A 56,399-nucleotide genomic window follows, 5' to 3' on the forward strand; every position below is an offset into this window, starting at 1 on the left:
GACGCAGCATATCGTGACGATCGCGCTCAACGACCGGAACCAGTTCGTAACGACAGTTGAGCCCGAGCCCAACCCGGCGCTGCTGACGGCGTTCGACGATACGCCGCCGGTCGCGGTCCGGGGCAATCTGCCGACCGTCTATGATGGCATATACCGCGCGGCTTACGCCTACGGCATGTCCAGCGACATGACGAAGAAGCTGATCAAGCTCCTCGCCTCCGATGTCGACTTCCAGTCGCGGCTCAATCCCGCCGACCGCATCGAGGTCTTCTTCTCCCAGCCCGACGGCGACGATCTGATGTCGGAGGATTCCGAGCTGCTCTACGTGTCGGCCACGTTAGGCGGCAATACGCGCAACTTCTACCGCTTCAAGACCTCAGACGGCAGCATCGACTATTTCGACCAGGACGGCCGCAGCGCCAAGCAATTCCTGCTGCGCAATCCGGTGCCCAATGGCCGCTTCACTTCCGGTTTCGGCGGCCGCCGCCATCCCGTTCTGGGCTATTCGAAAATGCACACCGGCGTGGACTGGGCGGCGCCGCGCGGCACTCCGATCATTGCCTCGGGCAACGGCGTCGTCGAAAAAGCCGGATGGGCCGGCGGCTATGGCCGCCAGACCATCATCCGCCACGCCAACGGCTACGAGACCTCCTACAACCACCAGAGCGCGGTGGCCAAGGACATCAAGCCTGGCGCCAAAGTCCGCCAGGGCCAGGTCATCGGTTATGTCGGGTCGACCGGCCTGGTGACGGGCAACCATCTGCACTACGAACTGATGGTCAACGGCCGCAAGGTCGATCCCATGCGGGTCAGGCTGCCGGTCGGCCGCATTCTGAAGGGCAAGGACCTCGAGACGTTCGAGAAGGAACGCAAGCGCATCGACGATCTGCTCAAGGAAGAGCGCGATCCGCTCAAGGTGGCGAGCGCCAAGGCCGAGGGCTGATCTTGCCGGCTGCCGCGGTTGCGACGATCACTCCGACGAAGCTGGACTGGCCGCATCCTCGGCGCTTTCGGTACGACCGCTTCCGGGCACCGTCATCCAGGCGGTCAAGGCCGAGAGAACGCAGAGCACGGCGGTGACCCAGGCAACAGCCGCGAAGGCGGCATCGCTTGCGGCGAGCCGGACACTCTCAACCTCTGCCGGAAGCGCGCTCGCCGGTTCCTCGCCAAAGCTCGAAACAGCGCCGGCGCCCTCGCCTGCCAGGGATGCATAGCGAAGCGCGGCGACGACGCCCATCGCCGCGACAGCAAACAGCCCGGCCATGCGGGCCACCGCATTGTTGATGCCCGAAGCCGCCCCGGTTTCGCTGTCCTCGACGGCGGTCATGATTGCTGTCGACAGCGGCGAGACGACAAGTGCCATGCCAAGACCCATCAGCGCCATCAGCGGGAAAATGCCGAACCAGAAGCTGTGGACCCCTCCACCAGTGAGAAGCGCAAGGCCTGCAAAGGCGGCCGCCACCACCAGGCTGCCGGCAGCTATGGGCAGACGCGGCCCGATGCTGTCCGACGCCTTTCCGACCGGTCCTGAAAGAAGCGCGATGGCCAGCGAGAGCGGCAGGAAAATAAAACCGGTCGCCGCCTCGCTCAAACCCCATCCCGCGATCAGCAGCATCGGCAGATAGAACAGGACTGCCGAAAGCGCGAAGTAGAGGAAGAATGTCGCGATATTTGCTCCCGAAAACGATCGGCTGGCGAACAATCCGAGATCGACCATCGGCTCCTTCTGCCGCCGTTCCCAGACGAGGAACGCCGCCATGGCCAGGAAGCCGGCCGCGACCCCGGCTGTGGAATGCAGCAGGCTCGCCGTGCCGAAAACGGTGAAGCCGTAGGCAAGCGCGCCGAGCGAGGCAGTGGCGAGCGCCGCGCCGCCGAGATCCAGGGTGCGCGTTTCGCCGGGCGCATCCGCCGGCACCTTTGCCGCGAGGAAATAGATCGCCAACCCGCCGAGCGGCAGGTTCACCGCGAATATCCAGCGCCAGACCCCGTCGTCGAAAGACGAAAGCAGCACGCCGCCGATCACCGGCCCGAGCGCCGTAGTGAGCGCCGAAGCCGCCGCCCATATGCCGATTGCGCGGCCGCGCTCCTTCTTCGGATAGGATTTCGCGATGATCGCAAGGCTGCCGGGCACCATGATTGCCGCGCCAACCCCTTGTACGGCGCGCGCGACGATCAGGAACAATGCGTCCGGAGCGATCGCGCAGACCATCGAAGCGCCGATGAACAGCGCGATCCCGACGATCAGCGTGTGACGCAGGCCGAACTTGTCGCCCGCGGCCCCGCCGGCGAGGATCAGCGCCGACAGCGTCAGCGCATAAGCGTTGGAAATCCACTGCGCCTCGATGAGCGTGGCGCCGAGATTGCTGCGCATCGCCGGAATGGCGATGGCCACCACCGACCCGTCGATGAAGCCGAGGGAGGAAGCGAGAATCGCTGCGACCAGCACGTAGCGGCGGCGCTCCCGCGGGCAGAATGTACCGTCGTCGGGCGGAGCTGCCGTCTGCGGGACAGCGCCCTCATGTGCTTCGCAAGGCGATCGCATGCGCCTGAAATAGCACAAAGGGCGACCGCAGCAATGCCGCCAGGTTGAAAGTGTCGCTACGTCCGCAACCGAGCGGCGTTATTCGACGAACTCGACCGTGACGCCGACGCTGACCAGCTTGGCCAGTTCCTGCGCGTCCCAATTGGTCAGGCGCACGCAGCCGTGGCTCTCGGTCTTGCCGATCTTGGATGGATCGGGTGTGCCGTGGATGCCGTAGGTCGGCTTGTCCAGCGCGATCCAGATCGAGCCGACCGGTCCATTGGGGCCAGGCGGAATGGTCAGTATCCTGTTGTTGTTGCCCTGCTTGAAATTCACCTTCGGATTATAGGTGTAGTTGGGGTTGAAGGCGACCCGCGACACCTTGTGCGTGCCGGTCGGCGAAGGCGTTTCCGCCGAGCCGATCGTCGCCGGATAGGCGACGACGAGCTTGCCGGCCTCGTCATAGGCGCGCACCTGCTTGCGGCCCTTGTCGGCAACGATGCGCTGGACCTTCCTGGTGACTGGAGCGCCGACATTTGCGACGCGGATGATGGTGCCCGGCCGCGAGAAATTGGCCTCTGGGTTGAGCGCCTTCAGGTAGCCCTCGTCCATATGGAATTTTTCCGCCAGCATTTCCGAAACGGAGGTGTAGCTCAGATTGTCGAGTTGCGCCTTCGCGCTGTAATCTTCCGGGACCGAGGCGACGAACGGCCCCGCGGCGTCGGCGGCGGTGATCGTGTAGGTGGTGAACGGATCGCCGCCGGTCGCGGCCAGCGCCGCCTTGATGCCCGCCGAATCGGTCGACCGCAGATTGGTTCCGGTAATCTCGCGGTAGGCGTCGAAGGCCTTGTCGACATTGGAGCCGAACTTGCCGTCTATGACGCCCGGCGACGCGCCGGTCCGGTCCATCAATACCTGGATACCGGCGACATCTTCGCGCGCCGTGAAGTTCATCGGCGGCGGCGCGGCCGGATCGACGACGATGGTCTCACCGGATGCCGAAGGATCGGCAGGTTCGTTGAGCGGCGCGCGTTCGACCGGTTTGCGCTCGACCACCCGCGGCGGCTGCTCCCTGAGTTCCGGCAATGTGCGTCGCCGCGGCGGCGGCGGGAATTCGTCGACGAACGGTTCGCGGGCGTCGGGATAATCGTATTCGTCGACGGGGGGCGGCAGGATACGATAATCGCCGAGCTTGCGCCGGCGCAGGCGCTCCATGTCCTCGGGATCGTCGAGATAGTAGCGTTCTTCCCGGTCCAGCTCCCGCAGGCGCAGCGCACGGCGCTGCGCCTGCCGGTTCATCGGGCGGACGCGCCGCGGCGGCTGCACGGCGATGATCTCGCCGGTATAGGCGTCGATGATGACGCGATTGCCATTGCCGTCGTAAAAGACTTCCACGTCGCCGGCCTGGGCCAGCAGAATGTCTTCAGACTGGCTGGCGACGGCCTGGCCAGCCCCGTGCGCCGCGCCGGCCGTTTGCGACGCCAGCGCCCCCGACGCGGAAAGGCCAGCCACCAGCGCCGAAAGCATGAAAACCTTGCCGAGCATCTATCCCCAAATCTCCGTTTCAGCGCCGGACGCCCACGCAGGCATCCAGTCCGGCAAATTCCGTTTCAGCATAGAAGTTCCAATATGAACCGGGCATGAAAATGGCCGCGCGGTGGCGGCCTTGAGCCTGCATTTCAGCAACTATGCATATAATCGTCACGCCACAGCGCCAAGCTGGCTTCGCACGCGCTTCGGCAGCGCGCGGAAGATCAGGCCGTGGCTTTCACGGACATAGTCTTTCAACGCTTCGTCATCCATGCTTTCGCCTGTCCGGCGCTGGATCCATTTCATGCCACGCGAGGCAAGGTAGGGCGCCGGACGGCAGCCCGGCTGCTCCCTCAGTATCTCGTAGGCGAACTCGGAGCATTTGAAGGTGACGGCCGGTTCCTCTCCGTCGCCCGAGCCGGCGATGGCGAAGACCTTGCCGCCGACCTTCCAGACATGCGCGCCGCCCCACTGGACGACATGGGTCGCGAAGGGAAGCGAGCCGCAGAAGGCGTTGTAGTCGTCGAGAGTCATGGTCCCTGTCTTTCGCACACATGAAGGATTCTTGCCACGCTCCGGAGTTTCACCGGCCTGGCTATTGATTAATACCCGGTAAGCGCAGGGACGCGCGCCGTGTCATGATGTGTCGGGGTGCTCCAGCGCCCAGAAGGCCAATCCATGAGCGGCAGTCAGAACCTCGTGGACCTCATGGGAAGGTCGCCGACGAGAGCCGGGCGGGCGTCCCATCCGCAGCGGCCAGAGGCGGCGAATCCGGCCGGCGTCGTGGGGTTCTTTGTCTCGCGCGGCGGCGTCGCGGCGAATCCGCCAGCGGGCGAAGCGCAAGGCATGGCGCGGCAAATCGTCAAGCGCTGAGGCCAGCGCCTCGAGCCTGCGGCCAAGACGGCCCGAATCGACCGCATCGTCGGGCGCGGGCGGACGGCGGCTTGCTATGGGAAACGGCTGGGTGAAGCCGGGAAGTGAGATGCGCGGCACGCCGTTCTGCTTGCGTCCGCGCGGGCGGAACGGATGCTGCAGCGGATCGAAAAGCGGCAGGCTCAACGCGCGGGGAACGCAGGCAGATGAGGAGCCGCCCGGGATGGCGGAAGGCATTGCAATGCCGGTTCCGACACCGTTGCTCAGGATCGTCGGAACGATCTTTGTCTTGCCTGTCTGCGGGGCCTTGCGCGGCGGCGGCAGTGTCACGACAAGCCCGCGCGCTAGCGCGATGATGAGCCGCCGCGTGGCGGACTCCGCCGGGCGCAGGAGCCGCAGCACAGCGAGGCGGAGATGGCGCGGCAGGGCCGGGGACAGTCTGCTTTTTTCCGCCTGCGCCGAGCCTCGAGGCGACGCGCCTTCCTGCGGAAAGAAAGTAAACTGTCCCCCGAGGCCGGCCATGGCGACGAGCGCCGCCAGGATGTGCTTCAGCGCCTCGCGGTGCTTCTCGATCGCTGCACTCCAGTCCATCGCCATCTCCCGCCGCCCCTGATCCCCGGTCCGGACCAGGGTTCCCGCGAGGGCGGTGAGGGGATTATGCGCGCGGCGCGGATGGGTGTGGATAAATTCGTGAGAAAGACTGCTGACAGATGGTGACAAGGGGGTTGGGCATAGGCCGCTTCGCGCCCCATCTCGGCCGTAAGTTCAGCGCTGCCGCTTCCCAAAGCCGACATCCCAAGCGACCACGCTGAAGGTCGTGGTTGCGGCAAAACCGAAAGATGGAACTGCTCCGCAACAAGGTCCGATTTATTTGGTGAGCAGACCTCTGGTCGGCTAGAGTCTCAAGTCTCCGCCGGGCTGCAGACCGAAAACCACGGAAAACGCTTATCTCGTAGTAAGCTGATGCATCTGGAGCGCCTATGATGAAGCCGACCGGATCCACCGGGGCAGTGAGGATCGAAGATCTTGACGACGCGGGGCTGGTTGAACACGCGCGACAGCGCGATCCCGCCGCGTTCTGGTTAATCATCAAGCGTCACAATCAGCGGCTTCACCGGGTCGCCCGCGCCGTCCTGAATGACGACACTGAGGCGGAGGACGTACTTCAGGAGACCTATATACACGCCTTCACCCATCTGGCCGAATTCCGCGCGGAGGCGCGGCTGTCGACCTGGCTCACCCGGATCGCGCTGAACGAGGCGCTGGGACGCCGCCGGAAAAGGCGGCCCACCGTCGACATGAAAGCCATCGAAGGCATGGTCGCTCCGTTCAGCGCCCACAAGCCTGATCCCGAAGAGGCGGCCGCTCTCACCGAAATCCGCAGCCTCCTGGAGCGGGCCGTCGGTAGCTTGCCAGAGCCATTTCGCATCGTCTTTGTCATGCGGGACGTCGAGGAAATGAGCATTGAGGAAACGGCATTTCTTTTGGCATTGCGACCTCAGACAGTGAGCACCCGTCTTTATCGCGCACGCCGGCTGCTCCGCGAGGCGCTGCGGGACAAGCTCGCCACCGTGTTTACGGATACATTTCTCTTCGCTGGCGCCCGTTGTGACCGCCTCGCGCAATCAGTTCTCGATCGGCTCGCAATCCGCCTGATACTCATCAATTGAACGCGGCGACTGAGCGCACGTAGACCGTCCACGCCGAGATTGCGCCGGCTCCTTTCGGCGGGGCTCTTGTAGCGGGACGCGGGAATATTTTGGCGGCCCGGACCATCTAATCGTCAGGCAAATGCATTCGGCGCCGCGGTGCTGACAGCGGTGTTGAAGCAACAAACAGGAGACCGCCATGCAGCGCCTAATTCCCCTATCCCGGCGTCAGTCGCTTCAGGGACTTGTCGTACTCGGTGCCGGAGCGGCACTCGGCGGAATCGCGCGGCCTTCTCCGGTATTGGCACAGGACATATCGGACGAGGACATTTTCCGCTTTGCGCTCAACCTCGAATAAATGGAGGCTGAATACTACCTCCGCGGCACCACCGGAATGGGCATCGACGCAGCCGATGCCGGGTCAAAACCCGGCGACGTCGTTGGTGGAAAGCAAGTCTCGTTCGAGACGCCGGCCATCGGCGAATTCATGCAGGAAGTCGCGGACAACGAACTCGCGCACGTCCGCTTCTACCGCAAGACGCTTGGAACGGACGCCGTTGACCGGCCAGCCATTGATTTCGATGCGGGCTTCAAAGCCGTCGCGGAAGCAGCGGGCCTCGGGCCGGATTTCGACCCCTTCGGCAACGAAACGAACTTTGTTCTCGGCGGGATGCTATTCGAGGACGTCGGCGTCACTGCCTATGCCGGTGCTGCGACAGTTCTGAAAAACAAAGACTTTCTCGCAGCCGCCGCAGGCATCCTGGCGGTCGAGGCCTACCACATGGGAATGGCGCGATCGACGCTTTACCGGAAGGGAGAGGAAGCCTGGAAGGCGGCCAACGCCGTCTCCGATGCCCGAGACAAAATCGACGGATCGGATGATAAGGACCAGGGGATCCAGGTGGACGGAAAAGCCAACATCGTTCCTTCAACGCCGGACGCAATCGCCTTCACCAGAACACCGCAGGAGGTGCTCCGGATCGTCTATCTCACCGACAAGGACGGAGTGAGCAAGGGCGGCTTCTATCCGGAAGGGATGAACGGCACGCTCAAAAGCACCTGAGCCAGTTGCGACGAGTGACGATTTGGCCGCCGGAACCGAGCAGCCTCATATCGGCTGCTCTCGGAGAAGGACCATGAACAAAGATGCTGATGTGAACCACGGATCGGCAGCCCCATCCCGAGTGCTGTCTCGCCGCAATTTCCTAAAAGTCTCCGTGACCGGTGCGGCGATTGCCAGCGCCGGCGGCCTTGCAGCCTGTATGTCTCGACCGATGGCAGCCGGAAAGACAACCAAGGCGCTGGCGCTTTACCAGGGCACCCCAAATCGCGGCGAACGCTGCGCCGGATGTACTCACTTCGAAAAGCCGAACGGGTGCGAGGTTGTTGCCGGTGCAATCAGCCCAAATGGCTGGTGCCGTTTCCACGAGTCGCTGCCGGCTCGATGCAATAAGTTGCGGTCTCCCGCCTCATGTCTCAGGGGCGCATGGCGACGTCAGCCTCCACGTCCAGAGCGGACGTTGGCCGGCCGGCGGCAAGGCGTCTGCCTAGGGTCAGGTCACGACGATGCCCACGCCGACCTAAATGTCCGCAATTAAGGATCTGCGGCCCGGAGCTGCCAGTCCGCTGGCGGCCCAAAGCGGCCATCCGCCGGGTCAAAGACAAAGATCGCCTCCCGCTAAAAGTCGCCAACGAAGGTGCCCCGCCTTGCGACGGGACATTCGTTTCCTTGCATGAGGCACTTACCCCTCACCCGGATTGCCAACGGCGTCGCTGCGCGACCGCCGGGCACCCCACCCGGCCGGCTCAGGCCGGCCGACCTCCCCACAAGGGGGAGGTGGAGGACGGCAGCGCTTACGCCGCTTTCTCCGTCTCCGCCGGTTCCCCGGCCTTGGCCCGGAAGTTCAGCCGGTCGGAGCCGGCGGTCACCTTCACGGTCGAGCCGTCGAGGATCTCGCCCAGCAGAATGCGCTCGGCGAGCGGATCCTGCAGTTCCTTCTGCATGACGCGCTTCAGGGGCCGCGCGCCATAGGCGGGGTCGTAGCCCTTGGCGGCCAGCCAGTCGATCGCGTCCTGGTCCAGCGCGATGCTGATCTTGCGGTCGGAAAGAAGCCTTTCGAGCCGCTTCAGCTGGATCTGCACGATCTTGCCCATGTCCTCGCGGCGCAGGCGATGGAACAGGATGACCTCGTCGACGCGGTTCAAAAACTCCGGACGGAAGGAAGCCCGCACAACCCCCATGACCTCGTCTCGGACCTTGTCGACATCCTCGCCCTCGCCCAGCGCGACCAGATATTCGGCGCCGAGATTGGAGGTCATGATGATCAGCGTGTTGCGGAAATCGACCGTGCGACCCTGCCCGTCGGTCAGCCGGCCATCGTCGAGCACCTGCAGCAGCACGTTGAACACGTCCGGATGCGCCTTCTCGATCTCGTCGAAAAGCACGACCTGATAGGGCCGGCGCCGCACCGCCTCGGTCAGCGTGCCGCCTTCCTCATAGCCAACATAGCCGGGAGGCGCACCGACTAGGCGGGCGACCGAATGCTTCTCCATGAACTCCGACATGTCGATGCGCACCATGGCGTTCTCGTCGTCGAACAGGAAGGCGGCCAGCGCCTTGGTCAGTTCGGTCTTGCCTACGCCTGTGGGCCCAAGGAACATGAACGAGCCGATCGGCCGGTTGGGGTCCTGCAGACCGGCGCGGGAGCGTCGCACGGCCTTCGACACGGCCTGCACCGCCTCGCCCTGCCCGATCACGCGGGTCGCGATCTCGTCCTCCATGCGCAGGAGCTTGTCGCGCTCGCCCTGCAGCATCTTGTCGACCGGAATGCCGGTCCAGCGCGAGACGATGTGCGCGACGTGGTCGGGCGTGACGGTCTCCTCGACCATCGAGCCCACGCCGTCATGCGCTTCGGCTTCCTTGAGCTTGCGCTCCAGCTCGGGAATGCGGCCATAGGCGAGTTCGCCCGCGGTCTGGAACTCGCCATTGCGCTGGGCGATGGCGAGATTGTTCCGGGCCTCGTCGAGCTGGCGCTTGAGATCGGCGGCGAGCCCGAGCTTGGCCTTTTCCGACGCCCAGGCCGCCGTGATCGAGCTCGATTCCTCTTCCAGCCCGGCCAGTTCCTTCTCCAGCCGCGCGAGCCGATCCTTCGACGCCTCGTCCTTCTCGGCCTTCAGCGCCTCGCGCTCGATCTTGAGCTGCATGATGCGGCGGTCGATCTCGTCGAGCGCTTCGGGCTTCGAATCGACCTGCATCCTCAGCCGCGACGCCGCCTCGTCCACGAGGTCGATGGCCTTGTCGGGCAGGAAGCGGTCGGCGATGTAGCGGTTGGAGAGCGTTGCGGCGCTCACCAACGCCGAATCGGAAATCCGCACCTTGTGATGCTGCTCGTACTTCTCCTTGAGGCCGCGCAGGATGGAGACCGTGTCCTCGACCGTCGGTTCGTCGATGAACACCGGCTGGAAGCGGCGGGCGAGCGCCGCGTCCTTTTCGACATGCTTGCGGTATTCGTCGAGCGTGGTCGCGCCGACGCAATGGAGTTCGCCGCGCGCCAGCGCCGGCTTGAGCAGGTTCGAGGCGTCCATCGCGCCTTCCGCCTTGCCGGCGCCGACCAGAGTGTGCATCTCGTCGATGAACAGGATGATCTCGCCGCTGGCGCTGGTGACCTCCGACAGGACCGCCTTCAGCCGCTCCTCGAACTCGCCGCGGTACTTCGCGCCAGCAATCAGCGCCCCCATGTCGAGCGCCATCAGCTTCTTGTCCTTGAGCGATTCGGGCACATCGCCATTGACGATGCGCAGCGCCAAGCCCTCGGCGATCGCCGTCTTGCCGACGCCGGGCTCGCCGATCAGCACCGGATTGTTCTTGGTGCGGCGCGAGAGAACCTGGATCGTGCGGCGGATCTCGTCGTCGCGGCCGATGACCGGGTCGAGCCGGCCGCTCCTGGCATCCGCGGTCAAATCGCGCGCGTATTTCTTCAGCGCGTCATAGCTCTGCTCGGCGCTCGCCGAATCGGCCGTGCGGCCCTTGCGTATGTCGTTGATGACCTGGTTGAGCGCCTGCGCGGTGACGCCGGCCTTGGAAAGGATCTCGGAGGACTTCGCGGATTTTTCGACAGCGAGCGCGGTCAGCAGGCGCTCGACCGTGACAAAGCTGTCGCCGGCCTTCTTCGCCAGCTCTTCGGCGGTGGAAAACACCTTGGCCAGCGGCTGCGCCAGGTAAAGCTGGCCATTCGTGCCCTCGACGCGCGGCATGGCTTCCAGCGCGGCCTCGACGCCGAGCTTGACGTCGCGCACGCTGCCGCCGGCGCGCTCGATCAGCGATGCGGCGAGCCCCTCGTCGTCGTCGACGAGAACTTTCAGGATGTGTTCGGGCGTGAATTGCTGGTGGCTGCGGGAAAGCGCCATGGTCTGGGCGGACTGGATGAAGCCCCGGACCCGTTCGGAATATTTCTCTATGTCCATTTACGTCTCCTTCCTAACCGGCCCGCTTTGCGGCGCCGGATCGGCTTTGGGTGACGGACCCGCTTCAAAGCCGGATCCATTATTGCCGTGATATGGGGCGCTGATCGATTTCCCTCAAGATCGCCCGAAGGCAATAAAAAGCGGCGGAGACTTTCGTCACCGCCGCAAAATCTACCTGAATTTTACCTGCCGCGAAAATCAGCTCTCGACAGGGGCCAGAGCGGCATCGCCGCCGGAAGCTTCCGGCGCGGGAGCAGCCTGGTCGGCATCGCCTGCGGGTTCATTGCCGCCCGAGCCCGCTTCCGCGGCCTGATCGGGACGGCGCTCGCCGCGGCGCGGCCGGCGACCACGGCGCGGAGCCGCCGCATTCTGCTCGCCTTCGTCGCTATTCGCCTGGGGAGCCTCGGGAGAAGCAGCTTCCGCAGCGGGGCTTGCCTCCTGGCGAGGCGGGCGCGGCGTATGCGGGCGGCGCTCGCGGCGTCCGCCGCCATTCGGCGCGCCGGCGGCTTCCGAGTTCAGGGCGACTTCGGCCGGAGTGCCGTCGATAACCGGCTGCGGGCCCGAACCATTGCTTATCGGCGCGACAGGCGACGGAGCGGGCTGGGACTGCGCCTCGCTGGCGGCATTGGCCTGCGCTGTGTTGCCGACGTTGGCGACATTCTCGAACTCTTCGCGATCCTCGTCCTGGTCGTCGCTGAAGTCGTCGCGGCTGTGCTGCACCTGCTGGATCGGCATCTGCGCCTGGGCGGCTGCGATGATGCGGTTGTAATGCTCGGCGTGCTGGAGATAGTTCTCCGCCATCACGCGGTCGCCGGAACTCTGGGCATCGCGGGCCAGCGTGGTGTATTTTTCGGCGATCTGCTGAGCCGAACCGCGGATTTTCACGTCCGGTCCGTTGCTCTCGTAATTGCGCGTCAGGGGGTTGGGTCCCTTGCGGTTGGGATTGTTGTTGTTGCCGCCGCCATTATTGCCGCGACCGCGCATGCGCCTGTTCTGCTGTTGTGGCCTCATCCGACTCTCTTCAATTTGAAATACATTTCACGAACGGGGGCGCCTCGGCAGCCAGCCGTTTCGTACGTTTCCGACGGTGTTCGCCCGCATCGATTGCGTTGGCGTCACGTGCCATCCCATTCCGGTCTCTGTCACTTGCCGGGCGATCCCCGTACGAAGCTAAAGCGTCGTTCACGCAAGAAGGCAGTTTGTTGAAAAAGGGAACCGAATTGGTAACAGCACTGCCTGCTTCGTATCATCCGGTAGTTCGACCCTAGCTGCATTCGCCATCATTGCCAAGGCTTTTTTAAGCGTCTTGCTGCCTGCTTTCCTGGAACATAAGGACGCGGTCATTTCCTGCGAGATCCCGCACGGCGTCTATCAACCGATATCCTGCCAGGTGAAAAATGCGCGTTACGGCGTCCTTCTGGTCATAACCGATTTCGACGCCGATGGTTCCGCCTGCTGCAAGGCACCGGGCCGCGCCGTCCGATATCAGACGATAGGCATCGAGCCCGTCTTCGCCGCCATCCAACGCTCTGTGCGGATCGAAATCACGCACGTCAGCCTGCAAACTGTCAATATGCTTGGTCGGTATATAGGGAGGGTTCGAGACTATTGCATCGTACTGTTCGAAAATATTTGCGAACCAGTCGGAGCGAAGCGGCGTGAAGCGTTCTGCGAGCCCGAGGCGCCGGGCATTCAGCGTCGCCGTTTCAAGCGCATCTTCGGAAATGTCGACGCCGGTCCCGACCGCGCGTTCGACTTTGCTCAGCAGGGCGAGCGCGATGGCGCCGGTGCCCGTGCCGAGGTCGAGAAAGCGGCATTCGCCCTTGCGCGCAGCCGTCGTCGAGATGATGGGCAGCATGGCTTCGACCAGCGTCTCGGTATCCGGCCGCGGCTCCAGCGTTTCGGGCGAAAGCAGAAGGTCGAGGCCGTAGAATTCGCGGTGACCGAGAATTCTGTGCGCAGGCTCGCCGGCAGTGCGGCGCGCCACCGCCGCCAATACCGCCTCCGCCATTGCGCGGTCCACCGGCCGCTCAGGCGCCGTCATCGCCTCAGTCCGGGTCGTGCCGGTGAAGTGTTCCACGAGCAGCCGAGCCTCGAGCCCCGCATCGTCCACGCCGGCTTGTATAAGGCGCAAACGCGCATCGCGCAGCAGCCCGCCGAGCGTGGTCTGCGGCGGCTCAGCCATCCAGCCCGATGTCGGCGAGCAGCTTCGACTGGTGGTCGGAGATCAGCGCCGAAATGAGTTCGTCGAGTTCGCCCATCATCACCCGGTCGAGCTTATAGAGCGTGAGGTTGATGCGGTGGTCGGTGACCCGCCCTTGCGGGAAATTGTAGGTCCGGATGCGCTCGGAGCGGTCGCCGGAGCCGACCTGCAGGCGGCGGCTCTCGGACCGCTCGCTGTCGGCTCGCGAACGCTCCAGGTCGAACAGCCGCGCCCGCAGGATCTGCATGGCGCGCGCGCGGTTCTGGTGCTGCGACTTCTCGGCCTGGACCACCATGATGCCGGTCGGCAGATGCGTGATGCGCACCGCCGAATCGGTGGTGTTGACATGCTGGCCGCCCGAGCCCGACGCACGCATCGTGTCGATACGAATGTCCTCGGTGCGGATCTCGATGTCGACTTCCTCTGCCTCGGGCAGTACCGCGACCGTCGCGGCCGACGTGTGGATGCGCCCGCCGCCTTCGGTCTCCGGCACGCGCTGGACCCGATGCACGCCCGATTCGAACTTCAGATGCGCGAACACGCCCCTTCCCGACACGGTGGCGATGATTTCCTTGTAGCCGCCGACCTCGCCTTCGCTGGCCGACGCGACTTCCATCTTCCAGCCGCGCGCGGCGGCATAGCGCTCATACATGCGGAACAGGTCGCCGGCGAAAAGCGCCGCTTCGTCGCCGCCGGTTCCGGCGCGGATTTCGAGGATGGCGTTCTTTTCGTCGGCTGCATCCCTGGGCAGGAGCAGTATCTGGATGTCCTTCTGCAGCGCCTCGATGCGCTCCTCGACCGCCGGCAGTTCGGTCTCGGCGAGTTCCCGCATCTCGGCATCCGTACCCCTGTCGGCCAGCATTGCCTGGAGGTCGGCCTCCTCCTGCTCTGAGGCGCGCAGCTCGCGGATCTTCGCCACCATATCCTGCATGTCGGAATATTCCGAAGCCATCTTCACATAGGCGTCGGCATCCGGCCCAGCCGACATCTGCGCTTCGAGCATTTCGAAACGCTTGACGACTTGATCCATGCGGTCGCGGGGCAGGGAAATCATTTGGATGCCTTGTTACCTTCTGGCCGGCATGTAGGAGGCCGGCAGGAGGGCTGCCAATATCGGAGATCGCAAAAAAGCTCAATCGCGTCGGAAGATACCGCTGGGCCGCTCATATCTCCTCGATGGCGTCGGCAATGTAGCCGCCGGTTTGCCGCTTCCATAGCCGCGCATAAAGCCCGTCGCGTTCGAGCAAGGCCGATGGCGTTCCCTCCTCGACGATGCGGCCTTCGTCGAGCACGACGATCCGGTCCATGCTGGCAATCGTCGACAGGCGATGGGCGATGGCAATCACAGTCTTGCCCTCCATCAGGAGCGCGAGTTTGTCCTGGACCGCCGCCTCGGCTTCGCTGTCCAGTGCGGAGGTGGCCTCATCAAGAACGAGGATCGGCGCATCCTTGAGCAACACCCTGGCGATCGCAACGCGCTGGCGCTGACCGCCGGAAAGCTTCACCCCGCGGTCCCCGACGAAGGCGTCGTAGCCGGTGCGGCCTTCGCTATCCCTGAGATCGGCGATGAAGCCGTCAGCCTCGGCCAGCATTGCGGCATGCTCAATCTCGTCCCGCGAGGCGGCGGGTCGGCCGTAGCGGATGTTGTCGCCGACGGAGCGATGCAGCAGCGAGACATCCTGGGTAACGACGCCGATACTCTCCCGCAGACTTGCCTGGGTCACGCCGCGGATGTCCTGGCCGTCGATGCGGATCGCGCCGCCTTTCAGGTCGAAAAACCGGAGCAGCAGGCTGACCAGGGTCGACTTGCCGGTGCCGGACAGGCCGACGAGCCCGACCTTCTCGCCGGCGTTCACTCTGAGCGACAGACCGTCGATCACCTCTTGCCCCTGCCGGTATTCGAACCGAACATTCTTGAACTCGACTTCGCCGCCAGTGACGGCAAGCGGCCGGGCATCCGGCGCATCTTTTATGGTCGGCGGCGTGGTCACGACCGGCATCGCGTCGCGGATCGTGCCCACCGCCTGGAATATCTGCTGGCCCATCTGCAGAAAAGTTCGGGAGTTGGCATTGAGCCGCTGGACGATCGCGATCGAGGCGACGAACTGGCCGATGGTTACGAAGCCGGCGACAAGCCCCCAGAACCCTATGGCGAAGTTGCTTAGCGAAAGGACAACGTTTAGCAGGACTACACCGCTGTCGGCCGTCAGGTGGATGCGCCTTTCACGCTGCTGGGTCTCGATGGCGTTTTCCATGACGGTGCGCATCGCGCCCGCCTCGCTGTCTTCCGCCGCAAACAGCTTGACCATCTGGATATTGCTGTAGAGGTCGGTCATGGCGCCGACGATGAGGCTCCGTGATCGTGCGGTGCGGCGCGAACGCTCGGAAAACTGCGGCACCGCCACCACCGCGATGGCGATGTTGGCTGCGATCCAGACGAAGACGGGAAGCGCCAGCGGCCAAGACAACGCGGCAAGCAGAACGAGCGAGCCGACGAACTGAACGAGAAAAAGCGGTATCCTGTAGAAGGATACGACGATCTGTTGCTGCACGGCGGACGCCACTTGCGAAATGCGCGATGCAACCTGTCCGGCGAAGAGATCGTGGAAGAAGGCAAGATCCTGGCGCTCCACCGCCTTGTGGCCCTGCCACTGCATCGCCGCCGGCATGCACACGGCTACCGCCTGCGTGTTCAACGTGTTGCCGAGGAAGATGAGCAGCGGCAATACGGGGAATACCAGCACGCCGAGGACGGCCAATGTCGGCCAGTCCTGCTGAAGGAAAACCGCCGCACCCTTCGCGCTCACCCCATCCACGATGAAAGAAATGCCCCAGATCGTCGCGAGGTTGATCCCCTCGATCGCCACCATGAGAAGGGTAACGGCCACGAGGACGCCGCGGAACATGCGGGCAAAGTGCAGGAGCAGCGCAAACGGCCCGCTCGTCGGCAGCGGCGTGGGAGGAATGTCCAGCGGACGGATGAGCGTCTCGAAGGGACGATAGATGATATCCGAAATCGACATGGCGGCTCCAACCGGCCAACCGGAAAAAAGGGTTCGGCTCTAAGGGAATCGCCGATATTTAAACACGGATCGGGTCAGCCGGGAAAACTTGAAGCGTGTTAACAATAACAGCCCTGGAAACTTCCGGTCCCGTCAGGCTTCGGCCACGGACCGTGTCGGCTTTACCATCTCGCCGAGGTCCGGCTCACCACAGCGGGCCAAGATCGCCTGGCGTGCTGCGTCTCGAAGACGCAATATCGATTCAAAATCGGTTCCAGAAGGCGCAATGGGGGCGCTGATCTCGATTGTGACCGGCGTCCGCCGTGGAAACCATTGGTCGCCGCGCAGCATGGATCGCGTTCCACGGATGATGCCAGGCAGTACCGGCAGGTTGGCATCCACCGCGATCTTAAAAGCCCCGAGATAAAAGGCAGAGAGTGCTGGTCTGCGCGTGAACGTGCCTTCGGGGAAGAAGACGAGGATGCGTTCTTGCCGGGCGGCCCTGGTCAGGGACTCGGCGTCGGAAAGGCTGCCGGTGACATCATAGCGCTCGACAAACAATGTACCCAGCCGGCGCAGGAAGGGCCCGGCAAAGACCTGTCCCGCCAGCTCCTTCTTGGCCACGAAAGCCGGTTCTCCTGGCAGAACCGCAGCCAGGACCAGGGCGTCCATGTAGCTCGAATGGTTGAACACGAGCATCGCGTTGCGGCCGGGAATGTGCTCGACACCGCTCGCCGTGATGGTCACGCCGGCGAGGGCGAGCGCAGCACGGGCGATCATCCTCGCCGCGGCCCAGCGCCAGTCGAGTCGCGGAAGAAGCATCACCGCCAGCCATGCCAACAGGAAGCTGCAGGCCACGACGATCCACCACCATCCGGCGTAGAGCACGTCGGCGAGAAGCCGGCGCAGCCGCTTCAGTTGCGGGCCTGCTCCCGCAAGCGACAGCCGCACGACTTGCCACCAGAGCGAACGCTGCGGCGCTCCGATTGTCCCGCTCTCGTAAAGCTCCTTGGCCGCGCTACGGCGAATTTTCCCGCTGGATGTCTTCGGCACGGCTCGCGGCGGCGCGAGGACCAAGTCGTCGGGAGGTGTCCCGGCGATATCCGTTGCGACCTCATGAGCGCGCTTTTGCAACTCCGCGCGGGCGGATTGGTCGGTTTCGCGCGTTTCCGCCACGACGACCACGCGCTCCGTTCCCGTGGATTGATCGGTGGCGCCGAACACGACGACGCCTCCCTTGCGCACGCCGGGGATGCCCGCGACAGCCTCTTCGATTTCCTGCGGGTAAATGTGACGCCCGGCGCGGATGATGATGTCCTTTACCCGGCCGGTGATGTAGATATCGCCGCTCGCCACGTATGCCCTGTCTCCGCTGTCGAGCCAGCCATCGTGGAACAGTTCGCGTGTCTTGGTGTCGTTCTCGAAATAGCCGGCGGTCGCCGACGGGCCGCGGAATTCGAGCCGGCCTTCCTGACGTTCACCAAGCTCATAGCGGGCGCCATCGACGATGCGGACTTCGTGGTCTGGCAGAGGATGTCCGCAAGCGACGATTTCAAGCGGCTTCGGATCGTCGGGGCTGGCCGGCACGGCCGCGCCACGGCCGGTCAGCGCGGCACGATCCACGCGATCGATGATCGGCGGGCGGCCCGGCGGAGGAAAGGCCAGCCCCACCGTGTTCTCAGCCAGACCGTAGACCGGCGCCATGGCTCCCGGCTTGAAGCCATAAGGATCAAATCTTTCAATGAACCGACGCAGCGTCTGAACGCTGACCGGCTCCGCCCCGTTTGCGACCATGCGCAGCGAGCTTAGATCAAGCCCTTCGAGATCGGCGTCGTCTATCTTGTTTAGAGAGAACTCAAATCCGAAGTTCGGGGAAGCGGACAAGGTGGCGCGAAAACGGTGCATGGCCCAGAGCCAGCTCTCCGGGCGCACGAGAAAGCTCAATGGCGACATCGCATAGAGCGGAGCGCCAAAATGAAGGCATCCCAACCACGCGCCAATCAGCCCCATGTCGTGATAGAGCGGCAGCCAGCTGACGAAGATGTCAGCCGAACTCGCCTCCATCACCGCGCCCATGGCTCGAACATTGGCAAGCAGATTGGCGTGGCTCAGCACGACGCCTTTCGGATCGCCAGTGCTGCCTGACGTGTATTGTATCAGCGCGGTAGAGCGGTCGTCCGTGACCGGCGGAAGCCGTATCGTTGGAGGCTCGGTGCTGAGATTTGCGACGCTTTCGACGCTGTCCAGGATTTCGACCTGTCCGCGCAGCAGCGCTGCAGGGCCCATTCCTTCCTGCATGGTGATGAGTATGCGGGCGCCGGCATTACTCAAGATGCCGGCCTGGCGACGCAGATGGTCCTCGATCTGCGACAGCCGCATCGGCGGATAGATCGGCACCGGCACGGCTCCGGCGTAGAGAATGCCGAAGAATGCGGAGAAGAAATCGAGACTCGTGGGCAGCATCAAAGCGATACGATCTCCCGGCTCGACATTGCGGCGGATCAACCCGGCCGCGACGGTGCGAGCTGATTCCGCCAGTTCCGCGTAAGTCATTGCCCCCATTGCCGTAGTGTCGTCCTGCAGGACCGTCAGGTGCAGGCGATCAGGATGTTCCGCTACGTGCCAGTCGAGAACCTCAACGAGCGTCCGGGCCTTGGTGGCAGCCTGAACGGGAGGAAGGCCGGAAGGTACCTGTACGGTGACGGCCGGGCCTGGTCGGGCGCCGGCCTCTTCGAGGGCATTGATAAGATCGCCGACCGTGTCCGCCTCGCCGACTATTTGAGTGGGCAGCCGCACCCGGAACGCGCGCTCGATCCGTAGAATCAGCTCCGTCCGACCAAGGCTGTCGATGCCGAGATCCCTTTCGATCCGGCTTGACGGCGAGATGTCGATCGCATTTGCACGTTTTGGCTGAAGCTCGTGCACGAACTCGCGCACAATTGCGATCAGGTCGCCTTCGCGTGATCTCCTATCATCGGTCGTCGTGGGAACCATTTTTTGTGCCCGTTTCCAAGCCACAATGCTGACGGCTTCAGGCAATTGGACGTTGACGCGATCAGGCGTACCGTCGGAGCAATCGAGTCGTCCCTTTCGGTTGGTGTTGACGCCGATCGAAGCCGTGGCGGGCGGCAAGCCATTGTGTTTAACTATAGCGTTCCAGCGGCTTAGCAACGGCGCAGGATTCGGCGCCCAAAGCGGCCCTGCCAAATTCAATGTCAGCTTTGCTCAGCAATTTTGCTCAGCAATAAGAATTTCGGGTGTCTCATCGCCTGGTCGCATTCGGCTCGCCGGCGGTCACCCTGGACCTTCCGCCCGTCGCCTAAAGCGGAATGCCGCGGTCGTCGGCGAAAGTGTGAAGCAGCGCGCGCATCGGCAAATTGGCCGCCGGACCGGCCAGATTGTCGGCCATGAACGCCTTGAGTTCGCCGAGCGGCAGTTCGGCCAGCATGGCCTTGACCGGGCCGATCGAGGCCGGCGACATCGAGATCGAGCGGTAGCCCAGCCCGACCAGCGCCATGGCCGAGATCGGGCGTCCGGCGAGTTCGCCGCACAGCGTCACCGGCGTGTGCGTGCGGTGCCCGGCGTCGGCGACGTGCTTGAGCACGCGCAGGAACGGCACCGACAGAGGATCGAAACGATCGGAGAGCTGTGTATTGCCGCGGTCCGTCGCCATGACGAACTGGAACAGATCGTTCGATCCGACCGAGACGAAGTCCACCGCCTGCATCAGTTCGTCGAGCTGCCACAGCAGCGACGGCACTTCCAGCATCGCGCCGAGCTTCAGGCTGGTCGGCAGATGATGGGCGAAACGCGACAGATGCCGCACTTCGCGGTCGATAATCTCACGCGCCTGGGCAATCTCGCCGAGCTCGGTCACCATGGGCAGCATGACCCTGAGCTCGCGGCCGCCCGCGGCTTTCAGCAGCGCGCGTATCTGCGAACGCAGCAGCCCCGGCCGGTCGAGCGTCAGGCGGATCGCGCGCCAGCCGAGCGCCGGGTTCTCCTCGACCACCGAGGCCTTGAAGTAAGGCAGCACCTTGTCGCCGCCTATATCGATGGTGCGGAAGGTCACCGGCTTGCCCTGCGCCGCATCAAGCACGTCGCGGTAGAGCCGTTCCTGCGCCTCGGCGCGCGGGAAGGTAGAGGCCACCATGAACTGCAGTTCGGTGCGGAACAGCCCGATGCCGGCGGCGCCCGCCTCGGCAAGCTGCGGCAGATCAACGGCCAGGCCCGCATTCATCATCAGGTCGATGGCGACGCCGTCCTTGGTCAGCGACGGCTTGTTGCGGAGTTCGCGGTAGAGTTCCTGCCTGCGCGCGCGGAAACGCGCCTTCTCGGCATACGCGGCTTCGAGGTCGGATTGCGGCCTGAGATGGATCGAGCCCTCGTCGCCGTCGACGATGATGGCGTCGCCATTTTCCGCCATGGAGACGGCGCCCTTGACCTGGCCCGACACCGGTATGCCCATGGCGCGCGCCACGATGACGACATGGCTGGTGACCGCGCCGTCCTCGAGCACAAGCCCGCGCAGCTTCTCGCGCGGGTAGTCGAGCAGCTCGGCCGCTCCCATCGAACGCGCCACGATGATCGCGTCCTTGGGCAGCGACGATGCGATGTCGTCCGGCGAGCGGCCCATGAGCTGACGCAGCAGGCGGTTGGCGAGATCGTCGAAATCGCTCATCCGCTCGCGCAGATAGGGATCGGTCATGTGCAGCATGCGCGCGCGCATGTCGCTCTGCACCTTCTCAACCGCGGCCTCCGCCGTCAGGCCGTTGCGAACCGCCTCTTCGAGGCGGCGCACCCAGCCGCGATCGTTGGCGAACATGCGGTAGGCTTCCAGCACTTCGCGGTGCTCGCCCTCGAAAGCCACTTCGCGGCGCGACAGCATGTCGTCGATTGAGAGCCTGAGCGAAGACAGAGCTTTCTCGAGCCGGCCGATCTCCTCGTCGCTGTCCTCGTTGAACAGGTTGGTGACGACGATGCGCGGCTCGTGCAGCACGACATGGCCGAGACCGACGCCTTCGTTGAAGGACAGGCCCTTGAAGCTGACCGGGCGGCGAAGGTCGAGTTCCAGTCCCGGCCGCGTCAGCCGCGCGAGATCGCCGGTGGCGATCATCTCGGCGATGACCATCGCCGTGGTCTCCAGCGCCTCGACCTCGTCCTCGCGGTAGTGGCGCTTGGTGCGGTTCTGCACCACCAGCACGCCGAGCGTGCGCCCTGCCCTCAAGACCGGCACGCCGAGGAACGAATTGTAGATTTCCTCGCCGGTCTCAGGGAGGTAGGCGAAGGCCGGATGCTCCTGCGCGTCCGACAGGTTCAGCGCCCGGGCGCTCGCCGCAATGGTGCCGACGAGACCTTGGCCGAGCCGCAATTGCGCAAGGTGCACCGAACCCGGATTGAGGCCTTCGGTGGCGTAGAGTTCGAGCACCGAATCCGCGCGCAGGATGTAAAGCGAGCAGACCTCGGCGACCATGTTCTGGGCGATGTCGTGGACGATCCTGTCGAGCCGCTCCTGCGGCTCCAGCGGCTCCGCCATGAGCTCGCGGAGCCGTTTCAACAGAACGCGCGGGCCGCCGGCCAGGTCACGCATCAAGGCATCGTCTCCAAAATTCTCAGCTCCGGCGCAGCCTCCACGACGCGCCGGCGAATCCGAGACCGCAAAAACTCGTCTGACTATTGCTTATCCAGACCGTAGACGGAATGCAAAGTACGAACTGCAAGTTCCGTATAAGGGCCGTCGATCAGGATCGAGATCTTGATTTCCGACGTGGTGATGGCGCGGATGTTGATCGACTTGTCTGCCAGCGCCTTGAAGGCGGTGGCCGCCACGCCGGCATGGCTCCGCATGCCGATGCCGATCACCGACACTTTCGACATGCCCTCGTCGTGCTGGACCACGTCGAAACCGACGGATTCCTTTATGCGGTCGAGCACGGCCAGCGCCTTGCCGACGTCGCCCGACGGCACGGTGAAGGTCATGTCGGTGCGCGAACCATCCTCGGAAATGTTCTGGACGATCATGTCGACATTGATGTTGGCCTCGGCCAGCGGACCGAATATGCCGGCGGCGACGCCGGGGCGGTCGGCGACCCGGCGCAACGATATCTGGGCCTCGTCCTTGGCGTAGGCGATTCCGGTGACGACCTGCTGTTCCACGATTTCATCCTCGTCGCAAATTAGCGTTCCGGGCGGATTGTCCAGATCCCCCATGCCGGGCGCGTCGGGATCGTCGAAGGACGATCGCACGAATGTGCGCACCCTGTGCACCATTGCAAGCTCGACCGAGCGCACCTGCAGCACCTTGGCGCCGAGCGACGCCATTTCGAGCATTTCCTCAAAGGAGATCTTCGCCAGCCGCCGCGCCTTCGGCTCTATGCGCGGGTCGGTGGTGTAGACCCCGTCGACATCGGTGTAGATGTCGCAGCGGTCGGCCTTCACCGCAGCCGCAATCGCCACGGCGCTGGTATCGGAACCGCCGCGGCCCAGGGTGGCGATGCGGTTGTCGGGTCCGATGCCCTGGAAGCCGGCGACCACGGCGACCTGACCCTCGCCGAAGCGCGTGATCAGGAACGAGCCGTCAATTTCGAGGATGCGCGCGGCGCCATGGGCATTGTCGGTCTTGATCGGGATCTGCCAGCCCTGCCAGGAGCGCGCGTGAACGCCCATATTCTGCAGCGCGATGGCCAGAAGCCCCGCCGTGACCTGCTCGCCCGAGGCGACAACGGCGTCATATTCGCGGGCGTCGTGCATGGGCGAGGCCTCGCGCGTCCAGGCGACAAGCTCGTTGGTCTTGCCGGCCATTGCCGAAACCACCACCGCGACCTCATGGCCTGCGTCGACCTCGCGTTTGACATGGCGCGCGACGTTGCGGATGCGGCTGATGTCGGCGACGGAGGTTCCGCCGAATTTCATCACGATGCGCGCCATGAAGACTTGATGCCTTTTCGCGGGTGCCCGGGCCAGGAAGCCCAAGGGATTGAATGGAAGAAACCGCACTGATGCCCGGCGCGGAAGTCGCGGACCTCCTTATCCAAATACCCATGCTTCCGCAAGGAGTGGGCGTACGCCCCGCATTGACCATCGTCGCTTCACGCACAACAATGCGCGCACGGAGGAACCGATGGACGCGACGGATAAATGGCGGCACATGTCGACCGCGCCGAAGGACGGCAGCCGGTTCCTGGCGACGATCAGGCCTGTCGAACAGGGCCCGGCCGATGTCGACGTGGTCTACTGGGCGCGTTCCGACCAGTTCGGCATGGAGGGTTGGCGCGCCGCCGACTCCACGCCCGGAGCGATCATCGGCTACGCCGAACCGGAACTGATCTGCTGGATGCCGCTGCCGATGCCCAGTCCCGACCGGGAGCCGCTTTCCAGACCGGCTCCCTACGAGGGCGAGGAAATCCAGATCGACGGCTCCGGCATCTGAAACGCGCTGCGCGCCAGCATCAAGCGAATGCGCCGTGGCTGGTTTTCGGCGAGAGAACCATGGCCAAATATCGCAGCTACAGCATCAGAGAGGACGGCGGCCATCGGTCACCGCCTCTTTTTGCGATCTGACGTCAGGCCGCCCGCGCGGCTCCGGGCTCTCGGCGAGGCGGAAAAATGCGCCCGCCAATGCCTCGCGCGGCGTTCAGCAATTCACTGGTGTCGGATGTCTCCGGCGTGAGCAGAAGTTCGGACGCCACGACCTTCGCGCCGCAATAATCGAAGATGCCGTGGTCGATCTGTGTTCGCATGGCGCCGAAATAGCCGTGCCGCGCATAGGTCCGCATGTTGGCGCCGCCAATGGCGACGAGATGCACCTTGAGATGGTGCAGCTTTTTCGTGAGCTTGATGTCGGTCGCTTCTTCATAAGCCCAGCCATTGGCGAAGACGCGATCGATCCAGCCCTTGAGCAGGCCGGGCATCGACCACCAGTAGACGGGATAGACCAGCACCAGCGCATCGGCCCGGTCGATCCTGGCCTGCTCGGCGGCGACGTCCGCAGGAGCAGCGGCCTCCCTGCGATAGAGGGCGATGTCGGCTGCGTTGAACCTCGGATCGAACGCTTCCGCGGCTAAGTCCGCGACCTCAATGGAATTGCCGGGACTGGACTGGATCACGCCCTGCGCGACTTGCGCGGCCACGCCGTGGCTCAGCGACGTGGGAACGGGATGCGCGACGACGATAAGCGCGTGCATGGTGGAACTCCTGTTGAGTGATTGCGGATCGAAGGGAGCGTCTATATACTTTTAGTAATATACTTTTGGTATATAAGCATGTCAACCGTGAAAATGGATGATGGCGCCATTGCGCATCGACGCCGCCTGACGCGGCAGGAGCGGCTGCAGCAGCTTCTGGACGTGGCTTGGCGGCTGACGCGCGCGGAGGGCACCGACGCACTGACGCTGCCGCGCCTCGCCGAACAGGCGAACATCACGAAACCCGTGGTCTACGATCACTTCGGGACACGCGCCGGCCTGTTGCTGGCCCTCTATCGGGATTTCGATGCGCGCCAGACGGCGATCATCGACAGTGCGATCGAGGCCACCGAGCCGACGCTCGTGGACCGCGCGTCGGTGATCGCGTCGTCTTATGTCGACTGCGTGCTGGCGCAGGGGCGGGAGATACCGGGAGTGATCTCGGCCCTGACCAGTTCGCCGGAACTCGAGCAGGTGAAACGTGAATACGAAGCGGTCTTTCTGGAGAAATGCCGAGCCGCCCTCGAACCTTTCGCCGAAGGCTCGATAACGCCCGGGGCCTTGCGAGCGATGCTGGGGGCCGCCACGGCCCTTTCCAACGCAGCCGTGGCGGAAGAGATCACGATCGAAGAGGCGAAGGCCGAACTTTATGAAATCATCGTCGCCATGGTTGGCAGGAGCGGGCAGAACGACTCTCGGGCCAGTGCTTAGACGCAGTCTTGTCTTGCGGTCGGGGCGGATTCCATCTGGATAGCAAAGGGCGGCGAAACCTGATTTCGCCGCCCTTTTGTAACGCCTGTCGCCTAGAGCCTGATCCATTCCGATTGAATCGGAATGGGGGCTCTAACCTCTTGTTTGCCGCATGATCTTGTCCGAAAAGTCTGCAACTTTTCGGGACCATGCTCTAGGCGAAGGCGCCGTGGCAGTGCTTGTATTTCTTGCCGGAGCCGCAGGGGCAGGCCTCGTTGCGGCCGACCTTGCCCCAGGTGTCGGGCCGCTTGGGATCGCGGTCCTCTGGCGCGACGACGCGCGAATCCGGCATCACGGCGACAGCAACATCGCCGAAATCGTCCTCGCCGGTGGTGGCGTCGAGGTGATGGCCGAAGGTTGAGGGCGCTTCCGGCGGCGGCGCCTCGGCGGCCTCGCGCACCAGTTCCACCCGCATCAACTGCGCGGTGACGGCCTGGCGCAGATTGCCGAGCATGGCCTGGAACAGCTCGAAGCCTTCGCCCTTGTATTCCTGCAGCGGGTCACGCTGGGCATAGCCGCGGAAGCCGACCACCGAACGCAGATGGTCGAGGTTGACCAGGTGCTCGCGCCAGAGATGATCGAGCGTCTGCAGCACGACCGAGCGTTCGACATAGGCCATCACCTCGGGGCCGAAGCGCTCGGCGCGTTCGGCCGCGGCGGCGTTGGCACGCTCGGTGATGCGGTCGCGAATGTCCTCTTCGGCGATGCCCTCTTCCTTGACCCAGTCCTCGATCGGCAGATCGAGATTCAGGAACTGCCGTACGCCTTCCTTGAGGCCGACAGCATCCCACTGTTCGGAATAGGCATTTTCGGGAATGTGCTTGGTGACCAGTTCCTCGATCACGCCCTCGCGCATCTCGGCGATGGTTTCGGAAAGGTTCTCGCCGTCCATCAGTTCGAGGCGCTGCTCGAACACCACCTTGCGCTGGTCGTTCTGCACGTCGTCGAATTTCAGGAGGTTCTTGCGGATGTCGAAGTTGCGCGCCTCGACCTTCTTCTGCGCCTTTTCCAGCGCCTTGTTGATCCAGGGGTGGATGATCGCCTCGTCTTCCTTGAGGCCGAGCTTCTGCAGCATGCCGTCCATGCGCTCGGAGCCGAAAATGCGCATCAGGTCGTCCTGCAGCGACAGGAAGAATTTCGAACGTCCGGGGTCGCCCTGGCGGCCGGAACGGCCGCGGAGCTGGTTGTCGATGCGGCGCGATTCATGGCGCTCGGTGGCGAGCACGTAGAGCCCGCCGGCTGCCAGCGCCTTTTCCTTCAGCCGCTGCACGTCCTCGCGGATGGCATTTTCCTTGGCCTCGCGCTCGGGGCCGGCCGGCATGTCGCCAAGTTCCTCGGCAATGCGCATGTCGGCATTGCCGCCGAGCTGGATGTCGGTGCCGCGGCCGGCCATATTGGTGGCGATGGTGATGGCGCCGGGCTTGCCGGCCTGTGCAACGATGGCCGCCTCGCGCTCGTGATGACGGGCGTTCAGCACCTCGAAATTGTGGAAACCGTCCTTGCGCAGACGCTCGGCCAATTGCTCGGACTTTTCGATCGAGGTGGTGCCGACCAGCGTCGGCTGGCCCTTTTGATTGGCCTCGCGGATCTCGCGGACGATGGCCTTGTATTTCTCCTCGACCGTCCGGTAGACCTCGTCGTCCTCGTCCATACGTATGACCGGCAGGTTGGTGGGCACTTCGGTCACTTCGAGGCCGTAGATATTGCCGAATTCCTCGGCTTCGGTTGCCGCCGTGCCGGTCATGCCGGCCAGCTTCTTGTACATGCGGAAATAGTTTTGGAACGTCACCGAGGCCAGCGTCTGGTTTTCCGGCTGGATCTGGACATGTTCCTTGGCTTCGAGCGCCTGGTGCAGGCCCTCGGAATAGCGCCGGCCCGGCATCATGCGGCCGGTGAACTCGTCGATGATGACGATCTCGCCGTTGCGGACGATGTAGTCCTTGTCGCGCTGGAACAGGCGGTGCGCCTTCAGCGCATTGTTGACGTGGTGGACGATGGCGACGTTCTCGACATCGTAGAGCGATTCACCCTTCAGGTGGCCCGCCTCGCGCAGCATGTTTTCGAGCTTCTCGGTGCCTTCCTCGGTGAAGATGGCGGTGCGCTGCTTCTCGTCGATCTCGTAGTCGGCCGGCTCGAGCTTGAGGATGAAGGCGTCGACCGTATTGTACATTTCCGAGCGGTCCTCGAGCGGACCGGAAATGATCAGCGGCGTGCGCGCCTCGTCGACCAGGATGGAATCGACCTCGTCGACGATCGCGTAATTGTGACCGCGCTGCACCATCTGCGCGCGCTCATACTTCATATTGTCGCGCAGATAGTCGAAGCCGAGCTCGTTGTTGGTGGCGTAGGTGACGTCCGCGGCGTAGGCGGCGCGGCGCTGGTCGTCGGTCATGCCGTGAACGATGACGCCGGTGGTCAGGCCGAGGAAGTTGTAGATGCGGCCCATCCACTCGGAGTCGCGCTTTGCCAGGTAGTCGTTGACCGTGACGACATGGACGCCCTTGCCTTCGAGCGCATTGAGATAGACCGGCAGCGTCGCCACCAGCGTCTTGCCTTCGCCGGTGCGCATCTCGGCGATGTTGCCGCCGTGGAGCACCATGCCGCCGATGAGCTGCACGTCGAAGGGGCGCAGGCCGAGCACGCGCTTGGCCGCCTCACGCACCGTGGCGAAGGCGGGGACGAGAAGATCGTCGACGCTGGCGCCGTCGGCAAGCTGCTGGCGGAACTGGTCGGTGCGGGCCCTGAGCGCCTCGTCCGACAGCGCCTGTATTTCGCCTTCCAGCGCGTTGATCGCCTCCACTCTTGGACGCGTCGCCTTGACGCGGCGATCGTTGGAGGAGCCGAAAATTTTACGGGCGATGCCGCCGAAACTGACCATCAAGTGCTCTTTCAATCCGTATGTGCCGGCCGGGCGCCGGCCGAACCCGCCAGAATGTGCCGAGGCAGATTCGAACGTGAAAAAGCGCCCGGAAAACGGTTCTGGACGCAAAGACGAAGGACAGATAAGAGGGGGCAGAAGCGATGTCAACGTTGCAGCGATGCTGCCCGGCGCGCCGAATTCCGCCACATTCAGGCTGATTGAAGCGCGTTCAGTTACCGGATTGGAGTATAGTATGAGCATCAAGCACCCACGCGCCGCGCTCGCCGGCATCGGCATGGCCGTCGGCATCAGCGTTCTTGCTGCGATCAGCGCAGGCGCACAGGAAACCGCGCCGGCTCCCGCCGCGCCGGCTGCCCCGGCACAGGCGGCTCCCGACCCGGCGAAGGTCGTCGCCACCGTCAACGGCCAGTCGATCACCGAGGCCGACCTGACGCTGGCCGAGGCCGACCTCGACCAGCAGTTCTCCCGCCTTCCGCCCGAGCAGCGCCGCGCCGCGGCTCTGTCGGCGCTGATCGAAATCCGGCTGCTTGCCTCGGAAGCCGCGGCCAAGGGGCTGGACAAGGATCCCGAATTCGAGCGCCGCATGGCCTTCCTCCAGCAGCGCGCGCTGCACAGCGCCGTGGTCGACGCGGAAGTATCGGCCAAGATCACCGACGAGGAGATCCGCAAGCGCTACGACACCGAAGTGTCGAACGCGCCGCCGGTCAACGAGGTCAAGGCGCGTCACATACTGGTCAAGACCAAGGAAGAGGCCGACGCGATCATCAAGCAGCTCGACGCCGGCGGCGATTTCGAAAAGCTCGCCAACGAAAACACCACCGATCCGAGCGGCAAGGAAACGGGCGGCGAGCTGGGCTATTTCGGTCCTGGCCAGATGGTGCCGGAATTCGAGAAGGCGGCCTTCGCGCTCGATGTCGGCGCCTATTCGAAGGAGCCGGTGCAGAGCCAGTTCGGCTTCCACATCATCAAAATCGAGGACAAGCGCACCCAGCAGCCGCCCGCCTTCGACCAGGTGAAGGACCAGATCCGCTCGATCCTGCTGCGCGAGAACTATTTCGCGCTGGTCAAGTCGCTGCGCGGCGCGGCCAAGGTCGACATCGCCGACGCCGAGTTGAAGAAGGCGGTCGAGCAGGTCGACGGCGGGCAGTAGGCATCATCGCGGCCGCTGCCGCCCGGCAAGGATCGGCGTCCGCCCATGCTGTATGATCCGGCGCACCGTCTGGTCTTCGCCGCATGATCCGTGGGATCATGCGGTTAGCGGCAGCGCGTCAGCATCATCATCCCGAACATGAAATTTAAGGGCGCAATCCAGGGGCGCCTGGTTAGGGCAGGGTGCCTTGATTGCCGGCGTCAGCGCCGACAGCCTCGCTGGCATAGGTCATCGTCATTGGGGCGAGCCGCAACCAGCTTTGTACCGGTAACAACACCCGCGGAATTCGTTTCCGCTCTGAAACAAACTGCTGGAAGCGCGGCATTTGCCTGAAACATCGCGACCATAGTTCTCCGCACCACTGAAAAAGGGGCCGGGCACCGGCCTGAAACAGGAGCGGAACATGACATTCAAGAATATTGCTGTTGCAGCTTTGGCGCTTCTTACACTCGGCAGCGTTGCCGCGGCCGACGACCTGAAGCCGATGCATTCGCGCAGCATCGACCTCGGCACCATGACCGGCATCGCCTACTATACCGTCGAACCGGATGGCTACCATGTGGTCGCCACGCTCGCCCAGAACGACGCCGGCGAGGCCGTTCGCTTCGAGACGGTCCTGGTATCCGGTCAGACCATGACGTTGTCGACGCCGCGCGGGGCGGGAATGCCGCCGGTCAAAGTCGAGATCAGCAGGACCGCCGATCAGATCCGCGTCCTGGAGGCGGTCGCCACCAATTAGCCGCCTCGCCGTGCGTGGCGGGGAGTATTTCAAGCTTAGGCGAGCAGGCTTTTGGCTATGATCCGAACCGCTTTGCGGATCGTCTCGTCGTCTTCGTCGAGGCGGTTCGTCAAAAGATGAATCCACGCATAGCCGGACAGCATGTCGGCGACGAGAGTGGGATCGGCGTCGGCGGCGACCTCGCCCCTGGCCTTGGCGCGCTCGACGATCTGGCCGGTATGGGCGCGCCGTTCCCTGGCGTAATCGGCAAGCGCGGCTGATGCGGTCGCGTCTGATTGCGCCTCGGCCACGAAGGAGCGGAAGATGCTGCCGGCCGGCGTTTCCCGCCATTGCCTGAACAGGCTTTTCAGGAAGCGGAACATATCCTCCTCGACCGAACCCGTATCGGCATAGTCGATATCGCGCTTCTGGCGCTGATAGACGTCGAGGAGAAGAGCGGCCTTGCTGGGCCACCAGCGATAGATGGTCGGCTTGCCGGCGCGGGCGCGGCGGGCGACCGCCTCGATGGAAAAACCGGCATAGCCTGCCTCGAGCAGGACCGCCTCCGCAGCATCACGAATAGCGTCGGCGCTGTCCGGATTGCGTTTGGCGCCGATCGAGCGGCGCGCTTTTTCGGGTGGCTTTTCCATTAGTCTCCCTGAAACCTTTCAACGCATCATAGCATGAAGGCTTGACGAAACGAAACGGTTCGTTCTATTTAACGGAACGTACCGTTTCGTTGGAGATTCGTTATGAGCACTTCCCCCGCACCCACCCGCTTCTCGCGTCCGCGCTTCGCCTTGCTGGTGATGCTCGGCGTCTATCCGCTCATCACAGGGCTGCTCTATATCGTCATTCCGCTGACTGACGGCTGGACCACATGGCAGCGCACGCTGGTCATCGTTCCGCTGATGGTCGTCACCATCATCTGGGGCCTCATTCCGGGCGTGCAGAAGCTCTTCCGCGGCTTCATCAATCCGGCCAGCCGCTGATCACCGAGCCTACGAGGCAGTAGATGGCAGGAGCGATGCAACCCTGGCTGGCCGAAGCCGTTCACCCGGCATGAATGAAAGGACCATCCTGGAAGCCCCGTCGAGGCTTGGCCTGTCGTCGGGCGGTGTGGAAACGCTGCCAAAGGCGCTGCTCGCCGCTGGGTTTGCCGAAAGGATCGGCGCGCGGCGCGGCGGCGAAATTCCCTCGCCGCCGCATGAGGCGAAAGTCGATGCCGCGACGGGCGTTCTGAACCTCGCCGGGATCGCCGCCTATACCGTCACGCTGGCGGATGCGATCGAGCCGCTGCTGGCGAGGGGCGAAATGCCGGTCGTGCTGGGCGGCGACTGCTCGATCCTGCTCGGATGCCTGCTGGCCACGCGGCGGCGCGGGCGTTCCGGCCTGCTCTTCCTCGACGGGCATGCGGATTTCTTCCAACCCTCGGCGGAGCCGAAGGGAGAGGTCGCCTCCATGGAACTGGCAATCGCCGTCGGCCGCCACGACACGGTTCTCGCCAGGCCGGATGGCAACTCGCCGCTGGTCGAAGAGGAGGATGTCGTCGCTTTCGGCCGCCGCGACGAACAGGATTCCGATGAGTACGGCAGCCAGCGGATCGAGGACAGCGGCGTCGAACTGATCAATCTCGCGCGCATTCGCGACGCCGGCATTGCAGCAGTGACTAGCCAGGCGCTCGCTCGTCTCGCCGGGCTCGACGGGTTCTGGCTGCACCTGGATGCGGACGTGCTCAACGCCGAGATCATGCCTGCCGTGGATCACATCGTCGAAGGCGGGCTCGCCTGGGATGAACTCGTCCATGTCCTGCGGCAAACCTTTTCGACTGGACGGGTTATCGGCATGGACATCACCATCCTCAATCCAAGGCTCGACAAGGACGGATCGATCGTCGCCCGTTTTGTGGACGCCGTGGCGTCCGGCATAAAGGCGGATTGATTTTTTCAGGCGCGGGGCGTGCGCGCCAAGCCGACCTCGCCGGTTGGCGGTCGGGTTGTTTGGGGCCTATCGCTGGATGACAGCGCCGAAACGCGCAACTCTCGGGGAGACTTGCGCGGCGGACTGCACTAGGGCAAACGAACGTCTTCCTGTCGGCGATCGTTCGAGGATCCATGTCCGCCACCGTCTCACCGCTTGCGCCCAAGAAATATCCGAAAATGCCGGCGATCGAGGGCGTACGCATCGCCACTGCCGAAGCCGGCATCAAATACAAGAACCGCACCGACCTGCTCGCCATGGTGTTCGACGAGGGTACCACGGCGGCGGGCGTATTCACCCGTTCGAAATGCCCATCCGCGCCGGTCGATTTCTGCCGCGAGAACCTCGCCGGAGGCAAGGCGCGCGTGCTGGTGGTGAATTCCGGCAATGCCAACGCGTTTACCGGAAAGAAAGGCCGCGAGACGACCACGATGACCGGCAAGGCGGCGGCCGACGCGGCCGGCTGCGAAACCGGCGAAGTGTTTCTGGCCTCGACGGGCGTCATCGGCGAGCCGCTCGATGCCGGCCGTTTCAGCCACCTTCTAGCCGGCATGGTGAGAGAAGCGAAGCCCGATTTGTGGACTGAGGCCGCCAAGGCGATCATGACCACCGACACCTATCCGAAGGTCGCGACCGCAACCGTAAAGCTCGGCGATGCCGAGGTGACGATCAACGGTATCTCCAAGGGCGCGGGCATGATCGCGCCCGATATGGCGACGATGCTGTCCTTCGTGGCGACCGACGCGCCGCTCTCGGCCACGGTGCTGCAGAGCCTTCTGTCGAAGGGCGTCGGCGCCACCTTCAACGCGGTCACCGTCGACAGCGACACCTCGACCAGCGACACGCTGATGCTTTTCGCCACCGGCGCCGCGGCAAAGCGTGGCGCACCGCGGATCGCCGATCCGGCGGATGCGCGCCTCGCCCAGTTCCGGCGGGCGCTGAACCGGCTGCTCAAGAATCTCGCTTTGCAGGTGGTGCGCGATGGCGAAGGCGCGCGCAAGCAGGTCGAGGTGACAGTCACCGGCGCGAAATCCTCGCGCTCGGCAAAGAAGATCGCGCTTTCCATCGCCAATTCGCCGCTGGTCAAGACGGCCGTGGCCGGCGAGGACGCCAATTGGGGCCGAGTCGTCATGGCAGTGGGCAAGGCCGGCGAGCCGGCCGACCGCGACCGTCTGTCGATCTGGTTCGGCGACAACCGCCTGGCAGTCGAGGGCGAGCGCGACCCGCACTATTCGGAGGCAGCGACCTCTGCCTATATGAAGCGCGACGAGATCGCGATCCGCGCCGATCTCGGCATCGGGCGTGGCAAGGCGACGGTGTGGACCTGCGACCTCACCAAGGAATACGTCGCCATCAACGGCGACTACCGGAGCTGAGAGACTGCATGCAAATTCCACTCTGCCGGACGCCTGACGCGGCCTTCCTCACATAGATTTGCCTATGTCCAACACCTCTCCCCTCCCCGAACTCGCCAAGGTGCGCCGCTACGAGGCGGCGGGCTTTCGCGCCTGGCCGGCGGCGGCTGTCCACTATGACGGCACATGGCTGGTGCGGCTGACGGCCGGCCATCCGGCGAAGCGGCTGAACTCGGTCAATCCGCTCGATCCGGGCGACGTCGTCAACATAGAGGAGCGCATCGCCCGCGCTGCGCGCCGCTTCGACGCCTATGGCAGACCGCTGACCTTTCGCATGTCGCCTCTCTCGGGCGTCGCGCTGTCGCGCCATCTCGACGCCGAGGGCTGGTCGGTGTTCTCGGAATCGCTGGTCATGCGCATGCCGCTCGACGATGCGGCGATCGCCGAGGCGATGGACCAGATCCCGCTCAAGGATATGGGGCGCTTCATCGGCGCGGCGCTGAAGGTCCACGGGTCCGACGCAGCGCTGCGGCCCGGCCTTTCCGAAATCCTCGACTCGATCCAGCCCGAGGCCGGGCTGTTTGTGGTCGAGCATGACGAGGAGCCGCTGGCCACTGCGATCTGCGTGCATGACGGCGACCTCGCCGGCCTGTTCGAGATCGCGACGGACGCCGCGCATCGTGGCCAGGGCCACGGCCGGCGCATCGTGCTTTCGTCGCTGAAATGGGCGCGCCTGCGCGGCGCCCGCGAAGCCTGGCTGCAGGTCGAGGCCGACAATGAGGCGGCGCTCGGCCTCTACCGCTCGATCGGATTCTCCGAGATCTACCGCTATCACTATCGCCGGCCGCCGGAGGCATGATGACGGACGGGGTCAAGCCCGTGGTGCTGGTTGCGGCCTGCGCACTGATCGACGCCGACGGGCGCGTGCTCATTGCGCAGCGCCCGGAGGGCAAGCCGCTGGCCGGGCTGTGGGAATTTCCCGGCGGCAAGGTCGAGCCCGGCGAAACGCCGGAGGAGACGGTCATTCGCGAATTGCGTGAAGAACTGGGCATCGAGACCAAGACCGCCTGCCTCGCGCCGCTGACCTTCGCCAGCCATTCCTACGAGAATTTCCACCTGCTGATGCCGCTCTTCGTCTGCCGGCGCTTCTGGGGCACGCCTCACCCGCATGAGGGCCAGGCGCTGAAATGGGTGCGCCCGCGCCAGATGCGCGACTATCCGATGCCGCCGGCCGACGTCCCGCTGATCCCGTTCCTGATCGACCTGCTGTAGATCGCGACTGCGGCTTTTATCTTGCTGCCGACGTAGGGGTGTCTAGTCTTGCTCTCGGCGGTTCCGGTCTTCTTTGTCCGCAACAAGGGCAAAGACGGTTAAGTACACAAGGAACCCGCCGCAAAAAACGAATAGCCCTATGATTGTGCCGATCCGATCAAAAAGCATGTGCAGTATCACAAATGCCGTGAATAGCGCGAAGATCGGCAGTCTCGGGAATAGGAGCAGCGGATGCATTAGCGATTCCTATCACCGCTACCTGCCTCCCGCGAACGATTTGTGAAAGACGTAATCGGCCTTCCGCTGAGTGACGCTAGAGCCCATTCCCCGATCTAGTCGGAATAGCCAATCGCGGAACTAAATGCCCCGCCGGCAACGTTATTCTGACGTGAAGCCGCCGGGAACCGATCGCATGCCAGCCGACGCCTATGTGAACCGCATCGCGACGGCCGTGCCGGACCATGAGGTGCACCGCTTTTTCCTCGATTTTGCGGCTTCGCTGCTGGCCGCCGATCCGCGCAGCCAGCAAATATTCAGCCGCATGGCCGACAGGGCCGGCATCGAGCAGCGCTATTCCTGCTTCGCGCCGACCGACGACCCGTCGAGCGGGGCTCTCGACCGCGGCGGGATTTTTCGGCGCGACGCGTTTCCGGGCACCGGGCAACGCATGGAGATGTTCGACCGGGCCGCGCCCGAACTCGCGGCAAAGGCCGTCCAACGGCTGCTGCGCGAGGCCGAGCACTCCGGCATCACCCATTTGATCGTCGCCACCTGCACAGGCTTTTCCGCACCCGGCATAGACCTCGAACTGATGGCCCGGTGCGGCCTGCCGCCCTCGGTCGAACGCACCATGATCGGCTTCATGGGCTGCTACGCCGCGATCAACGGGCTGAAACTGGCGCGGCACATCGTTCGCTCCGAGCCGGAGGCGCGGGTCCTGGTCGTCAATGTCGAGATCTGCACGCTGCACCTCAAGGAAACGCACGATCTCGAAAAACTCCTGTCTTTTTGCCTGTGGGGCGACGGCTGCACAGCGGCGCTCGTCACCGCCGAGCCGCATGGCTTGCGGCTCGACGGCTTTCATGCCGCGATCGCGCCCGAGCGGCGCGACCTGATGAGCTGGCATATTCGTGACGACGGCTTCGACATGTATCTTTCCGGCCAGGTTCCGGCCGCGCTCCAGGAAATCCTCGGCGGGGGCATAGGCGCGATACTGCACGGTCGGCCGGCCGACGAAATCGACCTCTGGGCAATCCATCCGGGCGGACGGTCAGTGCTGGACGCCGCCGGACGGGCGCTCGATCTCGGCCCGCAAGCGCTGGAGGATTCGCGCGAAGTGCTGCGGGCGAACGGCAACATGTCCTCGGCGACCATCATGTTCGTGCTGGAGCGGATGCTGAAGGCGGCCGCGCCCGGCCAACTCGGCTGCGCCATGGCGTTCGGCCCCGGGCTGACGGCCGAGACCATGATATTCGGGATAGCGTAAAATGCCGGGCCTTGCCGACCGCCTCGTGGAACCCGAAATTCTCGACGGGCTTGCCGAGAAGGACCCGCGTGCGATCGCCGCCCGGCGCGACCTCGTCCGCGTCAACGGGCTGATGTTCCAGCAGGCGATCATGACGCGGTTGCTCGGTCGCCATGTTGCTTCGCCGCCGCGCCGCATCCTGGAGATCGGGGCAGGCGACGGGGCCTTCATGCTCGGGGTCGCGCGCCGACTCGCGAAACGCTGGCCGGCTGTGGAGCTGACGCTTCTCGACCGGGCCGACCTGGTGACGCCGGAGCGGCGCGTTGCGTTCGCCGAACTCGGCTGGCAGGCCACGGCAATCACCGCCGATGTCTTCGACTGGCTTCATTCCGCCGGCGACGTCCGTTTCGATGTCGTCGCCGCCAATCTTTTCCTGCACCATTTCGCCGACGCCGATCTCGCCCGGTTGTTCTCGGCGTTGCGGCTTCTGGCGCCAGTCTTCGTGGCGGCCGAGCCGCGCCGGACCGGCCTCGCGCATGCTGCCTCGCGCCTGCTCTGGGCGGTCGGCGCCGGCGACGTCACCCGCCACGATGCGCCGACGAGCGTGCGCGCCGGGTTTCGCCATTCGGAACTCTCCACACTCTGGCCGGCTGAAAGCGACCATCTCGAGGAGCGCGGCGCGGGCCTGTTCACCCATGTCTTCGCAGCGAACCGCGCGGAGCGAAGCATCGATGATCTATGACGCGGTCATAATCGGGGCGGGTCCGGCGGGTTCTTGCGCCGCATTGGCGCTTGCCCGGCAGGGCCGCGCCGTCGCTATCGTCGAAAAAGCGGAATTTCCGCGCCGCAAGGTTTGCGGCGAGTTCATCTCGGCGACCAACATCGCCCTTCTCGACAGTTTGGGCGTCGCCGACGCATGGCGGGCCGAGGCCGGACCCGAGATCCGGCGCGTCGGACTTTTCGCCGGCGAACGGTGCGTGACCGCTGCGATGCCGCGCGCTTCCGGCGGCGGCTACGGACGCGCGCTAGGCCGCGACATACTGGATGAGCTTCTGCTTGAGGCGGCCGGTGACGCCGGGGCGGAGGTTTTTCAGCCGTTCCGCGCGACAGACATCGTCGCGGACGAAAACGTCAGCGTCGTGCGGATGGCGTCACGCGACCGCGAATTGGAGCTCCGCGCGCCGGTGGTGATCGCGGCGCATGGCTCCTGGGAGCCGGGCAGCCTGCCCAGCCATCTGCCGAAGCGCAACCATCGCTCGGATCTTTTCGGCTTCAAGGCGCATTTCCGGCACTCCGCCCTACCCGCCGACCTGATGCCGCTACTGGTGTTTCCGGGCGGCTATGGCGGCATGGTCACGGCCGACCACGGCAGGCTTTCGCTGTCCTGTTGCATACGGCGCGACCGGCTGGCCGAGATACGCCGGACATACGGCGGCGGGGCGGCGGATGCCGTGCACCGGCATATAGTTGCGTCATGCTGCGGCGCTCGGGAAGCCATCGGCGAAGCCTCGCTCGACGGGCAGTGGCTTGCCGCCGGGCCTATCCGGCCGGGCATCCGCACGCGCTTTGCCGCAGGCGTGTTCCGCGCCGGCAACTGCGCCGGCGAGTCCCATCCGATCATCGCCGAGGGCATCTCCATGGCGCTGCAATCCGGCTGGTTGCTTGCCGCCGCGTTGGACGGCGTCGATGTCTGGGACCGTTCGGCGCGCGAAGCAGCCGCAAAGTGCTATTCGGCGGCCTGGCTCAGGCAGTTTTCGACACGCATCCACGCCGCCGACGCTTTCGCATCGATCGCGCTCAATCCGGCGGGCGCGCAGGCGATGGGCTCTGTGGTGGGCCTGCTACCGGGAATCCTGCCGCTTGGCGCTACACTCAGCGGCAAAACCAGGGCCCTGCCCGAACTAGCGCTGCAGCAGCGTTAATGGAACGTTTATCCAACCGTGAAAAATTGAAGAAACGGCTTGAGGGAGAACCCGCATGGATTCCTATAGCGAATGGGGCGCGCTGCGCATCACGCTGCTGTTCGGCGCCGCGGCGGTTGCTTTGGCGCTGATCGCCGCACCATTGCTCGAAGGCCGGAGCGGATTCTTCGCCCGAAACGCCAGCGTCGACCTGATGAGCACCGGCAGCATTGGCGGCACGACCAGTTACACCATCCGCAGGAGCGTGCTGCAGTCGTCGCCGGACGCCGTCTGCATCATCCGCAGCGACGGCGTACGTAGCGGCGATTGCTGAACCCACCTTTCACCGGCTGTTAAGCCTGCGGCGTTAACCTTTCTTAACAGGTTTTCCCTAGGGTAAACGCAAAGGGGTTACGACCTATGCGACCATTGATCGGGCGATTTCTCCAAGACGAAACAGGGGCGACGGCCATCGAATATGGCCTGATCGCCGGACTGATTGCGCTAGCCATCATCGGCGGTGTCGGCAGTGCCGGCAATTCAATAGCCGCCCTTTGGGACAGCAACAACAGCCGTATTCAGGAAGTGCTAAAACGTTGATAGCCGGCGCGGACGGTCAGGCGCCGTCCGAAGGGCCGAGAATCTTGGCCAGCGACACCTGCGCCGAGCCTGGCTTAAGCGGCTTCTGCTGCGAAGGATCTGGCGCCCAGCCCGACATCCACACCAGGGAAAACGTCGCCCTGATCCGCCCGTCCGCATCGGAATGGCGTTCGGCGTAGATTTGCGCCGCTTTGGCAAACAGCGTCCGCGTCGCCGGCCTCCGCGAGCGCGCCTCCAGCGCGTTGGCGGCGCCCATGGCGCGCAGATCCGCCATCAGGCCGAACAGATTGTCGTATCGCACCGTCACCGTCTCGACATCGGCGACCGGCAGCGCGAAACCGGCCCGCTGCAGCAGAGCGCCTGCATCGCGCACATCAGTGAACGGGATGACACGCGGGCTGGCGCCGCCGTAAAGCTCGATCTCGGCCGCCAGAAGCGAATCTCGCAGCTCCGTAAGGGTGGCCGCGCCGGCCATGCAGCCCAGGAACAGCCCGTCCGGCTTCAGCGCGCGGCGGATCTGCACCAGCATGCCCGGGATGTCGTTGGCCTCCTGCAGCGCCAGAAGCGAAACGGCGAGGTCGATGCTGCCGGCTTCCAGCGGCAAGTGCTCGGGCGCGGCCACCATGCCCGGTTCTCCGGCAAGGAAAGCCGCATCCGCCTCGATCCGGATCACTTCATCGGCCTTGCCGCTGGCCAGCACCGCGTCGCGCGCCGCAGGCGTCACGCAGTAGAGCGCAGCTGCCTTCGTGAAGCGCCGCTCGACAGCGGAAAGGCGCTCTATGAGGTCTTCTGCCGCGCGCGCCATCAGGAACTCCGCGCCGGGAACGGCCTGCGCAAGCGCCCGGCGCTTGCGGGCGATCGAGAGTTCCGTGTCGAACAGCTTTTGCAACGCCACAAATTCCTTTCCCGACCTGGCCGAGGCGGCTGCGCTTCCCCGCGCTTCTGCTATGTTCGGTCAACGCAGCAACCTCGTGGCCGATCCGATGGCTGAGATCAAGTCGCTTACCCTCGCCGCCATGAGATGGCCGGCGCAAATATTGTTTCCGCCGGTCTGCGCCGGCTGCCGCCGCCATGTCTCGCAGCCGGGCGCGCTCTGCGCAGCCTGCTGGCCGAGTCTCAAATTCCTTGAAAAGCCGTGGTGCGCGGTGATGGGTACACCGTTTTCGCAGGATATGGGCGAAGGCTTCCTGTCGGCCGAGGCCATCGCCAACCCGCCCCCTTTCGAGCGGGCGCGGGCAGCGGTCGCCTATTCCGGCGTGGCGCGGCAGATGGTGCAGGGACTGAAATACCATGACCGAACCGATCTCGCGCCGTGGATGGCGCGATGGATGCTGAGGGCCGGCGCCGAACTCCTCGCCGAGGCCGATGTTGTCGTGCCCGTGCCGCTGCACTGGCGGCGTTTTTTGCAACGACGCTTCAACCAGTCGGCCGAGCTTGCCCGCACGGTCGCTGCCATGTCCGGCCTGCCCTTTGCGCCGGACGCCGTCAGGCGCGTCAAGCGCACGCGCCAGCAGGTCGGGCTGCCGCTCAGGGAGCGCGAGGACAATGTCCGCGCCGCCTTCGGCGTGCCGCCCGAAGCCGACATCGAAGTGCGAGGCCGGCGCGTGCTGGTGGTCGACGACGTCTATACCACCGGCGCGACCGTTTCAGCCGTCGCCCGCGCGCTGAAGAAAAGCGGCGCGAAGGCGGTCGACGTGCTGACCTTCGCGCGGGTTCTGCCGGGGGACTTTCAGCCCGGCGAAGCGCAGACTATATAGATTTCAGGCAACAGGACCGATCATGGTTGATGTGACGATCTATACGCGCATGATGTGCGGCTACTGCACGGCGGCCAAGCGGCTGCTCGACAGGAAGGGCGTGTCCTACACCGAGCACGACGCTTCGTTTTCGCCGGAACTGCGCCGCGAGATGATCGACCGCGCCAATGGCGGCTCGACGTTCCCGCAAATATTCGTCGGCAACGTCCATGTCGGCGGCTGCGACGATCTGCACGCGCTGGACGCGCAAGGGCGGCTCGACGGGCTGCTCGCCACCGGCACTTTGAAGTAGGAACAAGATCATGAGCATGTTCAAGGCCGCGGCGATCCAGATGCGTTCCGGCACGGACCCCAAGCGCAACGCCGCCGATTTGGAAAAGCTGGTGCGCGACGCGGCCTCGCAAGGCGCGACCTACATCCAGACGCCCGAAATGACCGGCGCTATCGTGCGCGACCGCGAGGCGCGCAATTCGCTGTTCACCACGCAGGACCGCGACCCGATATTCGCTGCGTCGGCCAGGCTCGCCGCCGAACTCGGCATCTACCTGCATGTCGGCTCGACGGCAATCCTGCGCGCCGACGGCAAGCTCGCCAACCGGGCGCTGCTGTTTTCGCCGGACGGGAAGATCGTCACGACCTACGACAAGATCCACATGTTCGACGTCGATCTCGACAATGGCGAGAGCTGGCGCGAATCCGCCGCATACGAGCCGGGCCGCGAGGGCGTCGTCGCCGACCTGCCCTTCGGAAAGCTTGGCTTCGCCATCTGCTACGATCTGCGCTTTCCGCAACTGTTCCGCGCCGAGGCGCTGGCCGGCGCCGATGTGCTGACCGTTCCCGCGGCCTTCACCCGGCAGACTGGCGAGGCACACTGGCACGTGCTGCTGCGCGCCCGCGCCATCGAGAACGGCGCGTTCATGATCGCCGCCGCGCAGGGCGGGCTGCATGAGGACGGCCGCGAGACCTACGGCCATTCGCTCATCGTCGATCCGTGGGGCCGCGTGCTGGCCGAGGCCGCACATGACGAACCCGCCGTCATCGTGGCCGAGATAGACACCAGCCTCTCGGCCGCCGCCCGCAAGAAGATACCCAATCTGAAGAATGCGCGTGAATTCGGCCTGGCCCAGGCAGGGCCGCCCGAGGCAGCGCTCAGGGGAGCGGCGTCGTGATACGGTTTTCGCTCGAATGCGAGCACGAACACGGCTTCGAGGCCTGGTTCCGCAACAATGACGATTTCGAAACGCAGAAAAAACGCGGCTTCGTCGAGTGCCCGGCGTGCGGCTCGCACAAGGTCAAGAAGGCCCTAATGGCGCCTGCCGTTTCCACCGGCCGCAAGCAGGAAAAGATCGCGCTCGCCATGGGCGAGGCGCAGAAGCAGGCGATGGCGCAATTGAAGGCGCTGTCTGAAAAGATGCGCGAAAGCGCCGACTACGTCGGCGACAAATTCGCCGAGGAAGCGCGCAAAATCCATTTCGGCGAGGCCGACCCGCGCGGCATCTATGGCGAAGCCACCACCGAGGAGGCGCGCGGCCTGATCGAGGACGGCGTCGAGTTCATGCCGATCCCAGTGTTTCCGGAGGACAGGAACTGAGCCAAGGGTCGCCTGAGCACGAGCGTCGGGGGATCACGGGGTTCCTCGAGCGGGTGCTGTTGAAGCAATGCGACAGCCGGACCATTGACGGGTTGCCAATTCTTAGCCCGTACAAGAAGGCGATGGACCGGGTGGATGCCGGCTTATCTCTCATTCGGCTGCACGATCCGGTGCGATACCGACGCCTTACCAGAGACCTCAAACGCATTTGGCTGAGGCATCTTCCCGGCTGCATTGGCCGCTTCGACCCACCGTCATGGACTTGCGAACTTGATAGTCGCTTTGTTCAGGATAACGAAACCACGACGGAGATGGTCGCTGCCTTGATTGTGCACGAGGCGACGCATGCGCGTTTGTGGCGTCACGGCATTCGTTATGAAGAGAATATTCGATTCGACGTTGAAGGCGTCTGCATCCGCCGAGAAATCGCCTTTTCAGCCAAATTACCCGAGGGCGGATTGGTCCGCCAGCGGGCTGCGCGAAAGCTGGACGCATTGTCGAATATGGATTTGAGCGACGCAGCAAAAAGGAAACGTCTACGAGAGCGGATGGAAGGCACCTTACGCGGCATCGGGATGCCTCAATGGATCGTGAAGCTCCTGCTCGACTACGGTGATTGGCTGCACCACAGGAGACTGGCCCGCGCAACGCATCGGCCGGCTCGATGAACGCGGAACCGCGAGAGATATACTAGCGACTCTGTCAGACCCGAAAAGCTCTAACCCACGCTCCTGATCAACTTTTCCAGCAGTTCCGCCAGCCGATCCTGCTCCGCTCGCGTCAGTCCCGACAGTACCTGATGCTCATTTTCGACATGTGCGGTGACGGCTTCGTCGATCAGTGCGCGGCCCTTTTCCGTCAGTTGCACGATCACGCCACGCCGGTCGTCGGGATGCGGGGCGCGTGCAATCAGCCCGGCCTTCTCCAGCCGGTCGAGCCGGTTGGTCATGGCGCCTGAGGTCACCATCGTCGCTTCATAAAGGGCCGTGGGCGTCAGCGCATAAGGCGGCCCGGAGCGGCGGAGCGTCGCCAGCACATCGAATTCACCGGCCTGCAGCCCGAACCGGGCAAACAGGGGATTGAGCCGGTCGCGTGAGATCAGAGAGGCTGCCTCCCTCAACCGCCCCAGCACCGACATCGGACGGACGTCGAGGTCCGGACGCTCTTTTTGCCATTGTTCGACAGCCCTTGCGGCTCTGTCCATTGTCTCACCATAAAGTATCTTGACATAAAGAATCTTCTCATTAAATCATACCGCAGAGAACAACGCCGGCCAACACCCGATTTCTAGAAAATCAGCTGTCGACCCCAAGCCGGCCGCAGGAAAGTCGATGAAATATCTTTGGAATTCCGCCTTCGGCCTCCTCATCATCACCGGCGGTCTGCTCGGCCTGTCGCTGCCGTTCGGCAAGATCGCCACCGCGGCCGGCGCCTCCGGCATGCTGTGGGCGTTCGTCATCTCCTTCGGCGCGGGCGGCGTGCTTCTGGCCGTCCTGCTTGCGAGAGGAAAGCGTATCGCGTTCAGCATTCACAAGCTCCGCTATTTCACCATCACGGCGGCGGTCTCCTACGCCATCCCCAACCTTCTGATGTTCTCGGCCATCCCGCATCTCGGCGCCGGCTACACCGGCATCATGTTCACCCTGTCGCCGGTGATCACGCTGGTCCTGTCGCTCCTGCTCGGCGTGCGCCGTCCTAACCTTCTCGGCGTTGCAGGCATCGCCGTCGGCTTTGTCGGCGCGGTCATGGTGGCGGCGACGCGCGGCGAGGCAGGCGCGCCGGCGGACCTGTTCTGGGTCGCCGTGGGCCTCCTGATCCCCTTCTTCCTCGCCGCCGGCAACATCTACCGCACCTTCGACTGGCCGCGAGACGCCGGGCCCATCGAGCTCGCCGTCGGCAGCCATCTGGCGGCGGCCGCGATGCTGCTCGTCGGCCTGCTTTCGATCGAGGGCGCAGGTTCGTTCGCCGTCCTGTCCGGCATGCCCGTGGTCGTGCTTGCGCAGATGACTGCTGCCGCGGCGATGTTCGCCTTCTTCTTCCGCCTGCAGGCAGTCGGCGGCCCGGTCTATCTAAGCCAGATCGGCTACGTCGCCGCCGCCATCGGCCTCGTCGCCGGCGTGCTGTTCCTAGGCGAGCGCTATCAGTTGCTGACCTGGCTCGGTGCGGCGATCATCACCGTCGGCGTCATCATGACGACAAAAGCGCAGAAGCGTTAGCGTCGCCTTCGACCGCCGCCCTCACGAAGGCCGGCGCTTCTCCGCCAGCACCATGTAGTTCACGTCCATGTCGCGAGAGCGCTGCCAGCGATCGGCAAGCAGATTGTAGATGACGCCGGTGCGGTCCGCTATCGTCATGCCGACGTTGGAAAGCGCCCTTTCCAGCTCCTCCGGCCGCACCAGTCTGCCGTATTGGTGGGTGCCGCGCGGCAGCCAGCGCAGGAGGTATTCCGCCCCGACGATCGCAAGGCCGAGCGCCTTCAGCGTGCGGTTGATGGTGGCGACGAACATGATGCCGTCCGGCTTCACCATCTCGGCGCACTTGCCGATGAACAGGTCGATGTCGGCGACATGCTCCACCACTTCCATGTTGAGGATGACGTCGAACTTTTCGCCAGCGTCCGCCAGCGCCTCGGCCGTGGTCGCGCGATAGTCGACGGGAACACCGGCCTCGGCCGCATGCAGCCGCGCCACTTCGATATTGGTCTCCGATGCGTCGGCGCCGACCACTTCGGCGCCGAGCCTGGCCATCGGCTCGCACAAAAGGCCGCCGCCGCAGCCGATGTCGAGGATGCGCAGACCCTCGAAGGGCCGAGCGGCATGCGAATCGCGCCCGAACCGGGCGGCGATCTGGTCGCGAATATAGGCGAGCCGGACCGGATTGAATTTGTGCAGCGGCCTGAACTTGCCGTTCGGGTTCCACCATTCGGCGGCTAGCGCGGAGAAGCGTTCCACTTCTCCGGCATCGATCGTGGATCGTGTCGGTTCGGGCATGGCGTGGTCTCCTTCGAGCGCAACCAAGTCGGGTTCCAGGGCGGTCTTGTCAAGGCGGCAATCGCAGCGGACGACCGTCACCGGGCCGTGCGAGCCGGACCGGCGCCGGTATCGCAACGGCTCGCGCCAGACCGCCCTTGCCCATTTTTTCGTGGAAAACCCGTGTCAGGCGGCCGCAGGAGTGGAATTGTCGGCGGTTTCGGCTCGGCCGGCCAGGAAATGGAGCAGCATCCTGCCCTTGCCCTTGATCATGACCATGCCGCGTTCCTCGAAACTATAGTCCTCGCCGATAGCCAGCTTTGCCTCGCGCGAAACCTGGATCCGGCCTGCCTGCCCGTGCTGCTCCATGCGGGCGGCGGTGTTCACCGTGTCGCCCCAGACATCGTAGAAGAGCTTGCGCGAGCCGATCACGCCGGCCACCGCCGGGCCGCTGTGGATGCCGATGCGAACGGCGATCTCCTCGCCGAACTCGGCCGACAGCGCCGCAGTCACGGCCAGCATGTCGAGCGCCATCTCGGCCACAGCGCGCGCGTGGCCTTCCTTCTGCTCCGGCAGGCCGCCGGCGACCATGTAGGCGTCGCCGATCGTCTTGATCTTCTCCAGCCCGTGCTCTTCGGCCAGCGTGTCGAATTCGGAGAACACCCGGTTGAGGAACGACACCAGCCGGTCGGCAGGAAGCCGGGCGGCGCGCGGCGTGAAGCCGACAATGTCGGCGAACAATATGGTCACGGCGGGCAGGTCGTCGGCGATGATCTCGTCCGGCCGCTGCTTGAGCCGCGCCGCAATCGAGGCCGGCATCAGATTGAGCAGCAGCCGCTCCGAACGCTCATGTTCCGCCTCCAGCGCGTCCTCGGAGGCTTCCGCGCGCCGGAACGTGTAGAAGGCGGCGATGAAGTTGATGATCGCCGACATCGAGACCGACAGGATGAAGGTGAACCGCGCCACGCTCTCCGGCATCGGCATGATAGCCGACTGGCGCGGGAAGGCGAGTTCGATCGCCGCGAACACCACGAGATAGGCGGAAAAATACATCGAGGCGAGCCCGAGCCGGCCCGACCCCAGTATCATGATCAGTATGCCCGGCCCGGCGAGCAGGAAATATTGCAGGCCGGCATCGGCTCCGGCGATCAGCGCATAAGTCGACAGCCCGACCGCCGCCGTTGCCCACAGATACGTGCCGGCCGCAAGCGTGCCGAAACGGTGCAGCAGCGGCGTCGCCAGCCATATCAGGGAGAAGGCGAGCAGCGCCGCGATGAAAGGAAGATAACGGACCGGGCCGAGGAGCAGAAAGATGATCGCGAAGCCGGTGTTGGAGAACACGGTCGCCAGGCTGACGAAGTTGAGCAGTGCGGCGGCGCGTTCCTCGCGCCTGTGGGGATCGCCCACGCCGTAATTAAGATAGCGCCCGAACGGCTTCAAAGCCGGCTGCGCAAAGTTCTCTATTGCCGCTGTAAACGTCATGGAAGATACCGGCTGACCCCAGACGATGACTTAACGGAAGTCTGGCGGCCGCGCCAGATGGCGAGACGCTGGCAGGCCGAGAGCTATCGCGAACGTAGCTTTTGCGGTGGAGCGTCTACAGCGGTCAGTCGCGCAGCCTCTCATCCTCCGCTTCAGCCAATTCCACAAGGTTCCGCAGCGCCTCGACGCCGAGCCGGTTCATGTGCTTGCGGCCGAGCGCGATGTCGATGCGCATGGCCAGTTCCTGCGGGTCGGCGCCGCGCAATTCCGCCAGGGTCTCCACGCCGATCTCCTCGAGGTAGGAAATCATGCGCGGGCCGATCGAATGGGCCTTCAGCATCTTTTGGCGTTCGCTCTTGCCGATCATCGCCAGCTATCGCCTCCGGGCCTGTGAACGGCCTCGCCGAACCGTTTCTTAACGTGTGTTGTCTAGACCGGAAAAGGTGCGGCGTGGTGCGAAAAGTAGAGACTTTCGCGCCAGGCCATGCGCCGACATCAGGTTTGGCGGAAATCGGAGAGTTCTCGCGTGCGCTTTTCCGCGGCAACGACGGCAGAGCGGCTTTTGCCCGAGCGCCTCGCCTTGCGCGCCCGGCCGCTGCTCGGCCAGATCGATGCGGCCCTGTTCACCGCCGACGAGCGCGGCGAGGCGGGCCGCATGTCGCTCATCGCCTTCTCGATCCGCATCGTCAGCGCGGCCATCGCCTTCGTAAGCCAGGTTCTCCTGGCGCGCTGGATGGGCAGCTTCGAATACGGCATCTTCGTGCTCGTCTGGACGACGATGGTGATCGCCGGCAACATTTCCTGCTTCGGCTTCCACACCTCCATCATCCGCTTCATTCCCGAATACCGCGAGCGCGGCATGACCGCCGAGCTGCGCGGCGTGCTCGTGGCGAGCCGTCTGTTCGTGCTGGTCGCGTCGACGGCAATGGCGCTCCTCGGCGGATTGAGCGTCTGGTATTTTTCGGGAACGATCGAGAGCTACTATTTCGTGCCCTTCATACTCGGGCTGATCTGCCTGCCGATGATCGCGCTGTCGGATGTGGTTCAGGGCATTTCGCGGGCGCATTCCTGGGCAGTGTCGGCGCTGTCGCCGACCTATCTGATACGCCCCGTGCTGATCCTCGCCTTCATGGCGGGCGCGTTGCTGGCCGGCTTTCAGCCTTGCGCCGAGACGGCGCTGATCGCCGCCATCCTCGCCACATATGCCACCACCATCATTCAACTGGTCAGCGTCACCGCGCGCGTCGACCGGCGGCTGCCGCAGGGCCCACGAAACATCCGCTTCCGGCTATGGTTCGCCGTCTCGCTGCCGATCTTTCTGGTCGAGAGTTTTTTCTTCCTGCTGACAAATGCCGACGTGCTGATGGTCGGCTTCTATATGCAGCCAGACGACGTCGCTGTCTATTTCGCCACGGTCAAGACGCTGGCGCTGGTCCATTTCGTCTATTTTGCCGTCAAGGCGGGCGTCGCCCAGCGTTATGCGGCGATCGCCCATGGCGAGCCCGACAAGCTCGCCGGCTTCGCCCGCGAGACCGTGGCGTGGACGTTCTGGCCGTCGCTCATCATGGCGCTGGTGGTGCTGGCGCTCGGCAAGCCGATGCTGATGCTGTTCGGGCCGGGCTTCGACGCCGGCTATCCGCTGCTGTTCCTGCTAGTCGCCGGCGTCGTCGCGCGCGCCGCCGTCGGCCCCTGCGAAAGCCTGCTCACCATGAGCGGCAATCAGAACATCTGCGCGCTGGTCTACGCCATGACGCTCGCCTTCAACATCGGCCTGAATATTCTCCTGATCCCCGAATTCGGCCTGTGGGGCGCGGCGATCGCCACCGCGCTCGCCATGATGTTCGAGGCAGGCGCGCTATCCTTCACGGTCTGGCGCAAGCTCGGCATCGTCATGGCGATTTTCGCGCCGGCCCTGGCCGCGCCGGAGGCTCGCTGATGGCCGCCATTCCGCTGCTTGAGGAAATGAGCGCCGGCCCGGCCGGCACGATGATCTCGGGCCTCGCCGGCTTCGACGGCGCCGCCGCCGAACCGGGACAGATCGAATTGCTCGAAAGCCATCGCCCGCCGCGCAGGCTCGCCATCTACCCTGCCTCGGCCGGTTTCGAACTGGTCGAGGAACTCGACTACCTCTGCTCACGCACGATCGAGCCGAACGTGTTCTTCAATCCGCGCTTCCTCGCGCCGGCAATGCCGAGACTCGAGGATCGCGAGGTGCGGCTCGCCGTGATCCGCGACGGCGACGATTACAAGAACCGGCTGCGGCTGCTGGTGCCGTTCTCGGTGGAGCGCCCGGCCACGCCGCTCGGCGTCTCGATCATGCGCACCTGGGCAAGCCCGTTCGGACCGCTGGGAACGCCGCTGGTCGACCGCGACGACCCGGAAGGCGTGATCGAGGATTTCTTTTCCATGCTGTCGCGCCCGCATCTGAAATTGCCGAAAGTGTTCGTGCTGCCCGACATGCGGCTCGACGGCGCCGTGACCGCCATGCTGAAATCGGTCGCCGAGACGCGCGGCCTGCCGCTGGTGACCACGGCCGAGGCCGAGCGGCCGTTCCTCGAAAGTGCGCTCGACGGCAATGCCTACCTGAAAGCTTCGCTCCGCTCGCATCACGACCGCGAATTCCGCCGGCTGAAGCGCCGGCTGGCTGACCTCGGCACGCTCGAACACATTGTCGCGCGCGGCCCCGAAGACATACGCCATGCCATCGAAGCCTTCCTGACGCTGGAGGCGACGGGCTGGAAGGGCCGCAAGCGCACCGCCATGGCGACGGATCGCTATCGCGCCGCCTTCGCCCGCGAGGCCGTGCACAGGCTGGCCGAACAGGATATGTGCCGGGTGCATTCGCTGACGCTGAACGGCGAGGTCATCGCCTGCCTTATCGTCTTCGTGGAGGCGGGCGTCGCCTATACTTGGAAGACCGCCTATGACGAGGCCTATGCCGCCTTCTCGCCGGGCACGCTGCTGATGATCGAGGTGACGAAGCAACACCTCGACGATCCCAACATCGTGACGACCGATTCCTGCGCCGTGCCTGACCATCCGGTGATGAGCCGGCTATGGTCCGAACGCAAGACGATGGGAACCATCGTCATCGGCATGACGCCCGGCGCCGACCGCGCCACGCGCCAGGCGGCCTCGCAACTGCACCTTTACCGCGAGACCCGCAACATTGCCCGCCTGCTGCGCAACCGGGTACGGGGGCTGCTGAAAAGGCGGTAGGGGTTCGGGCTGTCTTCCCAATCGGCCAGAGGCCCAAATCGCTGGATTTGGCGGCTCAGGAAGACTAGACTTGGTTTTTGGTCCAAAGCCATGGAACAGAGACTAGCCGCAATTCTGGCTGCCGATATGGCGGGCTACAGCCGGCTAATGGAAGCCGATGAATCCGGCACGCTCGCACGCCTTCGAACGCATCGCATAGAACTGGTCGACCCCGCCATCGCCAAGAACAAGGGCCGGATCATCAAGACCACCGGAGACGGCATGCTCGTCGAGTTCCAGAGCGTGACCGATGCCGTGAAATGCGCCGTGGAAATCCAACAGCGGATGAAGCGGCGCAATTCGGACGTGCCGCCAGAACGGCGCATCGAATTCAGGATCGGCATAAATCTCGGCGACATAATTTTCGAGGATGAGGACATTTTCGGCGACGGCGTCAACATTGCCTCGCGCATCGAACAACTCGCGGACATCGGCGGCATCTGCGTGACTGCGGCGGTGGCGACTCAAATCGCCGACCGTCTCGAAATTGCCATCGAGGATCTCGGCGAGAAGACGCTGAAGAACATCAGCCGTCCGGTTCACCTTTATCGCATTGGGCTTGATGGTCCTGGCCTGCCCTTCCAGCAGACAGAAATCGAGGAAAAGCGATCCATTTCGAAACCTTCGATAGTGGTGCTGCCATTCAACAACATGAGTGGCGACCCTGAGCAGGAATTTTTCGCGGACGGCCTGACGGAGGACATCATCACCGAATTGTCCCGCCACCACGAGCTATTTGTGATTTCTCGGAATTCCAGCTTCGTCTATAAGAACCGCGCGGTGAATGTGCGCGAAGTGGCCGAGAAGCTCGGCGCCCAGTACCTCGTGGAGGGAAGTGTCCGCAAGATCGGCGACAGGGTGCGCGTGACGGTCCAGCTCATCGACACGGCGAATGACGCTCATATCTGGGCCGACAAGTATGACCGTAAGCTGGACGACATATTCGCGATACAGGACGAAGTAACCTCCGCGATCGCAGCCACGCTGCCCGGGCGCGTCGAGGCGGCTCAGCGGGACCAGCTTGCGCGGACGAAACCTGCAAACATGGCCGCGTACGAATGTGTGCTCACGGCAAAGGTGCTGCATCACCGGAGTACGTTTGCGGACAATGAACGGGCGCAGGCTTTGATAGACAGGGCCGTCGCGCTCGACCCAGATTATGCCCATGCCCATGCCTGGCGCGCCTGCATTCTCGGCCAGGCCTGGGTCCACAACTGGTGCCAAGACAAGGATGCCGTCTGGAACGAAATCGTGGCGGCGCTGGACCGGTCGCTGGCGCTGGACGACAACGACGCCGATGTTCATCGCATCCTTGCCGCAGTGAACGTGAACAGCAATGAACTGACCACAGCGCGCTACCATCAGGAGCGCGCCCTGGCCCTCAATCCCAACTATGATCTCGTCGTGGTGCAGCAAGGCGAATTGTTGACGTGGCTGGGACGGCCGGAAGAAGGAATTGAATGGATCCGCAGGGCAATGCAGTTGAACCCGCACCACCCGGAGAGATTCTGGAGCCATCTTGGCAAAGCGCATTTCACCGCGCGCCAGTATGGCGAGGCGATCGAGGCTTTCATGCATCTGTCGATCATGGACTCGGTTCAGCATGCATTTGCCGCCGCCTGCTACGGCTGGATCGGCGACGAAATCGCAGCCGCAGCGCATCTGGCCAAGATCAGAACACTTGATCCCCAATTCGACCTCGAGTCATTCGTCGCGACTCTGCATTACGCTCAGGAGGCTGACGTGCAGCACGTCCGTGAAGGACTGCTAAAGGCCGGTATCGCCCGCCTGTAGAGCCACTGCTGTCCTCCGGCGGCGAATTGGCGTTCGCAAAGCGCGCCAGACGCTGCCGAGACAGATGTCTTGTCACAAGCGCGCACGAGAGTAGAGTCTCGCTGAAACCGATCTTCCGGGGGAGGATCATGGCAAGGCAGCAGGTCCGGTTTTGCAGGAGCTTCGACGGCGCGAAGATCGCCTATGCGATCTCCGGAAGCGGGCCGCCGGTCGTGATGATGCCGAGCTGGCTGACCCACCTGGAATATCAATGGCGCAGCGTCGCCTGGCAACCTTGGCTCGAGGCGCTCTCCTCGCGCTACACCCTGATCAGATACGACCCGCGTGGGTGTGGGCTTTCGGACAGGAATGTCGATGACCTCTCCTTCGACTCCTGGGTTCGGGATTTCGGCGCGCTCGTGGACGCGCTTCGGCTGGACCGCTTCTCGCTGATCGGCATCTGCCAGGGCGGTGCCGTCGCGGTTGCCTATGCGGGACGGGAGCGCGACCGCATCAGCAATCTCGTTCTCTATGGCACATATGCGCGAGGCAGGCACCGGCGCTCCACCATTCCGCTCGAGCCGGAAAAGGCGAAGGTGATGCTGGAGATGCTGCGGCTCGGCTGGGGCCAGGAAGACCACGCCTTCATGCGCTCCTTCGCGACCCAGTTCCAGCCCGAAGGCTCCATCGAACACCTGCGCTCGTGGTGTGAACTGCAGAACGCCGCCACTTCCGCCGACAACGCCGTGGAACTGACGCGTGTCATGTTCGATGTCGACGTCCAGGAAGAGTCGGCGCGCATCACCTGCCCTACGCTGGTCGCCCATCCCGACCGTGATGCGGTCGCACCGTTCGAAGAAGGCCGGCTTCTCGCGCAGATCATCCCCAATGCCCGGTTCCTGCAGCTTAGCAGCCCGAACCACTTCATGCTCCCCAACGAGCCTGCCTGGGCGACCTTCCTCCAGGAGCTATACGCCTTCCTGCCACAACCTGCAGCCGAGGCCGACCCCGTCAACGGACTGACCGCGCGCGAGAAAGAAGTGCTTCACCTGCTTGCGCGCGGCCTCGACAACCATCAGATCGGCGCGCAGCTTAACATCAGCGAGAAGACGGTGCGGAACCACGTGTCCGGCATATTCGCCAAGCTCGGCGTCGATAGCAGGGCTCGGGCTGTCGTGGCCGCGAGAGATGCCGGCTACGGCAGTTGAGATCTTTCAGCGCAGGCGGGACACTAGTCCCGATTCAAGCGGCTTCAATGATATCAAACGGCACCACTCGGGACACGCGTCTCATGTGTCCATCCTCAGCCACTGCTAGGCTTCCCCGATTGTCACCGCCAAGTGCCGTTGGAGAACTCCACAATGACGCGAGCCACTCACAGCATACTTCTGGCAGCCTGTTTTCCCCTGTTCGCGCTGCTTTCGACGGCAGCGGTTCATTCCCAATCATCCGGACCGCATCTCCAGCTTCCGATCGACCAGCTGAAGCACGTTTACCTTGCCTGCGAACGCGAAGCGGCAAAGGGCGGCCTCGATACCGGCGAAATCATGCACTGCTCGGTTCTTTATGAGGAGTTGAAGCGGCGCGCCTTTGACGGAAACTTCAAGCAATTGAAGACCTGGGCAGATACACAGATCGCAGCAGAAGGTTATTGAGGTCGCCTATCTGCCCTTTGAGGTTGGCGGAGCAGCTTACCCGGATCCCGCTCCGCAGCCTGTTGCCAGAACAGGAACAAATTCCCGCCAGTTCGATTGACGAGATCATCACGACTGGCGGGAGCACACGATGGCAGACGACAAAGGGAAGACCGGACAACAGGATCGCATTCGTGTCGCCAGCGGGCAGGAATACGAGGTCCACGACTTCGCCGAGAAATTCGGCTTAACGAACGGGGAAGCGCGCGATCTGATAGAGCGCTTCGGCAACGATCGCGAGACCCTGGAGCGCGAGGCGAGAAAGCTGAAGAAATGAAGGGCGGTGCGGATCCCGCTATACCCCGGCCTCGGCCCGCGCACGGTCGCGAAAGACGCGGCGGATAACCTTGCCGGTCGTGGTCAGCGGCATCTCGTCGACGAACTCGACCTCGCGCGGATATTCGTGCGCCGAAAGCCGCTCGCGCACCCAAAGCTTTATCTCCTCGGCGAGCACGTCGCTGGCGGCGGTCCCGTCCTTCAGCACGACATAGACCTTGACGATCTCGGTGCGCATCGCGTCCGGCTTACCGACGGCGGCCGCGAGCGCGATTGCAGGGTGGCCGGTCAGGCAGTCCTCGATCTCGCCGGGGCCGATGCGGTAACCCGCCGACGTGATAACGTCGTCGTCACGGCCGAAGAAATGCACATAGCCGTCGCCGTCCTCGATGCCCTGGTCGCCGGTCGTCATCCAGTCGCCGATGAACTTCTTCGTGGTCGCCTGCTCGTCCCGCCAATAGCCGAGGAACATCACCGGATCGGGCCGCAAAATGGCGATCTGACCCGCCTCGCCCGGCTTCATGCGCCGCCCGTCCTCGCCGATCACCGCCGCTGTGTGGCCGGGCACCGCCTTGCCGATCGCGCCGGCGCGGCTGACGCCGATCGCAGCGCAGGACGACAGCACCAGATTGCATTCGGTCTGGCCGTAGAATTCGTTGATGGTGATGCCGAATTCCGCGCGCGCCCATTCATAGGTCTCGCGCCCAAGCGACTCGCCGCCGGAACCCACCGTGCGCAAGTCGAGCCGGAAGCGCCGGCCGATATCGGGCACGGTCTTCAGAATCCTGAGCGCCGTCGGGGGGATGAAGGCGTTTCGGACCCGCATCTTCTCGGCAAGTACGAGCGCAGCCTCCGGGTCGAACTTCTCGAACCGTCCGGCCACCACCGGCACACCGAAATAGAGGCCGGGCAACAGCACGTTGAGCAGGCCGCCCGCCCATGCCCAGTCGGCCGGCGTCCACAGAAGGTCGCCCGGCTGCGGCAGGAATTCATGATGCGTCTGCACGCCGGGCAGATGGCCGAGGAGAACGCGGTGGCCGTGCAGTGCGCCCTTGGGCGGACCCGTGGTGCCGGAGGTGAAGATCATCATCGCCGGATCGTCGGGACCGGTGTCCTCGGCCGTGAAATGCGGCGAGTGATCGGCGACCAGCCGGCGGAAATCGATCGCATCGCCATCCGCCCCATCGATCGACACGATCCGCTCGGGGCCCGCCGGCCTGTCCGTGATTTTGCGGATTTTCGCATGGCCAACGGCATTGGTGACGACTGCCCTGACGCCGGCCGTCCGCAGCCGGTATTCAAGCGCTTCAGCGCCAAACAGCAGCGCCAGCGGCACGGCGATCGCGCCGAGCTTGTAGATGGCGACGTGGGCGATCGCCGTCTCGAAACATTGCGGCAGGAGCAGCGCCACGCGGTCGCCGCGCCCGACGCCGAGCGCTCTCAGCCCGTTGGCGAGCGCGTTGGAGCGCGCCGCAAGTTCGCCGAAGCTCAGGGGCTGCGCTTCGCCCTCGGCCCGGTAATCGAGCAGCGCCGTGCGGCCCGGATCGCTTGCCGCCCAGCGGTCCGAAACCGCAACGCCGATGTTGAAACGCTCGGGGATCGTCCAACGAAAGTCGCGGATGAGGCTGGCATAGCTGTCGCGCCGTTCGAGCATGAGCGATGGTTATCCCGCCGGACCGCCCTTTGACAACCTGCCCCGAGGTTAACTCGTCTGCCGGCGCGCCTGCTATGCCAACTGTGCGCCATTGTCTCATGGAACCATCGTTCCGGTTTCGCGTATGCTTTCGACGGAGGGCCCGAGGAGGGGACATGGATCTCGACTTCGCCAGATTCGCACTCGGCATGGTCATCGGCATCACGGTCGGCGCACTGCTCGGATATGTCGGCGGCGACTGGATATTCGACGACGGCTCGGTCGGACTGGGCTTCGGCGTCGTCATCGGCGCCGGCGTCGGGGCGCTCATCGGCGTCATCGCCAGTTCGTAGCCGGACGCGCCGAAACGCCACTCGTGATCGCCGCTACGCGGCCGAGTCGATCTTGCCGACCAGCCGTTCGAATTCGTCCTCTGGAATTCCGTAGGCGCCGTCAGTCAATGCGATCAGCCCTTCCCGGTCGCGGATTACGACGACGCCCCGGTTGGCCCGGATCAACCCCTTGCCCTCCAATATCTGGATGGCGACGGTGACGCCCGGCCTGCGTACGCCGAGCATGATCGACAGGAATTCATGCGTCAGTTCCAGCTTTTCGCCCTCTACACGGTCCGCGCACATCAAGAGCCAACGTGCCAGGCGTTCCTCGAGCTTCGAGCGCGCATTGGCCAATGCGGTGAACGACGTTTGCGTCGAAAGGCTCTGGACGTATCGCAGCAGGAACATCCGGAGCGTCGGGCTTTCGGCCATGGCGGCCGACAGCACCTCGGCCGGCAGCCTTGTCGCGTCGCCCTCGAGCTGGATTATACATTCGCAAGGCTGCCTGTCGTCGCCCATGACGAGCGGCGTGCCGGTCATGCCCTCGAAGCCGATCACGCCAACCTCCGAGTCCCTGCCCCTCGGGATTTTCGCGATCAGCGATGCAATGCAGCTTTCCGGAAAATAGACGAACTCGATCGGCGCGCCCGGCCGCTGGAGCACCGTCTTCAGCTTGAAGGAGATGCGCTCGAAATGCGGCTCGAGCAGGGAGAGGTCGGCCGGGCCCAGCCGTCGCAGCAATTCGTTCCTGAAATGCGTTTTCGTGGATTGGAGCATGGCTTTGCCCCTCGTGTTGGGCAAGAGTGCTCGACTCCCAGCCGTTCGCGCCCGTGAAATGTGCGAACGGTCACCTTTTGTACGCTTTTAACCAAGCAAGCGCAATTTTTTCCGGGGGCGCGGCCCGCAGGGATAGGGTGCGGCGCCGTTAGTGGTGCCCCCTGCCGGGATCGAACCAGCACTCCTTTCGGAACCTGATTTTGAGTCAGGCGCGTCTACCAATTCCGCCAAGGGGGCGCACGCCGCATCGGCGTGAACGGCTGCGGACTATACGGAGAGGCCCCGCCCCGTCAACTGCCGCGCATCGATTTCATCGCCTGTCGGCATACTGCGCTGCGCCGATCCTGCCCAGAGCGC

The 56,399-nt window shown here is 64.2% G+C and carries 53 protein-coding genes, 1 tRNA gene and 1 pseudogene (1 of these 55 only partly in view); 32 read left to right on the plus strand and 23 right to left on the minus strand.

Annotation, left to right across the window (positions count from 1 at the left end):
• A protein-coding gene (locus ABVK50_RS21655; RefSeq protein ID WP_353644621.1) for a M23 family metallopeptidase crosses the window boundary here: on the plus strand, nt 1–943 show its 3' end. It extends 1,013 nt beyond the left edge of the window; 943 of the gene's 1,956 nt are visible here — the last part of the coding sequence; the start codon falls outside the window, past its left edge; the stop codon is at nt 941–943.
• Nucleotides 944–970: 27 nt separating this feature from the next.
• On the opposite strand, the gene ABVK50_RS21660 is transcribed toward ABVK50_RS21655, so the two are convergent.
• The 4 genes from ABVK50_RS21660 to ABVK50_RS21675 form a co-directional block, all read right to left on the minus strand.
• Nucleotides 971–2,542 carry an MFS transporter gene (locus ABVK50_RS21660; protein ID WP_353644620.1) on the minus strand — a complete coding sequence of 524 codons (1,572 nt, stop codon included), beginning with the start codon at nt 2,540–2,542 and terminating at the stop codon, nt 971–973.
• A 78-nt stretch (nt 2,543–2,620) separates the two neighbouring features.
• Complete coding sequence (locus tag ABVK50_RS21665) at nt 2,621–4,066, minus strand: L,D-transpeptidase (protein ID WP_353644619.1); 1,446 nt, start codon at nt 4,064–4,066, stop codon at nt 2,621–2,623.
• Nucleotides 4,067–4,222: 156 nt separating this feature from the next.
• A complete protein-coding gene (locus tag ABVK50_RS21670) occupies nt 4,223–4,585 on the minus strand; it encodes an MmcQ/YjbR family DNA-binding protein (protein WP_353644618.1) in 363 nt (120 codons plus the stop codon).
• A 102-nt stretch (nt 4,586–4,687) separates the two neighbouring features.
• Nucleotides 4,688–5,515, minus strand: a complete 828-nt coding sequence (locus ABVK50_RS21675; RefSeq protein ID WP_353644617.1) for a hypothetical protein — start codon at nt 5,513–5,515, stop codon at nt 4,688–4,690.
• Nucleotides 5,516–5,904: 389 nt separating this feature from the next.
• Here ABVK50_RS21675 and ABVK50_RS21680 point away from each other — a divergent pair.
• The 4 genes and pseudogenes from ABVK50_RS21680 to ABVK50_RS21695 all read left to right on the plus strand — a co-directional run bounded on the left by ABVK50_RS21680 (nt 5,905) and on the right by ABVK50_RS21695 (nt 8,171).
• Nucleotides 5,905–6,617: pseudogene (locus ABVK50_RS21680) on the plus strand (RNA polymerase sigma factor).
• Between the two features lie 155 nt (nt 6,618–6,772).
• On the plus strand, nt 6,773–6,931 hold the full coding sequence (locus ABVK50_RS21685; protein WP_353644616.1) for a hypothetical protein: 159 nt from the start codon (nt 6,773–6,775) through the stop codon (nt 6,929–6,931).
• Entirely contained in the window at nt 6,932–7,636 is a 705-nt protein-coding gene (locus ABVK50_RS21690) for a ferritin-like domain-containing protein (protein ID WP_353644615.1), read from the plus strand.
• 73 nt (nt 7,637–7,709) lie between these two features.
• Nucleotides 7,710–8,171, plus strand: coding sequence for a twin-arginine translocation signal domain-containing protein (locus ABVK50_RS21695; RefSeq protein ID WP_353644614.1), 462 nt, complete (start codon nt 7,710–7,712; stop codon nt 8,169–8,171).
• Nucleotides 8,172–8,427: 256 nt separating this feature from the next.
• On the opposite strand, the gene clpB is transcribed toward ABVK50_RS21695, so the two are convergent.
• From clpB to ABVK50_RS21735, 8 genes are all read right to left on the minus strand, one after another.
• Nucleotides 8,428–11,037 (minus strand): ATP-dependent chaperone ClpB, encoded by a 2,610-nt coding sequence (gene clpB / locus ABVK50_RS21700; RefSeq protein ID WP_353644613.1) that lies wholly within the window; start codon nt 11,035–11,037, stop codon nt 8,428–8,430.
• Between the two features lie 198 nt (nt 11,038–11,235).
• Nucleotides 11,236–12,048 (minus strand): DUF4167 domain-containing protein, encoded by an 813-nt coding sequence (locus ABVK50_RS21705; protein ID WP_353644612.1) that lies wholly within the window; start codon nt 12,046–12,048, stop codon nt 11,236–11,238.
• A gap of 286 nt (nt 12,049–12,334) precedes the next feature.
• Nucleotides 12,335–13,222: a peptide chain release factor N(5)-glutamine methyltransferase gene (gene prmC, locus ABVK50_RS21710; protein ID WP_353644611.1), complete on the minus strand. Its 888-nt coding sequence runs from the start codon at nt 13,220–13,222 to the stop codon at nt 12,335–12,337.
• Nucleotides 13,215–14,294: a peptide chain release factor 1 gene (gene prfA / locus ABVK50_RS21715; RefSeq protein ID WP_353644610.1), complete on the minus strand. Its 1,080-nt coding sequence runs from the start codon at nt 14,292–14,294 to the stop codon at nt 13,215–13,217. Before prfA ends, prmC begins: the two co-directional genes overlap by 8 nt.
• 109 nt (nt 14,295–14,403) lie before the next feature.
• Entirely contained in the window at nt 14,404–16,263 is a 1,860-nt protein-coding gene (locus ABVK50_RS21720; protein ID WP_353644609.1) for an ABC transporter ATP-binding protein, read from the minus strand.
• A gap of 132 nt (nt 16,264–16,395) precedes the next feature.
• The gene (locus tag ABVK50_RS21725) at nt 16,396–19,236 is read right to left on the minus strand and encodes an AMP-binding protein (protein WP_353644608.1); all 2,841 of its coding nucleotides are present in this window, start codon (nt 19,234–19,236) and stop codon (nt 16,396–16,398) included.
• A 325-nt stretch (nt 19,237–19,561) separates the two neighbouring features.
• The gene (ptsP, locus tag ABVK50_RS21730; RefSeq protein WP_353644607.1) at nt 19,562–21,832 is read right to left on the minus strand and encodes a phosphoenolpyruvate--protein phosphotransferase; all 2,271 of its coding nucleotides are present in this window, start codon (nt 21,830–21,832) and stop codon (nt 19,562–19,564) included.
• A gap of 83 nt (nt 21,833–21,915) precedes the next feature.
• Complete coding sequence (locus ABVK50_RS21735) at nt 21,916–23,169, minus strand: aspartate kinase (protein WP_353644606.1); 1,254 nt, start codon at nt 23,167–23,169, stop codon at nt 21,916–21,918.
• 193 nt (nt 23,170–23,362) lie between these two features.
• Between ABVK50_RS21735 and ABVK50_RS21740 the strand changes: the two genes are divergently transcribed.
• Complete coding sequence (locus ABVK50_RS21740) at nt 23,363–23,671, plus strand: hypothetical protein (protein WP_353644605.1); 309 nt, start codon at nt 23,363–23,365, stop codon at nt 23,669–23,671.
• A 133-nt stretch (nt 23,672–23,804) separates the two neighbouring features.
• Here ABVK50_RS21740 and ABVK50_RS21745 read toward each other — a convergent pair whose 3' ends face one another.
• Nucleotides 23,805–24,425, minus strand: a complete 621-nt coding sequence (locus ABVK50_RS21745; protein ID WP_353644604.1) for an NAD(P)H-dependent oxidoreductase — start codon at nt 24,423–24,425, stop codon at nt 23,805–23,807.
• A 93-nt stretch (nt 24,426–24,518) separates the two neighbouring features.
• On the opposite strand from ABVK50_RS21745, the gene ABVK50_RS21750 reads away from it, so the two are divergent.
• A complete protein-coding gene (locus ABVK50_RS21750) occupies nt 24,519–25,136 on the plus strand; it encodes a helix-turn-helix domain-containing protein (RefSeq protein WP_353644603.1) in 618 nt (205 codons plus the stop codon).
• Between the two features lie 193 nt (nt 25,137–25,329).
• On the opposite strand, the gene secA is transcribed toward ABVK50_RS21750, so the two are convergent.
• Nucleotides 25,330–28,053, minus strand: a complete 2,724-nt coding sequence (gene secA, locus ABVK50_RS21755) for a preprotein translocase subunit SecA (protein ID WP_353644602.1) — start codon at nt 28,051–28,053, stop codon at nt 25,330–25,332.
• Between the two features lie 235 nt (nt 28,054–28,288).
• Between secA and ABVK50_RS21760 the strand changes: the two genes are divergently transcribed.
• Nucleotides 28,289–29,206 carry a peptidylprolyl isomerase gene (locus tag ABVK50_RS21760; protein ID WP_353644601.1) on the plus strand — a complete coding sequence of 306 codons (918 nt, stop codon included), beginning with the start codon at nt 28,289–28,291 and terminating at the stop codon, nt 29,204–29,206.
• Nucleotides 29,207–29,609: 403 nt separating this feature from the next.
• Nucleotides 29,610–29,945, plus strand: coding sequence for a hypothetical protein (locus tag ABVK50_RS21765; RefSeq protein WP_353644600.1), 336 nt, complete (start codon nt 29,610–29,612; stop codon nt 29,943–29,945).
• Nucleotides 29,946–29,980: 35 nt separating this feature from the next.
• On the opposite strand, the gene ABVK50_RS21770 is transcribed toward ABVK50_RS21765, so the two are convergent.
• On the minus strand, nt 29,981–30,574 hold the full coding sequence (locus tag ABVK50_RS21770) for a TetR/AcrR family transcriptional regulator (protein ID WP_353644599.1): 594 nt from the start codon (nt 30,572–30,574) through the stop codon (nt 29,981–29,983).
• A 102-nt stretch (nt 30,575–30,676) separates the two neighbouring features.
• On the opposite strand from ABVK50_RS21770, the gene ABVK50_RS21775 reads away from it, so the two are divergent.
• From ABVK50_RS21775 to ABVK50_RS21820, 10 genes are all read left to right on the plus strand, one after another.
• Nucleotides 30,677–30,916 (plus strand): hypothetical protein, encoded by a 240-nt coding sequence (locus ABVK50_RS21775; protein ID WP_353644598.1) that lies wholly within the window; start codon nt 30,677–30,679, stop codon nt 30,914–30,916.
• 70 nt (nt 30,917–30,986) lie between these two features.
• Nucleotides 30,987–31,865 (plus strand): arginase family protein, encoded by an 879-nt coding sequence (locus ABVK50_RS21780; RefSeq protein ID WP_353644597.1) that lies wholly within the window; start codon nt 30,987–30,989, stop codon nt 31,863–31,865.
• 173 nt (nt 31,866–32,038) lie between these two features.
• A complete protein-coding gene (gene argJ / locus ABVK50_RS21785; protein WP_353644596.1) occupies nt 32,039–33,280 on the plus strand; it encodes a bifunctional glutamate N-acetyltransferase/amino-acid acetyltransferase ArgJ in 1,242 nt (413 codons plus the stop codon).
• A gap of 64 nt (nt 33,281–33,344) precedes the next feature.
• Nucleotides 33,345–34,118 carry a GNAT family N-acetyltransferase gene (locus ABVK50_RS21790; RefSeq protein ID WP_353644595.1) on the plus strand — a complete coding sequence of 258 codons (774 nt, stop codon included), beginning with the start codon at nt 33,345–33,347 and terminating at the stop codon, nt 34,116–34,118.
• Complete coding sequence (locus ABVK50_RS21795) at nt 34,118–34,531, plus strand: (deoxy)nucleoside triphosphate pyrophosphohydrolase (protein ID WP_353644594.1); 414 nt, start codon at nt 34,118–34,120, stop codon at nt 34,529–34,531. Before ABVK50_RS21790 ends, ABVK50_RS21795 begins: the two co-directional genes overlap by 1 nt.
• A 412-nt stretch (nt 34,532–34,943) precedes the next feature.
• Nucleotides 34,944–36,017 carry a type III polyketide synthase gene (locus ABVK50_RS21800; protein WP_353644593.1) on the plus strand — a complete coding sequence of 358 codons (1,074 nt, stop codon included), beginning with the start codon at nt 34,944–34,946 and terminating at the stop codon, nt 36,015–36,017.
• Between the two features lies 1 nt (nt 36,018).
• Nucleotides 36,019–36,738 (plus strand): methyltransferase domain-containing protein, encoded by a 720-nt coding sequence (locus ABVK50_RS21805; protein ID WP_353644592.1) that lies wholly within the window; start codon nt 36,019–36,021, stop codon nt 36,736–36,738.
• Complete coding sequence (locus tag ABVK50_RS21810) at nt 36,728–37,918, plus strand: NAD(P)/FAD-dependent oxidoreductase (RefSeq protein WP_353644591.1); 1,191 nt, start codon at nt 36,728–36,730, stop codon at nt 37,916–37,918. The genes ABVK50_RS21805 and ABVK50_RS21810 overlap by 11 nt, the downstream gene beginning before the upstream one ends.
• Nucleotides 37,919–37,973: 55 nt before the next feature.
• Nucleotides 37,974–38,231: a hypothetical protein gene (locus ABVK50_RS21815; RefSeq protein ID WP_353644590.1), complete on the plus strand. Its 258-nt coding sequence runs from the start codon at nt 37,974–37,976 to the stop codon at nt 38,229–38,231.
• A gap of 86 nt (nt 38,232–38,317) precedes the next feature.
• Nucleotides 38,318–38,497 (plus strand): Flp family type IVb pilin, encoded by a 180-nt coding sequence (locus ABVK50_RS21820; protein ID WP_353644589.1) that lies wholly within the window; start codon nt 38,318–38,320, stop codon nt 38,495–38,497.
• Nucleotides 38,498–38,513: 16 nt separating this feature from the next.
• Here ABVK50_RS21820 and ABVK50_RS21825 read toward each other — a convergent pair whose 3' ends face one another.
• A complete protein-coding gene (locus ABVK50_RS21825) occupies nt 38,514–39,386 on the minus strand; it encodes a methyltransferase domain-containing protein (protein ID WP_353645858.1) in 873 nt (290 codons plus the stop codon).
• Between the two features lie 82 nt (nt 39,387–39,468).
• Here ABVK50_RS21825 and ABVK50_RS21830 point away from each other — a divergent pair, with 82 nt between their 5' ends.
• Genes ABVK50_RS21830 through ABVK50_RS21850 form a run of 5 tightly spaced genes read left to right on the plus strand, consistent with a single transcriptional unit; the run spans nt 39,469 to nt 42,513 of the window.
• Nucleotides 39,469–40,254, plus strand: a complete 786-nt coding sequence (locus ABVK50_RS21830; RefSeq protein ID WP_353645857.1) for a ComF family protein — start codon at nt 39,469–39,471, stop codon at nt 40,252–40,254.
• Nucleotides 40,255–40,276: 22 nt separating this feature from the next.
• The gene (gene grxC, locus ABVK50_RS21835) at nt 40,277–40,546 is read left to right on the plus strand and encodes a glutaredoxin 3 (RefSeq protein ID WP_353644588.1); all 270 of its coding nucleotides are present in this window, start codon (nt 40,277–40,279) and stop codon (nt 40,544–40,546) included.
• Between the two features lie 10 nt (nt 40,547–40,556).
• Nucleotides 40,557–41,423, plus strand: a complete 867-nt coding sequence (locus tag ABVK50_RS21840; protein ID WP_353644587.1) for a carbon-nitrogen hydrolase family protein — start codon at nt 40,557–40,559, stop codon at nt 41,421–41,423.
• Nucleotides 41,420–41,845: a DUF1178 family protein gene (locus tag ABVK50_RS21845; protein WP_353644586.1), complete on the plus strand. Its 426-nt coding sequence runs from the start codon at nt 41,420–41,422 to the stop codon at nt 41,843–41,845. Before ABVK50_RS21840 ends, ABVK50_RS21845 begins: the two co-directional genes overlap by 4 nt.
• 59 nt (nt 41,846–41,904) lie before the next feature.
• Complete coding sequence (locus ABVK50_RS21850) at nt 41,905–42,513, plus strand: hypothetical protein (protein WP_353644585.1); 609 nt, start codon at nt 41,905–41,907, stop codon at nt 42,511–42,513.
• Between the two features lie 50 nt (nt 42,514–42,563).
• Here the strand turns inward: ABVK50_RS21850 and ABVK50_RS21855 are convergent, their stop codons facing one another.
• A complete protein-coding gene (locus tag ABVK50_RS21855) occupies nt 42,564–43,049 on the minus strand; it encodes a MarR family transcriptional regulator (protein WP_353644584.1) in 486 nt (161 codons plus the stop codon).
• 127 nt (nt 43,050–43,176) lie between these two features.
• On the opposite strand from ABVK50_RS21855, the gene ABVK50_RS21860 reads away from it, so the two are divergent.
• Nucleotides 43,177–44,061 carry a DMT family transporter gene (locus tag ABVK50_RS21860; RefSeq protein WP_353644583.1) on the plus strand — a complete coding sequence of 295 codons (885 nt, stop codon included), beginning with the start codon at nt 43,177–43,179 and terminating at the stop codon, nt 44,059–44,061.
• Between the two features lie 21 nt (nt 44,062–44,082).
• On the opposite strand, the gene ubiG is transcribed toward ABVK50_RS21860, so the two are convergent.
• From ubiG to ABVK50_RS21875, 3 genes are all read right to left on the minus strand, one after another.
• Nucleotides 44,083–44,835: a bifunctional 2-polyprenyl-6-hydroxyphenol methylase/3-demethylubiquinol 3-O-methyltransferase UbiG gene (ubiG, locus tag ABVK50_RS21865; protein WP_353644582.1), complete on the minus strand. Its 753-nt coding sequence runs from the start codon at nt 44,833–44,835 to the stop codon at nt 44,083–44,085.
• Nucleotides 44,836–45,000: 165 nt separating this feature from the next.
• Nucleotides 45,001–46,296, minus strand: coding sequence for an adenylate/guanylate cyclase domain-containing protein (locus ABVK50_RS21870; RefSeq protein WP_353644581.1), 1,296 nt, complete (start codon nt 46,294–46,296; stop codon nt 45,001–45,003).
• A 124-nt stretch (nt 46,297–46,420) separates the two neighbouring features.
• A complete protein-coding gene (locus ABVK50_RS21875) occupies nt 46,421–46,663 on the minus strand; it encodes a hypothetical protein (RefSeq protein ID WP_353644580.1) in 243 nt (80 codons plus the stop codon).
• Between the two features lie 159 nt (nt 46,664–46,822).
• Here ABVK50_RS21875 and ABVK50_RS21880 point away from each other — a divergent pair, with 159 nt between their 5' ends.
• The 6 genes from ABVK50_RS21880 to ABVK50_RS21905 all read left to right on the plus strand — a co-directional run bounded on the left by ABVK50_RS21880 (nt 46,823) and on the right by ABVK50_RS21905 (nt 53,298).
• Nucleotides 46,823–48,232, plus strand: coding sequence for a lipopolysaccharide biosynthesis protein (locus ABVK50_RS21880; protein ID WP_353644579.1), 1,410 nt, complete (start codon nt 46,823–46,825; stop codon nt 48,230–48,232).
• Nucleotides 48,232–49,515 (plus strand): GNAT family N-acetyltransferase, encoded by a 1,284-nt coding sequence (locus ABVK50_RS21885; RefSeq protein ID WP_353644578.1) that lies wholly within the window; start codon nt 48,232–48,234, stop codon nt 49,513–49,515. Before ABVK50_RS21880 ends, ABVK50_RS21885 begins: the two co-directional genes overlap by 1 nt.
• 90 nt (nt 49,516–49,605) lie before the next feature.
• Complete coding sequence (locus tag ABVK50_RS21890) at nt 49,606–51,348, plus strand: adenylate/guanylate cyclase domain-containing protein (RefSeq protein ID WP_353644577.1); 1,743 nt, start codon at nt 49,606–49,608, stop codon at nt 51,346–51,348.
• Between the two features lie 128 nt (nt 51,349–51,476).
• Nucleotides 51,477–52,535, plus strand: coding sequence for an alpha/beta fold hydrolase (locus tag ABVK50_RS21895; RefSeq protein WP_353644576.1), 1,059 nt, complete (start codon nt 51,477–51,479; stop codon nt 52,533–52,535).
• 153 nt (nt 52,536–52,688) lie between these two features.
• The gene (locus tag ABVK50_RS21900; protein ID WP_353644575.1) at nt 52,689–52,982 is read left to right on the plus strand and encodes a hypothetical protein; all 294 of its coding nucleotides are present in this window, start codon (nt 52,689–52,691) and stop codon (nt 52,980–52,982) included.
• Nucleotides 52,983–53,112: 130 nt separating this feature from the next.
• Nucleotides 53,113–53,298 carry a DUF3606 domain-containing protein gene (locus ABVK50_RS21905; protein ID WP_353644574.1) on the plus strand — a complete coding sequence of 62 codons (186 nt, stop codon included), beginning with the start codon at nt 53,113–53,115 and terminating at the stop codon, nt 53,296–53,298.
• Nucleotides 53,299–53,316: 18 nt separating this feature from the next.
• Here ABVK50_RS21905 and ABVK50_RS21910 read toward each other — a convergent pair whose 3' ends face one another.
• Nucleotides 53,317–54,951: an AMP-binding protein gene (locus ABVK50_RS21910; RefSeq protein WP_353644573.1), complete on the minus strand. Its 1,635-nt coding sequence runs from the start codon at nt 54,949–54,951 to the stop codon at nt 53,317–53,319.
• A 155-nt stretch (nt 54,952–55,106) separates the two neighbouring features.
• Between ABVK50_RS21910 and ABVK50_RS21915 the strand changes: the two genes are divergently transcribed.
• The gene (locus tag ABVK50_RS21915) at nt 55,107–55,283 is read left to right on the plus strand and encodes a hypothetical protein (protein ID WP_353644572.1); all 177 of its coding nucleotides are present in this window, start codon (nt 55,107–55,109) and stop codon (nt 55,281–55,283) included.
• Nucleotides 55,284–55,316: 33 nt separating this feature from the next.
• Here ABVK50_RS21915 and ABVK50_RS21920 read toward each other — a convergent pair whose 3' ends face one another.
• The gene (locus ABVK50_RS21920) at nt 55,317–56,042 is read right to left on the minus strand and encodes a Crp/Fnr family transcriptional regulator (RefSeq protein ID WP_353644571.1); all 726 of its coding nucleotides are present in this window, start codon (nt 56,040–56,042) and stop codon (nt 55,317–55,319) included.
• A 152-nt stretch (nt 56,043–56,194) separates the two neighbouring features.
• A tRNA-Leu gene (locus ABVK50_RS21925) sits at nt 56,195–56,279 on the minus strand.
• Nucleotides 56,280–56,399 lie beyond the last annotated feature (120 nt).

The sequence above is a fragment of the Mesorhizobium sp. WSM2240 genome, assembly GCF_040438645.1.
Taxonomy (GTDB): domain Bacteria; phylum Pseudomonadota; class Alphaproteobacteria; order Rhizobiales; family Rhizobiaceae; genus Allomesorhizobium.

Coding starts and splice junctions, on each gene's coding strand:
- ABVK50_RS21855 (WP_353644584.1), bottom strand. CDS start 43,049: ATGGACAGAGCCGCAAGGGCTGTCGAACAATGGCAAAAAGAGCGTCCG.
- ABVK50_RS21860 (WP_353644583.1), top strand. CDS start 43,177: ATGAAATATCTTTGGAATTCCGCCTTCGGCCTCCTCATCATCACCGGC.
- ABVK50_RS21745 (WP_353644604.1), bottom strand. CDS start 24,425: ATGCACGCGCTTATCGTCGTCGCGCATCCCGTTCCCACGTCGCTGAGC.
- ABVK50_RS21815 (WP_353644590.1), top strand. CDS start 37,974: ATGGATTCCTATAGCGAATGGGGCGCGCTGCGCATCACGCTGCTGTTC.
- ABVK50_RS21820 (WP_353644589.1), top strand. CDS start 38,318: ATGCGACCATTGATCGGGCGATTTCTCCAAGACGAAACAGGGGCGACG.
- ABVK50_RS21695 (WP_353644614.1), top strand. CDS start 7,710: ATGAACAAAGATGCTGATGTGAACCACGGATCGGCAGCCCCATCCCGA.
- ABVK50_RS21760 (WP_353644601.1), top strand. CDS start 28,289: ATGAGCATCAAGCACCCACGCGCCGCGCTCGCCGGCATCGGCATGGCC.
- ABVK50_RS21895 (WP_353644576.1), top strand. CDS start 51,477: ATGGCAAGGCAGCAGGTCCGGTTTTGCAGGAGCTTCGACGGCGCGAAG.
- ptsP (WP_353644607.1), bottom strand. CDS start 21,832: ATGCGTGACCTGGCCGGCGGCCCGCGCGTTCTGTTGAAACGGCTCCGC.
- ABVK50_RS21790 (WP_353644595.1), top strand. CDS start 33,345: ATGTCCAACACCTCTCCCCTCCCCGAACTCGCCAAGGTGCGCCGCTAC.
- prfA (WP_353644610.1), bottom strand. CDS start 14,294: ATGATTTCCCTGCCCCGCGACCGCATGGATCAAGTCGTCAAGCGTTTC.
- ABVK50_RS21775 (WP_353644598.1), top strand. CDS start 30,677: ATGAGCACTTCCCCCGCACCCACCCGCTTCTCGCGTCCGCGCTTCGCC.
- ABVK50_RS21810 (WP_353644591.1), top strand. CDS start 36,728: ATGATCTATGACGCGGTCATAATCGGGGCGGGTCCGGCGGGTTCTTGC.
- ABVK50_RS21720 (WP_353644609.1), bottom strand. CDS start 16,263: ATGTCGATTTCGGATATCATCTATCGTCCCTTCGAGACGCTCATCCGT.
- ABVK50_RS21690 (WP_353644615.1), top strand. CDS start 6,932: ATGGAGGCTGAATACTACCTCCGCGGCACCACCGGAATGGGCATCGAC.
- ABVK50_RS21705 (WP_353644612.1), bottom strand. CDS start 12,048: ATGAGGCCACAACAGCAGAACAGGCGCATGCGCGGTCGCGGCAATAAT.
- ubiG (WP_353644582.1), bottom strand. CDS start 44,835: ATGCCCGAACCGACACGATCCACGATCGATGCCGGAGAAGTGGAACGC.
- ABVK50_RS21915 (WP_353644572.1), top strand. CDS start 55,107: ATGGATCTCGACTTCGCCAGATTCGCACTCGGCATGGTCATCGGCATC.
- ABVK50_RS21685 (WP_353644616.1), top strand. CDS start 6,773: ATGCAGCGCCTAATTCCCCTATCCCGGCGTCAGTCGCTTCAGGGACTT.
- ABVK50_RS21780 (WP_353644597.1), top strand. CDS start 30,987: ATGAATGAAAGGACCATCCTGGAAGCCCCGTCGAGGCTTGGCCTGTCG.
- ABVK50_RS21670 (WP_353644618.1), bottom strand. CDS start 4,585: ATGACTCTCGACGACTACAACGCCTTCTGCGGCTCGCTTCCCTTCGCG.
- ABVK50_RS21900 (WP_353644575.1), top strand. CDS start 52,689: ATGACGCGAGCCACTCACAGCATACTTCTGGCAGCCTGTTTTCCCCTG.
- ABVK50_RS21905 (WP_353644574.1), top strand. CDS start 53,113: ATGGCAGACGACAAAGGGAAGACCGGACAACAGGATCGCATTCGTGTC.
- ABVK50_RS21675 (WP_353644617.1), bottom strand. CDS start 5,515: ATGGACTGGAGTGCAGCGATCGAGAAGCACCGCGAGGCGCTGAAGCAC.
- ABVK50_RS21885 (WP_353644578.1), top strand. CDS start 48,232: ATGGCCGCCATTCCGCTGCTTGAGGAAATGAGCGCCGGCCCGGCCGGC.
- ABVK50_RS21665 (WP_353644619.1), bottom strand. CDS start 4,066: ATGCTCGGCAAGGTTTTCATGCTTTCGGCGCTGGTGGCTGGCCTTTCC.
- ABVK50_RS21920 (WP_353644571.1), bottom strand. CDS start 56,042: ATGCTCCAATCCACGAAAACGCATTTCAGGAACGAATTGCTGCGACGG.
- ABVK50_RS21725 (WP_353644608.1), bottom strand. CDS start 19,236: ATGGTTCCCACGACGACCGATGATAGGAGATCACGCGAAGGCGACCTG.
- ABVK50_RS21890 (WP_353644577.1), top strand. CDS start 49,606: ATGGAACAGAGACTAGCCGCAATTCTGGCTGCCGATATGGCGGGCTAC.
- prmC (WP_353644611.1), bottom strand. CDS start 13,222: ATGGCTGAGCCGCCGCAGACCACGCTCGGCGGGCTGCTGCGCGATGCG.
- ABVK50_RS21735 (WP_353644606.1), bottom strand. CDS start 23,169: ATGGCGCGCATCGTGATGAAATTCGGCGGAACCTCCGTCGCCGACATC.
- grxC (WP_353644588.1), top strand. CDS start 40,277: ATGGTTGATGTGACGATCTATACGCGCATGATGTGCGGCTACTGCACG.
- ABVK50_RS21795 (WP_353644594.1), top strand. CDS start 34,118: ATGACGGACGGGGTCAAGCCCGTGGTGCTGGTTGCGGCCTGCGCACTG.
- ABVK50_RS21910 (WP_353644573.1), bottom strand. CDS start 54,951: ATGCTCGAACGGCGCGACAGCTATGCCAGCCTCATCCGCGACTTTCGT.
- ABVK50_RS21750 (WP_353644603.1), top strand. CDS start 24,519: ATGGATGATGGCGCCATTGCGCATCGACGCCGCCTGACGCGGCAGGAG.
- secA (WP_353644602.1), bottom strand. CDS start 28,053: ATGGTCAGTTTCGGCGGCATCGCCCGTAAAATTTTCGGCTCCTCCAAC.
- ABVK50_RS21875 (WP_353644580.1), bottom strand. CDS start 46,663: ATGATCGGCAAGAGCGAACGCCAAAAGATGCTGAAGGCCCATTCGATC.
- ABVK50_RS21840 (WP_353644587.1), top strand. CDS start 40,557: ATGAGCATGTTCAAGGCCGCGGCGATCCAGATGCGTTCCGGCACGGAC.
- ABVK50_RS21770 (WP_353644599.1), bottom strand. CDS start 30,574: ATGGAAAAGCCACCCGAAAAAGCGCGCCGCTCGATCGGCGCCAAACGC.
- ABVK50_RS21805 (WP_353644592.1), top strand. CDS start 36,019: ATGCCGGGCCTTGCCGACCGCCTCGTGGAACCCGAAATTCTCGACGGG.
- ABVK50_RS21870 (WP_353644581.1), bottom strand. CDS start 46,296: ATGACGTTTACAGCGGCAATAGAGAACTTTGCGCAGCCGGCTTTGAAG.
- ABVK50_RS21660 (WP_353644620.1), bottom strand. CDS start 2,542: ATGCGATCGCCTTGCGAAGCACATGAGGGCGCTGTCCCGCAGACGGCA.
- ABVK50_RS21765 (WP_353644600.1), top strand. CDS start 29,610: ATGACATTCAAGAATATTGCTGTTGCAGCTTTGGCGCTTCTTACACTC.
- ABVK50_RS21800 (WP_353644593.1), top strand. CDS start 34,944: ATGCCAGCCGACGCCTATGTGAACCGCATCGCGACGGCCGTGCCGGAC.
- clpB (WP_353644613.1), bottom strand. CDS start 11,037: ATGGACATAGAGAAATATTCCGAACGGGTCCGGGGCTTCATCCAGTCC.
- ABVK50_RS21740 (WP_353644605.1), top strand. CDS start 23,363: ATGGACGCGACGGATAAATGGCGGCACATGTCGACCGCGCCGAAGGAC.
- argJ (WP_353644596.1), top strand. CDS start 32,039: ATGTCCGCCACCGTCTCACCGCTTGCGCCCAAGAAATATCCGAAAATG.